General features: G+C 59.8%; 38 protein-coding genes and 1 pseudogene (1 of these 39 running past the window's edge). 21 read left to right on the plus strand and 18 right to left on the minus strand.

The window, feature by feature from the left end; translation table 11 throughout:
• Nucleotides 1-135, plus strand: partial view of a gamma-glutamyltransferase gene (gene ggt / locus Q0Z94_RS00255; RefSeq protein WP_298065745.1) — the end only. 1,521 nt of this gene lie to the left of the window's left edge; 135 of the gene's 1,656 nt are visible here — the last part of the coding sequence; its start codon lies off the left edge, out of view; it ends in the stop codon at nucleotides 133-135.
• A gap of 123 nt (nucleotides 136-258) precedes the next feature.
• Here ggt and Q0Z94_RS00260 read toward each other — a convergent pair whose 3' ends face one another.
• The 5 genes from Q0Z94_RS00260 to sfsA form a co-directional block, all read right to left on the minus strand.
• Entirely contained in the window at nucleotides 259-1,554 is a 1,296-nt protein-coding gene (locus Q0Z94_RS00260; protein WP_298065746.1) for a TRAP transporter large permease subunit, read from the minus strand.
• A 9-nt stretch (nucleotides 1,555-1,563) separates the two neighbouring features.
• A complete protein-coding gene (locus Q0Z94_RS00265; protein ID WP_298065748.1) occupies nucleotides 1,564-2,034 on the minus strand; it encodes a TRAP transporter small permease in 471 nt (156 codons plus the stop codon).
• A 54-nt stretch (nucleotides 2,035-2,088) separates the two neighbouring features.
• Entirely contained in the window at nucleotides 2,089-3,165 is a 1,077-nt protein-coding gene (locus tag Q0Z94_RS00270; protein ID WP_298065750.1) for a DctP family TRAP transporter solute-binding subunit, read from the minus strand.
• Nucleotides 3,166-3,261: 96 nt separating this feature from the next.
• Nucleotides 3,262-4,227: a hypothetical protein gene (locus tag Q0Z94_RS00275; RefSeq protein WP_298065752.1), complete on the minus strand. Its 966-nt coding sequence runs from the start codon at nucleotides 4,225-4,227 to the stop codon at nucleotides 3,262-3,264.
• A gap of 254 nt (nucleotides 4,228-4,481) precedes the next feature.
• Nucleotides 4,482-5,201, minus strand: coding sequence for a DNA/RNA nuclease SfsA (gene sfsA / locus Q0Z94_RS00280; RefSeq protein ID WP_298065753.1), 720 nt, complete (start codon nucleotides 5,199-5,201; stop codon nucleotides 4,482-4,484).
• 157 nt (nucleotides 5,202-5,358) lie between these two features.
• On the opposite strand from sfsA, the gene Q0Z94_RS00285 reads away from it, so the two are divergent.
• The 4 genes from Q0Z94_RS00285 to Q0Z94_RS00300 all read left to right on the plus strand — a co-directional run bounded on the left by Q0Z94_RS00285 (nucleotide 5,359) and on the right by Q0Z94_RS00300 (nucleotide 10,802).
• Nucleotides 5,359-6,528, plus strand: a complete 1,170-nt coding sequence (locus Q0Z94_RS00285; protein WP_298065754.1) for a pyridoxal phosphate-dependent aminotransferase — start codon at nucleotides 5,359-5,361, stop codon at nucleotides 6,526-6,528.
• 12 nt (nucleotides 6,529-6,540) lie between these two features.
• On the plus strand, nucleotides 6,541-7,866 hold the full coding sequence (locus Q0Z94_RS00290; RefSeq protein WP_298065755.1) for a glucose-6-phosphate isomerase: 1,326 nt from the start codon (nucleotides 6,541-6,543) through the stop codon (nucleotides 7,864-7,866).
• A 107-nt stretch (nucleotides 7,867-7,973) separates the two neighbouring features.
• Nucleotides 7,974-9,413 (plus strand): ATP-binding protein, encoded by a 1,440-nt coding sequence (locus Q0Z94_RS00295; RefSeq protein ID WP_298065758.1) that lies wholly within the window; start codon nucleotides 7,974-7,976, stop codon nucleotides 9,411-9,413.
• A 9-nt stretch (nucleotides 9,414-9,422) separates the two neighbouring features.
• On the plus strand, nucleotides 9,423-10,802 hold the full coding sequence (locus Q0Z94_RS00300) for a sigma-54 dependent transcriptional regulator (protein WP_298065760.1): 1,380 nt from the start codon (nucleotides 9,423-9,425) through the stop codon (nucleotides 10,800-10,802).
• 256 nt (nucleotides 10,803-11,058) lie between these two features.
• Here the strand turns inward: Q0Z94_RS00300 and Q0Z94_RS00305 are convergent, their stop codons facing one another.
• The 3 genes from Q0Z94_RS00305 to Q0Z94_RS00315 all read right to left on the minus strand — a co-directional run bounded on the left by Q0Z94_RS00305 (nucleotide 11,059) and on the right by Q0Z94_RS00315 (nucleotide 15,020).
• Nucleotides 11,059-12,468: an SLBB domain-containing protein gene (locus Q0Z94_RS00305; RefSeq protein ID WP_298065761.1), complete on the minus strand. Its 1,410-nt coding sequence runs from the start codon at nucleotides 12,466-12,468 to the stop codon at nucleotides 11,059-11,061.
• Nucleotides 12,469-12,694: 226 nt separating this feature from the next.
• Nucleotides 12,695-13,048, minus strand: a complete 354-nt coding sequence (locus tag Q0Z94_RS00310) for a DVU3141 family protein (RefSeq protein ID WP_298065762.1) — start codon at nucleotides 13,046-13,048, stop codon at nucleotides 12,695-12,697.
• A gap of 265 nt (nucleotides 13,049-13,313) precedes the next feature.
• Nucleotides 13,314-15,020 carry a 30S ribosomal protein S1 gene (locus tag Q0Z94_RS00315; RefSeq protein WP_298065765.1) on the minus strand — a complete coding sequence of 569 codons (1,707 nt, stop codon included), beginning with the start codon at nucleotides 15,018-15,020 and terminating at the stop codon, nucleotides 13,314-13,316.
• A gap of 227 nt (nucleotides 15,021-15,247) precedes the next feature.
• On the opposite strand from Q0Z94_RS00315, the gene Q0Z94_RS00320 reads away from it, so the two are divergent.
• Together Q0Z94_RS00320 and Q0Z94_RS00325 are read left to right on the plus strand one after the other, a co-directional pair.
• On the plus strand, nucleotides 15,248-16,264 hold the full coding sequence (locus Q0Z94_RS00320; protein ID WP_298065767.1) for an RluA family pseudouridine synthase: 1,017 nt from the start codon (nucleotides 15,248-15,250) through the stop codon (nucleotides 16,262-16,264).
• 238 nt (nucleotides 16,265-16,502) lie between these two features.
• Nucleotides 16,503-17,031, plus strand: a pseudogene (locus Q0Z94_RS00325) (transposase).
• Nucleotides 17,032-17,797: 766 nt separating this feature from the next.
• Here Q0Z94_RS00325 and Q0Z94_RS00330 read toward each other — a convergent pair.
• Nucleotides 17,798-18,109 carry a YbaB/EbfC family nucleoid-associated protein gene (locus Q0Z94_RS00330; protein ID WP_298065769.1) on the minus strand — a complete coding sequence of 104 codons (312 nt, stop codon included), beginning with the start codon at nucleotides 18,107-18,109 and terminating at the stop codon, nucleotides 17,798-17,800.
• A gap of 56 nt (nucleotides 18,110-18,165) precedes the next feature.
• The gene (dnaX, locus tag Q0Z94_RS00335) at nucleotides 18,166-19,953 is read right to left on the minus strand and encodes a DNA polymerase III subunit gamma/tau (RefSeq protein WP_298065770.1); all 1,788 of its coding nucleotides are present in this window, start codon (nucleotides 19,951-19,953) and stop codon (nucleotides 18,166-18,168) included.
• A gap of 267 nt (nucleotides 19,954-20,220) precedes the next feature.
• On the opposite strand from dnaX, the gene Q0Z94_RS00340 reads away from it, so the two are divergent.
• From Q0Z94_RS00340 to Q0Z94_RS00400, 13 genes are all read left to right on the plus strand, one after another.
• Nucleotides 20,221-20,706, plus strand: coding sequence for a glycine zipper 2TM domain-containing protein (locus Q0Z94_RS00340; protein WP_298065772.1), 486 nt, complete (start codon nucleotides 20,221-20,223; stop codon nucleotides 20,704-20,706).
• Between the two features lie 38 nt (nucleotides 20,707-20,744).
• Complete coding sequence (locus tag Q0Z94_RS00345) at nucleotides 20,745-21,299, plus strand: hypothetical protein (RefSeq protein ID WP_298065773.1); 555 nt, start codon at nucleotides 20,745-20,747, stop codon at nucleotides 21,297-21,299.
• Between the two features lie 94 nt (nucleotides 21,300-21,393).
• On the plus strand, nucleotides 21,394-22,314 hold the full coding sequence (rarD, locus tag Q0Z94_RS00350) for an EamA family transporter RarD (RefSeq protein WP_298065775.1): 921 nt from the start codon (nucleotides 21,394-21,396) through the stop codon (nucleotides 22,312-22,314).
• Nucleotides 22,311-23,405 carry a flavodoxin-dependent (E)-4-hydroxy-3-methylbut-2-enyl-diphosphate synthase gene (gene ispG / locus Q0Z94_RS00355; RefSeq protein ID WP_298065776.1) on the plus strand — a complete coding sequence of 365 codons (1,095 nt, stop codon included), beginning with the start codon at nucleotides 22,311-22,313 and terminating at the stop codon, nucleotides 23,403-23,405. Before rarD ends, ispG begins: the two co-directional genes overlap by 4 nt.
• A 301-nt stretch (nucleotides 23,406-23,706) precedes the next feature.
• A complete protein-coding gene (locus Q0Z94_RS00360; protein WP_298065778.1) occupies nucleotides 23,707-25,446 on the plus strand; it encodes a proline--tRNA ligase in 1,740 nt (579 codons plus the stop codon).
• A gap of 87 nt (nucleotides 25,447-25,533) precedes the next feature.
• Nucleotides 25,534-27,000: an exodeoxyribonuclease VII large subunit gene (gene xseA / locus Q0Z94_RS00365; protein ID WP_298065781.1), complete on the plus strand. Its 1,467-nt coding sequence runs from the start codon at nucleotides 25,534-25,536 to the stop codon at nucleotides 26,998-27,000.
• The gene (locus Q0Z94_RS00370; protein WP_298065782.1) at nucleotides 26,997-27,896 is read left to right on the plus strand and encodes a M23 family metallopeptidase; all 900 of its coding nucleotides are present in this window, start codon (nucleotides 26,997-26,999) and stop codon (nucleotides 27,894-27,896) included. The genes xseA and Q0Z94_RS00370 overlap by 4 nt, the downstream gene beginning before the upstream one ends.
• Nucleotides 27,893-28,132 carry an exodeoxyribonuclease VII small subunit gene (gene xseB, locus Q0Z94_RS00375; protein WP_298065784.1) on the plus strand — a complete coding sequence of 80 codons (240 nt, stop codon included), beginning with the start codon at nucleotides 27,893-27,895 and terminating at the stop codon, nucleotides 28,130-28,132. The genes Q0Z94_RS00370 and xseB overlap by 4 nt, the downstream gene beginning before the upstream one ends.
• Before the next feature lie 44 nt (nucleotides 28,133-28,176).
• Complete coding sequence (locus Q0Z94_RS00380; protein WP_298065786.1) at nucleotides 28,177-29,055, plus strand: polyprenyl synthetase family protein; 879 nt, start codon at nucleotides 28,177-28,179, stop codon at nucleotides 29,053-29,055.
• Nucleotides 29,056-29,076: 21 nt separating this feature from the next.
• Complete coding sequence (gene dxs / locus Q0Z94_RS00385) at nucleotides 29,077-31,008, plus strand: 1-deoxy-D-xylulose-5-phosphate synthase (RefSeq protein WP_298065787.1); 1,932 nt, start codon at nucleotides 29,077-29,079, stop codon at nucleotides 31,006-31,008.
• On the plus strand, nucleotides 31,008-31,673 hold the full coding sequence (locus tag Q0Z94_RS00390; RefSeq protein WP_298065790.1) for a thermonuclease family protein: 666 nt from the start codon (nucleotides 31,008-31,010) through the stop codon (nucleotides 31,671-31,673). The genes dxs and Q0Z94_RS00390 overlap by 1 nt, the downstream gene beginning before the upstream one ends.
• Before the next feature lie 36 nt (nucleotides 31,674-31,709).
• Nucleotides 31,710-32,327, plus strand: coding sequence for an ACT domain-containing protein (locus Q0Z94_RS00395; protein ID WP_298065791.1), 618 nt, complete (start codon nucleotides 31,710-31,712; stop codon nucleotides 32,325-32,327).
• A gap of 18 nt (nucleotides 32,328-32,345) precedes the next feature.
• On the plus strand, nucleotides 32,346-33,716 hold the full coding sequence (locus Q0Z94_RS00400) for a PFL family protein (RefSeq protein ID WP_298065792.1): 1,371 nt from the start codon (nucleotides 32,346-32,348) through the stop codon (nucleotides 33,714-33,716).
• A gap of 312 nt (nucleotides 33,717-34,028) precedes the next feature.
• Here the strand turns inward: Q0Z94_RS00400 and thiC are convergent, their stop codons facing one another.
• Nucleotides 34,029-35,345: a phosphomethylpyrimidine synthase ThiC gene (gene thiC / locus Q0Z94_RS00405; RefSeq protein WP_298065796.1), complete on the minus strand. Its 1,317-nt coding sequence runs from the start codon at nucleotides 35,343-35,345 to the stop codon at nucleotides 34,029-34,031.
• Between the two features lie 39 nt (nucleotides 35,346-35,384).
• Nucleotides 35,385-37,088, minus strand: a complete 1,704-nt coding sequence (locus Q0Z94_RS00410) for a glutamine--tRNA ligase/YqeY domain fusion protein (RefSeq protein ID WP_298065799.1) — start codon at nucleotides 37,086-37,088, stop codon at nucleotides 35,385-35,387.
• Nucleotides 37,089-37,311: 223 nt separating this feature from the next.
• Between Q0Z94_RS00410 and menA the strand changes: the two genes are divergently transcribed.
• Nucleotides 37,312-38,223, plus strand: a complete 912-nt coding sequence (gene menA, locus Q0Z94_RS00415; RefSeq protein ID WP_298065802.1) for a 1,4-dihydroxy-2-naphthoate octaprenyltransferase — start codon at nucleotides 37,312-37,314, stop codon at nucleotides 38,221-38,223.
• A 169-nt stretch (nucleotides 38,224-38,392) separates the two neighbouring features.
• Here menA and Q0Z94_RS00420 read toward each other — a convergent pair whose 3' ends face one another.
• From Q0Z94_RS00420 to Q0Z94_RS00445, 6 genes are all read right to left on the minus strand, one after another.
• On the minus strand, nucleotides 38,393-38,908 hold the full coding sequence (locus Q0Z94_RS00420; RefSeq protein ID WP_298065805.1) for an adenylyl-sulfate kinase: 516 nt from the start codon (nucleotides 38,906-38,908) through the stop codon (nucleotides 38,393-38,395).
• A complete protein-coding gene (locus tag Q0Z94_RS00425; protein ID WP_298065808.1) occupies nucleotides 38,908-39,663 on the minus strand; it encodes a class I SAM-dependent methyltransferase in 756 nt (251 codons plus the stop codon). The genes Q0Z94_RS00420 and Q0Z94_RS00425 overlap by 1 nt, the downstream gene beginning before the upstream one ends.
• Before the next feature lie 23 nt (nucleotides 39,664-39,686).
• A complete protein-coding gene (locus Q0Z94_RS00430) occupies nucleotides 39,687-40,496 on the minus strand; it encodes a class I SAM-dependent methyltransferase (RefSeq protein ID WP_298065811.1) in 810 nt (269 codons plus the stop codon).
• Between the two features lie 10 nt (nucleotides 40,497-40,506).
• Nucleotides 40,507-41,271 (minus strand): phosphocholine cytidylyltransferase family protein, encoded by a 765-nt coding sequence (locus tag Q0Z94_RS00435; protein ID WP_298065813.1) that lies wholly within the window; start codon nucleotides 41,269-41,271, stop codon nucleotides 40,507-40,509.
• Nucleotides 41,268-41,909, minus strand: a complete 642-nt coding sequence (locus Q0Z94_RS00440; RefSeq protein ID WP_298065816.1) for a gamma-glutamyl-gamma-aminobutyrate hydrolase family protein — start codon at nucleotides 41,907-41,909, stop codon at nucleotides 41,268-41,270. The genes Q0Z94_RS00435 and Q0Z94_RS00440 overlap by 4 nt, the downstream gene beginning before the upstream one ends.
• Nucleotides 41,910-41,924: 15 nt before the next feature.
• Nucleotides 41,925-42,121, minus strand: a 197-nt coding sequence (locus Q0Z94_RS00445; protein ID WP_298065820.1) for a PEP-utilizing enzyme, incomplete at its 5' end; no start/stop codon positions are given.

The following is a 42,121-nucleotide window of genomic DNA, read 5'->3' on the forward strand; positions in this document are numbered from 1 at the left end:
CATAGGGTGAACAGGGTGGAAGACTACGCGCACACCATGGGGCACGCCGGTGCCATACGCATAGACGCGGAGACCGGCTTGCTTCAGGGGGGCTGCGATCCCCGCAGCGACGGTCTTTCCGCCGTGGGCTATTGAAAGGCGTCCTGCGCTTTCAGAAAAACACTCCTTGGTTCTGTTCCGCCCTACAAAAACGCCCGCCGTCTCCCCTTTCAAGAACAGAAGGGAGGCCAGCGGGGCGTTTTGTGTCCTGATGACGGCTTACAGCCCGAGAATGCGGGGCAGGAACAGCGAAATCTCCGGAAAGAGTACGATCACGGCCAGCGCCAGCATGGACGCTACCAGCATGGGCAGTACGGGCGGCGTGATCTGTTCCATGGTCAGGTTGCTGATCTTGGCACCAACGTAAAGGTTGACCGCTACGGGCGGCGTCACCTGCCCCACGGCCAGGTTGATGGTCATCATGACGCCGAACCACACGGGATCCCAACCGAAATGACTCATGATGGGCAGCAGGAAGGGCAGCAGGACGTAGTAGATGGAAATGGCGTCCAGCAGCATTCCCGCAATGAACAGGATCACGTTGATGAGCAGGAGCAGAACCCAGGGATTGTCGGAGAGCGCAAGAAGGACAGCCGCCCCGCGTTCGACAAGCCCCACCGTACTGGCTACCCAGGCGTAAAGACCTGCGCAGGTAACTACGAACATGATTACGGCCGTGGCCTTCACGGATTCTACCAGAACCTCGGCAAGAATGCTCAGGGAATCAATGGTCCGGTAGACGAACACCCCCACGAAAAGGCCGTAGAAAATGGCCACGGCCGCAGCTTCCGTGGGTGTGAACACGCCGCCGTAGATACCGCCCAGAATGACCACGGGTGTCATGATGCCCCAGAAGGCTTCGCGCAGCGCCCGGCTCACGGGGATCCGGCGTTTTGCTCCGTGGTAGCCCTTTTTCCGGGAAGTCAGGTACACGGAACCCATGAGGAACAGGGCCACCACCATGCCGGGCAGAAAGCCCGCTGCAAAGAGCGCGGGCACGGAAACATCGGCGATGCCGCCGTAGACGATGAAGGCGATGCTCGGCGGGATGACGATGGCCAGCCCTGAGGATACGGACATCGTGGCTGCGGCAAAGGGCTTGTCATAGCCGCCCTTGACCATGGCGGGGATGAGGATCAGTCCCAAGGCTGCAACCGTGGCCGGGCCGGAGCCGCTCACCGCGCCCCAGAACGTGGCGACACCTACCGTAGCAACGGCCAGTCCTCCGGTCATATCTCCCACAAGGGTCTCGACCAGAAGCACGATGCGGGAAGCTATGCCCGCCCGCTCCATGATGAAGCCCGCCAGAATGAAGAACGGGATGGCCAGCAGCGGAACCTTGGCCACGCCCGCGAAGAAATTATAGGAGAGCATGTCCACGCCCATGTCCCACACCCAGGCCACGAGCAGGGCGGAGAGTCCCAGAGAGATGGCGATGGGTACGCGGAAAACGAGCGGGACGACAAAGGCGACGAGCAGCCAGAACGCCGGATCGTGAAAAAGCGAAAGCTCCATCCCGTCCCCCTAGTAGTTGTTCGTGCGGAAGTCCTCGCGTACCTTCTGGAAAAGGCGCACGAGAATGAGCAGAGAGAAGAGGGGTGTCGCCGCGGTGTACAGCCACACCGGGATCGCCAGGGATTCCGACACCACGTCCAGACTGTATTCGTCCATGACCTCAAGGGAGCCTTCGCAGACCAGGGCGAGGAAGAAGGCCGCGCTGCACGCCGTGCCGAAGAGGTAGAGGATGAGCCTGATTCTGCGGGGCATGGCATCGTAGAGGACGTTCATGCAGAAGTTGTGCCCTTCACGGAAGGCACGGGCCGTCCCCAGCAGCACGACCCACACGAACAGATTGACGGTCAGCTCTTCGGATGAAGAAAAGGAAAAGTTGGTGCAGTAGCGTACGATCACGTTGATGAACGCGATAGACGCCATGACTGCCAAAACTACTGCGCCGAGAAGTTCCTCGAAGCGTCTGTTCAGAAAGTCCCACATGATTTCCTCGAGCGTTGCGGGAGCGGCCTTCCGCCGCTCCCGGACAGGCAAAGCCTACTGTGCGGCCTTCATGTCTTCTTCGGCCGCCTTGACGAGTTCGACGCCGATCTTCGTGGTCCAGGTGTCCCGCACACCCTGGGTGGCCTTATAGAACTCGGCGATCTGCTCAGGCGTAAAGCGGGTCACCGTCATACCTTTCTCTTCCATGACCTTATACGGATCCGTAACGGCGGGAACCATGCCGATGCTTTCCAGATACCGGAGCGCGGAGCCGTCATCGAAGCCGAGGCGGGAAAGAGCCTTGCCGTACTTTTCCGCGTCTTTCGCACAGTCCAGAATGATTTTCTGATCTTCCGCGGAGAAGCTCTTCCAGACCTTGTCGTTCACCGTGAGGAACAGGGGGTCGATCATGTAATGCCAATCGGTGTGGTACTTGTGCCAGGTCCAGATCTGAAGCGGAATATTGATGCCGTTGGTGGGGTTTTCCTGCCCGTCCACAATGCCCTGCTGGAAGCCGGTCACGGCCTCTGACCAGTTGATGGCCTGGGGGTTCGAGCCGAGAGCGGTGAAAATGTCGGCGAAGATAGGCGTGCCGCACACGCGCAGCTTCATGCCCTTCATATCTTCAGGCTTGTTGATGGGGCCCTTGCTCGTGGTCAGTTCGCGGAAACCGTTTTCCGACCAGCCGAGGAACTTCACGCCGGTCTTTTCGATGGCGGCTTCCAGCATCTTGCCGGATTTGCCGGCTTCGATGGCATCCATCGCCTTGTACCGATCCGGGTTGTTCGCGATGAAGAACGGCAGGGCCGGCAGATTCAGTTCTTCGATCTGAGGCGACCAGTTGATGGTGGACGCCAGTGCAAAGTCGATGGCGCCGCGGCGGACGAGCAGAAGCTCCGAGGTCTGCTTGCCGGCCATGAGCTGCGCTCCGAAGTAGACCTTGATGTTCACGCGGCCCTGAGTCCGTTCGCGAACCTGATCGGCAAAGTAGGTGCCGGTCAGGCCCCAGCCGGACGTGGCACTGGGGACGACGCTCAGTTTGTACTCGTTCTTGTAGGCGGCAGCAGCGGGCGCCGAGAGCAGGCCGAGACAGATGGCGGCCAGGAGAACGGTGCGGACAGGATTCTTCATGTTTCCTCCTCAGGATGTTTTGACGGGGCGAACCCCGCCGGACTGACAAAAAACAGTACGCTCCGCCCCTGGAGGCGGGAGCAGGTTTGCGGCCGCCTACAGCAGCGGCAGGATAATGACGAGCGCAGGCAGCACGGCCACCAGCGCAGCGGTGGTCAGCAGCCAGCAGGCATTGGCCAGATCCAGATCCAGCCGAAACAGCGATGGCAGGATCAGCGCATTCATGGCTACGGGCATGGCGGAGAGGACGGCCGCCACCTTGAGCGGAAGACCGCCGTCGATATGACCCAGACCCGACAGTCTGGCCGCAAACACGACGGCCACGGGCACACACACGAATTTGACAAGAGACAGAACCGCCGCCTGCGGAATGTAGCAGGTGATGCGTGACAGCCGAAGCCCCATGCCGATGGTGAACAAAAAGCAGACCGTGCCGAGGATCATGGCCGCCGTAGACAACGCTCCGAACATGGCCGGACGGCGGATGCCCAGCAGGTTGAGCACAATGCCCAGCCCCAGTGCCAGAACGATGATTTTCAGCACCGGCCCCACGCGAAACGCCGAACGCTCCTGAGCATCGTCGCCAGAGCCGTACCAGCGGGCCACAGGGCAGGCCACGCCGAAGTAGAACAGTTCTTCGCAGAGGCGGAAAAGCGAAGAGAGGGCGATGGACTGCTCCCCGAACTGCATCACCGCGACCAGCGAACCCACGGCGCCGATGTTGATGAATGAGCCGCAGCAGTACATACTGCCCGTCTGGACACGGGAAAGCCCCATAAGCCGTGACACCAGCACGGCCAGCGCTCCGCCGAGACTCCAGGCAAAAACACCCAGCACGGGAAGTGCCAGCAGGCGGCTGTCCGGCGAAGGCAGGCCCCACAGGGAGAGCATGGCGGAAAAGGGAATCAGTCCGAACATGGCGGCCTTCTGGAGGGAAAGGCGCATCCGGGAAGAACGTTCTTCCATTATCATGGAACGCCCCGACGCCACCCGCCGCTGAAAGGCGTATCCGGCGGCGATGCTCACAAAGATGATGGCGAGGGTCAAGACGAGCCGTTCCATGATGAAACCAAGGCAGAAGGTTGAAAGATAAACCGCCGGCAGGGAAAACGTTCCCCAGCCATCCCGGGCTGCGGACAGAGATAATGAAGATGAGTGTGTCAGTTTATGCCTATTCAGGAATTTGTCAAATCTTCTTCCGCCGTTGAATGAGTCTCCGAGGCGCAGACAGGCCCATTTTTTGCCAGTCCTTTCGATGGTGGTCACGGTTTCTGCGGAAAGGAAATCCCTGACCTGCCGGGAGCTGCGTTTTTCGGTCAGCCGCGATAGGGCAGCTCGCCGCTGTAGCGTATGCCGTCTTCTTCCACACGCACAACCGCCGTATGGACTTCCACTCCGCACTGGATAGCCTCGCGCAAGGTATCGGCATAGAGCGGGTCGATGTAGTCGGCGGCGCGGAAACAGTTCCCGTCCGGCCGTTGTATGATGTAAAGCATGGCCGCCCTATGCCCTTCTTCCCTAAGTCTCATCAGCGTATGCAGATGTTTGGCCCCGCGGCTGGTCACGGCGTCCGGAAAGGCCGCCGCGCCGTCTTCCACCAGAGTGACGTTCTTGCATTCCACCCAGAGCAAAGGCAGTCCGCCACCGGAAAAAAGACCGTCCAGGCGGCTTTCCCCGTTCACAGCCTCACGCTTCAGTGTTTCGTAACCCTCTGCCCACGGCAGCAGTCCCTGCCTGAACAGTGCCGCCAGCAGACGGTTGGGTGTCAGCGTGTTTACCCCGACCCAGAAGCGTTTCCCGAACCTGCCCTGTCCCAGCGCCTCCACAGTCCAGCGCAGGCGGCGCTTCGGATCCTCGGCCGGAGACAGCAGAACCGGCGCGCCGTGACGCAGCAACCCCAGCATGGAACCGGTATTGTTGGTGTGCGCAATGACTTCCCGGCCATCCAGCAGAGCATAGACAAAGAATCGCTTCTCACGGCGCAGAAAGGTTGCCACTCGGCAGCCTTCGGGATAACGCAGCAGTATTTCGTCCACGTTCGCTCTTCCTCACTCCTCTGCGCGGAACGGCGCAGAACGCGGCCTCGCGGTGGAAAGGCAGAGGCATCGGCAATTTACATACTGTTCTGAAACTGATACCTTTATTCAGTTCTCAGTTCCGCCGTGCAGTCCATTTTCAAAGGAGCGCATCTCCATGAAGTTTGCCGAAAGAATGAAAAATATCAAGCCGTCAGCCACCATGGCCATGAACACGAAAACCATGGAACTGAAGGCTCAGGGAGTTCAGGTTACCAGTCTTGCCGTGGGCGAGCCGGATGCGGCTGCGCCGCTCCACATTCGGGAAGCCGCAAAAAAGGCCATTGATGAAAATTTCTCCAAATATACTCCTGTGAACAGTATTCTGGAACTTCGCCAGGCTGTATGTCATTACTTTAAGCGGCTGCACAACGTTGACGCTGCTCCAGAGAATGTCATCCTCACAAACGGCGGCAAGCAGTCCCTGGTGGACACCATGCTCGTTCTGCTCAATGACGGAGACGACGTGCTTCTGCCCTGCCCGTACTGGACCAGCTACCCGGACATGATCCGCCTTGCCGGAGGCAATCCCGTCCTCGTGCCTTCCACTGCGGCCCGCGCTTTCCATATTGATGTGAGCGACCTTGAAAAGGCTGTGACCCCTGGAACCAGAATGCTGATCTTCAACAGTCCTTCCAATCCCACGGGCGCGGCATATTCACAGGAAGAAATGGATGCCGTCCTTGAATGGTGTCTCGCCCATGACATCTTCGTGATCTCGGACGAGATGTACAGTCTGCTTGTCTACGACAGCGCACCCGTCAGCGCCGCCGGTTGGTGGGCGAAGCACCCCGAAAGCGTCGCTGTGCTCAACGGTCTGTCAAAGTCGTTTGCCATGCCTGGCTGGCGTGTGGGCTATACGCTCGCCCACGCCGATCTTATTAAACAGTGTTCCAAACTTCAGGTGCAGGTCACGTCCCATATCTGTTCGATCGCTCAGAAGGCCGCTGTCGCCGCTCTCGATGGCCCTTATGACTGTGTGGAGGAAATGCGGCTTTCCTTTCTGCGCCGCCGTGACATGGCCGTAGCAGAGATTTCCACCTGGCCGGGCGTGATCTGCCCCAAGCCCGCGGGCGCGTTTTATCTCTTCCCTGACGTAAGCGCACTGTTTACTCCCAAAATGCCAGACTCCGTTGCCGTCTGCACCCATCTGCTGGAAAAGGCGCGCGTGGCCTGCGTACCCGGTGAGGCTTTCGGTGATCCTCACTGCATCCGTCTTTCCTATGCCGTTTCCGACGACGTCCTTATGGACGCCCTGAAGCGCATGAAAAGCGCACTTTTTGCATAATCGGAGGTTATCATGATTCAGGCCCGTATCGATTGGGCACACGCCCAAATGAAGGATTCCGCGGAAACTCCCGGCTCCGGGGCTGCCTACTATGTGGAGCGTCTTAAAAAGGAACTTCCCGTGCTGCCTTTTCTGGCGCTTCCCTTTGCGGAAGAACTTTCCCGCCGGCTCAAAGAGTACGAACCCCTGCTGCAGCGTTTTTCGCATATGCTCCTTCTGGGGATCGGCGGCTCAGCCCTCGGGCCGCGCGCCCTTCAGCGCGCCTTTGCGCCCGGTCAGGATCGCCCCGGCCATACGGGACGGAGCGTCTGGATAGCGGACAACGTCCACCCCGAATGGCTTCAGGAGCATCTGGACAAGCTGCCGCCCGAAGAAACCATCGTGGTGGTCATCAGCAAATCCGGCGGCACCATCGAAACTATAGCACAGTATTTCCTTGTGCTGCCGTGGCTGAAGAAGCATCTGCCCGAAACGTGGAACGAGCATCTGTTCATGATTACGGACACGGAAAAAGGCTTCCTGCGGGAGGAAGCGGAAAAATATTCCCTGCCGTCGCTGCCCGTGCCGGACAATCTCGGCGGCCGCTATTCCGTGCTTTCCGCAGTGGGACTTGTGCCGGCCGTCTTTCTGGGCATGGACTGGGAGGGACTGCTGCGCGGGGCGCTCTCCGTGGGGCGGCCACTGGCCGAGCACCCGGAAACACTGCCTGAACACCCCGCGTGGAAGCTGGCGCGCTGGGCGTTCCAGATGTCGGAAGAACAGCGTGATCAGATCATCTTCTTCTGCTACATCCCCGACTGGTCTACCTTCGGCCCGTGGTTCTGCCAGCTCTGGGCCGAAAGCCTGGGCAAGGACGGCAAGGGCACCATGCCCATACCGGCCACAGGGGTGACGGATCAGCATTCCCTGCTTCAGATGTTCCTTGACGGACCCAAGAATAAAGGCTGCATCTTTGTCTCTTCCCCCGCGGACACCGGCATTCTGCCCCTGCCCGAAGGACTTCCCGCCTCCTGGACGTATCTGGAAGGCAAGAGCTTCGGCGACATTCTCGACGCCGAAACGCTGGCCACCCGCGCCACGCTGGTAGAAAAAGGCGTGCCTGTAGTTCATCTGAACATGCCCGACACCAGCGCCTGTTCCGCGGGCAAGATGATGATGCTTCTGGAAGCCGCCACCATTTTCACCGGCTGGCTGATGGGTATTAATCCCGTGGATCAGCCTGCCGTGGAAAATGGCAAGAAGCTCGCCCGCGCCCGTCTCGGTGCGCCCGGTTCCGAAGAAGCCGCCGCAAAACTGAAGTCCTTTACCTCCATTCCCGAAGACGCCTCCGAGTTCTGATCTTCAGGCCGGACGGTTCCCGTCCGGCCTGCTCCCCTGGCAGCGTTCCGAACAAAACGAACACACGGCACAGCGGGAATGGCCCTGTTCTTATGAGGTATCGGCGCATGGATGAGCACGGTCTGCCGTTCAATCTGGCAAAATCCTTTTCTTACATTACGCTGGTACTTATCCTTATTTCCAGCTTTATCCTGACGTTGTTCATCGGGCGAACCATGATCTCCATGATTCTGGAAAGCCAGGAGGAATATGCGCTGCTTCTGGCAGACAATATCAATCGTCAAATCTTCCGCAAGTTTACGCTGCCCGTGACCTACGCTTCCGGGCGGGTGGCCCTGTCGGATCCGGCTCAGTACAAGCTGCTTGACGAGGTCATCCAGTCTCAGCTCCACGGTCTTCAGCTTGAGACCGTGCGCATGTACGATGAGCACTACACGGTACTTTATTCCACTGATCCCAAGGAAGTGCGCCGTACCGACATGTACACGGCGGGCATTCCCCTTGTCTTCGAGGGTAAACCGCATCATTTCGATGTGCTTTCCACCATCTCCTACGCCCGTGCCCTCGTCACTCCCCAGCTCAAGAACGGCACCTTTCTGCTGCGCACGGTATTTCCGCTTACGATAGACAAGGATTTCAAGGGGCTGCGTGTCCACGGCGAAGCGGTGCCCGTCCTTGGTGTGCTGGAAGTGATTCAGGATCTGACCAGCAGTTACCAGAGTACCATTCGGGCGCAGTGGATGATGATTGCGGGCTTCCTCATTTCTGCACTCATCCTGTTCTTCCTCATCCAGCTCGTGGCCAGCCGTGCGGAAGAGACCCTAAGCCGGCGCATGGCCCGCAACCGACAGCTCGAAGCACAGCTTCATCAGGCTGAAAAGCTGGCCAGCATGGGCAGGGTGGTGGCTTCCATCGCCCACGAGATACGTAACCCCTTGGGTATCATCCGTTCCAGCTCGGAATTTCTCATCCGGCGGCACAAAAGCGAAGACGCTGTACAGCAGGCCATGCTCACGGCCATTTACGATGAATCCTGCCGTCTGGGAACCACGGTCAACGATTTTCTCGACTACGCCCGGCCGCGCACCCCGCGCAAAGACGATGTGAACGTGCCGGAAGTCATCAACAAGGCCATGGTTTTTCTGGAGGGGGAATTTCAACGCCAGCAGGTGGTCATCCATTCCAGCCTTGGCCCAAGTCTTATCGTCAAGGGAGATGCCGATCTGCTCTACCGCGCCTTCTACAATATCCTCGCCAACGCAGAGCAGGCCATGAACGGCCCCGGAGAGATCTTTATTGACAGCCGGCTTTCCGCTGATGGACATACCGTCATCACTTTTCGAGATACCGGCCCGGGGTTCAGCCCCGAAGCCATTGAAAAAGCCACAGATCCGTTTTTCACCACCAAGGACAGCGGTACCGGACTTGGGCTGCCCATAGTGCAGACCATCATTTCTTCCCACGATGGGAAACTTTCTCTGAGTAACGCTTCAGGAGGCGGCGCCCTTGTGACCGTCAATTTTCCGCCGGCTGTCTCAAAGGAATAAGGACTACTTATGAGTGATACTCCCCGCATTGTCGTCATCGATGACGAGAAAAATTACCTCATCGTCATGGAAGCGCTTCTCAAGGATGCCGGTTACGATGTGACCGCCATCAACGATCCGGAAATGGCACTGCATTTTCTGGACGAATCCGAGGTGGACGTGGTTGTCACCGACATGAAGATGCCCAGACTGAGCGGCAAGGAAGTACTGCAGCGTATCAAGAAATCCTGGCCTGACATACCTGTTCTCATCATGACGGCGTTCGGCAGTATCGAAAGCGCCGTGGACGTCATGCGTTACGGGGCCTTTGACTACATCACCAAGCCTTTCGCCAACGATGAACTCCTGCTCTCCATCCATAATGCTGTGGAACTATCCCGTGCGCACCGGCAGTTCAAACTGCTTCAGGAATCCATGGAAGAGCGCTACCGCACCCATCACATCATCGGGAAATCGAAGGCCATACGCGACACTCTTTCCATTGTGGATCGTGTTTCCGTGAGCCGTTCCACCGTACTCATTACCGGTGAATCGGGAACCGGCAAGGAACTTGTCGCCCGCGCCATCCATTTCAGCTCACCACGAAAGGAGGGGCCCTTCGTCTCTGTCAACTGCATGGCGTTCAATTCCGGGGTTCTCGAAAGCGAACTCTTCGGCCATGAAAAAGGGTCTTTCACCGGAGCCGTTGCCACGCGGCGCGGACGCTTTGAACAGGCCGATCACGGCACACTCTTCCTCGATGAGATCGGTGAGATCAGCATGGATCTTCAGGTCAAGCTGCTCCGTGTGCTCCAGGAACGGACCTTCGAACGTGTCGGCGGAACCGAGCCGGTCAATGTCGATATCCGCGTCGTGGCAGCAACCAACCGCGATCTTGCCAAAATGGTGGAGGAAGGCACCTTCCGCGAAGACCTTTTCTACCGGCTCAACGTGGTTCAGATAGCTATTCCACCACTGCGCGAGCGCCGCGAGGACATTCCTCTGCTCATCGCGCACTTCACGGAAAAGATCGCCGAAGACAACGGTATCCCGCTAAAAAGTTTCAGCACGGAGGCCCAGAACTACCTCACCGGCTACGAATGGCCGGGAAATATCCGCCAGCTTCAGAACGTGCTGGAGCGCTGCATGGTCATGGTGTCCCACCAGGTCATTGGGGTGGAGGATCTGCCGCCTGAGATACGTGATGAAGAATCTCAGTTCAAGAGTGCCGTGGATCTGCTCCCCGTGGAACTGAACCTTGCTGACACCATGGACAGGATTGAAGCCGCGATCATCAAACGCGCTCTGGTACGCGCGGATTTTGTTCAGGCTCACGCTGCGGAACTGCTTGGCATCTCGCGCAGCCTCATGCAGTACAAGCTTAAAAAGTACAACATCACTGGGCATTGACGCCGCTCCAGAGTTTCAGACATTCCTCCTGCTGCGGATAAGTGTTCTCTATTCATGCGGTGTCTTGACGTTGCTTTCCCTATTTGCACTCAACTAGCTGTTATGTGCGGTCAAGGCTCTGAAATGTTTCTGTTAACGTTTTCCTAAAACAGTATCCCCTTGGAATCCACGAGCTCATGCTTTAGTCTTATAAAAAGCCGCCAGCAGTCTATAATACGGACTGCTGACGGCTTTGTGTCTGTGAGAGCTTTCCTGTTTACACGTCAAGAATGACCTTGCAGGCCACGGCAATCTGATAGAGGATCTGTGAAATTTCCTTCACGGCCTGCATATTTTTGGAATCCACACGCGGCATGACCATAATGTGGTCTCCGGGCTGTACGGCTCCAGCCCTGGGGACGACCTCGCCATCGGGATGTACGACAATAATATTGGAGGTATCGGCGCGGTTGCTGAACCCTCCGGCGCTGCGGATATACTCCTTCATTGAACGATCGGCGTTCCACACCACGGCCTGCGGCATGAGTACTTCGCCGCTGATGAGTACCACATCGGTTTTTTCCGGGATGACGATGACATCGCCGTCTTCCAGCGCAATATCCGCAATTCTGCCGCCGCTGCCCACAACGACGATGCCTTCGGGCTGAACCTGACGCGCCCGCGCGATGAAGCTGGAGAGCATCTCGGCTTCCTTGGCGCGGATCTGCGCTTCGTCGTTGCTGGAAGACGTGGCCGTATAGGCGTTGTGCTCCAGCCTGGCCAGCGCATCGTCAATGGCTTTTTTCTGTTCCCGGGCCGTGCTTTTGCGCCTGAGGTACAGCCCGCCAAGATTGGCCCGTTCGGGATCTACCGAAATATAGCTCATGACCTCCTGCAAACGGGCGCTGCGTTTGAGCGGAAAGCGTGAAGCGCCCAGAATGGCTCCCTGTGCCTCCACCATGATGGTGTCGCCCGCGGCATCGGCCAGAAAGCGCACCTGGTCGTCGTTTTCCAGCCTCAGGCGGCTGAAGTCACGGAGCGGAAGGTACTGGTTATAGGGCGTTCCCCCGCGGAAGCCCGTGATGCTCACATGGGTGGCCCGGGAATTGGGGTCGGCCAGGCGGATGAGAGCCTCTCCAGTGAGCTTGCCCTTCTCGAATTCGAAGCGTGCTGCGTTGCGCACCTCGCCGGATACGGACACCGAAGGGCCTTTTTCTTCGACAACTATGGTGTCCCCGTTCTGGAAACGGAAGGAAGGAATCCTGCCTTGAAGCGCAAAGGCATAGAGGTCGGCGGAGGCCATGACCTGCTGCCGCCGCAGGATCTTGATGTCGCGATAGCTGCCACGCCTGGCATCGACGCCGCCCGCCTTGTCCAGAAAGAAAAGCACGGTATCCGAGGGCATACCCGCATAACTCCCCGGACGGCTCACAAAGCCCGTGACGAACACGGAAATACCCTGCGTGTCCAGAGGCCGCGCATAGACCTGTACCCCTGTGATACCGGCGACGTTCAGCTTGCTCAGGATGGCCTGCTGTATCTGCTCGGCGGTATTACGGGACAGGCCCGCTACGGGGATCTGGCCCACGCCGGGCAACTCAAGGCTGCCTTCGGATATGGTGCAGACTTCGTCCATGGACAGACTGCCCCACATGCGGACGAGGATGCGGTCACCCTCCTGAAGCATGTCGCTCGTGCCGCTTCCGGAAAAATTTCCCTGAAACAGGTTCCAGCCAAAGGGCTGTCCCTCCTGAGAAGGAACCGTGGCTGGCGCGGATGCCTCCGCTGCGGCAGATACCTGAGCCGGAAGGACGGCAGAGAGCAGCAAAAAAAGACTGAAGAAAAAGGTACGCAACGATTTCACCTGGCGCTTACGCCGACAGTCCGGGCAGAAGTCCGGGAAAAAGGAAGGCTCACTGGACGCCGCGTCCCCAGACGCGAGGCATCATTTCCCAGATATCGTCCTGGCGGCAGAGAACAACGATCTCGCTTTCATGCGGGGGCTTGCTCACCACGGCACGCTTGCAGTCGCGGCCGGCTGCGGAATGGAATTCTCCTTCTACGGAAACGTCCACAAGTCCGCCGAAGTCTTCGTCCTCGATACTGGCCTGTGCTCCTGTGCTGTTCACGGAAATAAACGCGGGAACAGGGCTGAGGGGCGCAGGCATCGGAACGTCGGAATGGGTGGCGGCAGAGCCGAAGATGTGCGGAAGACAGCCCGTCAGCATCAGGGGCAGCATCAGAATCAGGACTTGCAAAGTGCGCATGAAAAACCTCTCTTCTAAGATGCGCTCACACCTGCGAATATACGCCCGCGGAGGGCGCTCTGTCCAGCAAGGGAAGGAGACTGCGTTCCTGGTCTCCGTTATACAGAAAGTCCGTCCGCCTGCTTCAGGCGTCACATTTTGTGCCACAGGTACGCGCGTGGCAGAGATTTTCTCTGGTTCGCAGAGCCGAAGCGGGACAAAAACGAAAGCGGGACGGGAAGCCATGCTCCCCGCCCCGCCGTTTAAGGCAAGGAACGTCCAACGGCTAGTCGTTGAACTTCTGCTTCAGCAGATCGCCAAGCGTCTGGCTGATGCTGTTGTCGCCGGAATGGTAGTCCTTGGGCTTGCGGCGCTCTTCGTCTTCCTTGATCTGCTTAATGGAGAGACCGAGGCGGCGTTCTTCAGCAGACACATGGATGATCTTGGCTTCGACCACATCGCCTTCCTTGTAGAGTTCGGAAGGAGATTTCACCTTCTTGCCCAGTTCGGTCACATGGATGAGGCCCTCGATGCCTTCTTCCACTTCCACGAACAGGCCGAAGTCGGTCACGTTGGTCACTGTGCCCTTGACAAGGTTGCCCACGGGATAGCGGGCGGGAACGGAAGCCCAGGGATCTTCGTTGAGCTGTTTCATACCCAGGGTGAACTTCTCGTTTTCCTTGTCCACGGTGAGTACCTTGGCCTGTACCACATCGCCGACCTTGTACAGCTCGCCCGGGTGACGCAGCTTCTTCGTCCAGGAAATGTCGGACACATGGATGAGTCCGTCGATACCGTCTTCAATGCCGATGAACATACCGAAATCGGTGATGTTCTTGATGACGCCCTCAATAACGGTGCCTTCGGGGAAGCGTTCGCCGACCAGTTCCCAGGGATTGGGCTTGACCTGCTTCATGCCTAGGGAAATGCGCTTCTTTTCGCTGTCCACGCCGAGGATGACGACTTCGACTTCATCGCCCTGATGCACCATCTGGGAAGGATGACGCAGCTTGCGGGTCCAGGACATTTCAGAGATATGCACCAGGCCTTCCACGCCGGATTCCAGCTCCACAAAGACGCCGTAATCCACAATATTGGTGACCTTGCCGGTGTGGTGAGAGCCTTCGGGGAAGCGTTCGGTGATGTCCTGCCAGGGGTCGGGCACGAGCTGCTTCAGGCCCAGAGAAACCTTCTGATTCTCCTTGTCGAAGGAGAGGACCTTGAGTTCCAGCTCCTGTCCCAGGGTGACCATCTCGCGGGGATGACGGATGCGTTTCCAGGACATGTCCGTGATGTGCAGGAGGCCATCCAGACCACCGAGATCGACGAAGACGCCGTATTCCGTGATGTTCTTGGCCTTGCCCTTGACGATCTGACCTTCGGCCAGCGTCTGGAGCAGGGCGGAGCGTTTGGTGTCGCGCTCTTCTTCAAGGAGTACACGGCGGGAAACAATGACATTGCTGCGGCGGCGGTTGATCTTCAGCACACGGAAGTCAAACTGCTGCCCCACCAGGGCGTCCATGTCCGGGACGGGGCGGAGATCCACATGGGAACCGGGCAGGAAGGCTTCCACACCGCCGAGATCAACGGTATAGCCGCCCTTGATGCGGCGGGTGATGGTACCCGTGATGGTGCCGTTATTTTCCAGCACTTCTTCGAGCTGATCGAAGAGCTGCATACGCTTGGCCTTGTCGAACGAAAGCGTGATGGTTCCATCCATTTCGTTCTTACGGACAACATACACGTCCACACGGTCGCCGACTTTGACCGTCATATTGCCCTGAGCATCCCGAAATTCTTCTGCGGGGATCTGGCCTTCGGACTTGAAATTCACGTCCACCAGCACAGTATCGTCGTCCACGCGCACGACCTCACCCTTGACAATGGAACCTTCTTCGAGGTCGCCCATTTCGGGATTGAGGTAATTTTCCAGTGCGGTCTCAAAACTCATTTCGGAATCGATTTGGTTTTCCATGTTTTCGGCACTTGCCATACGGATCCTCCAGACCTGACAAACTGATTCCCGTTTCTTGAGCGGGTTTCCCTACATATCAGAATCAGCCCCGATACACAAGAGATTTCTTGCATAATTCTGCGGCGTTTTTCCGCTTTCCGGCCATGTCGATATTCCCAGGCCATGCTCTGGACGCCTCTGCACGAAAAACGTATGCTTGCGCCGGCTGTCTGTGACGAGAGCCGTTTGGGAAGGGCTGGTGCATCATGAACGCACAGAACATACAGGGTCTCTCTGTGAGCCGGGCCGAAGCCGGTCAGAAGCTCCTCAATTTCCTTCTCCGACGCGTAGACGCCGGAAAAGGAGAGCTGCACCGCTGGATACGCACGGGCCAGGTTCGCATCAATGGGAGGCGTGCCGGAGCCTTCGACCGCATTGAAGAAGGCGACATCGTCCGTGTTCCCCCTTTCGCCGTCTTGCTGCCCGCCGGAAGCCGAGGCCATGCCACCCCATTCCTTGGACAGGAAGACGCTGTCCGTTCCTCTCTGAACATCGTGTATGAAGATGAAGACGTCCTTGTGATCGATAAACCCTCTGGTCTGCCTGTGCAGGGCGGAACAGGGCATCGGGACAGCGTGGCGGCAAGACTCGCGCGGGAACGTGCTGGTGCCGGCTTTGTCCCGGCTCCCGTACACCGTCTGGACAGGGACACGACCGGTCTGCTCGCGGCGGGCAAGACCTATGCGGCCGTTCGTCTGCTCACCGATGCCCTGGCAGGGCGCGGCGGCACACCCCTGCGCAAGGAGTATCTGGCCTGGGCGGAAGGCCGCTGGCCCGGAGCGGAAGCTCGGGAGCTTCGCCATTTTTTGTTTAAGGACAGCCGGACGCAGCGGGTCAGGGCGCTGCCCGCCCCTGCGGCGGGAACGGTCGAAGCTCGCTGCATTGTCACCCCTCTGGAAACGCGGACTATCCATGACAGGGAATACAGCTTGCTTCTCGTGCATCTGCTTACGGGGAGAACGCATCAGATCCGCGCACAGCTCGCTGCCTGCGGCCACGCCGTTGCTGGCGATCCTTGGTACGGAACGGACGGCCGCCCTTCCTTTGGATTGAAACTGCACGCCTTTCGCCTGGAATTGCCACTGCCCCGAAAGGGACTCACAGTACTGACCTGCCCGCCCCACTGGTCTTTTCCCTGGGAGGTATCCGATTCCCTGTCTGATCTTGAACGCAGCCGAACCGGTGTAAAGCTTTTTGTTCCGAACGTTTTTTCTGAGGATTGACAATTTCTTAGCATGTGACTATCAAAAATGCCATTGATTAAAATGCAGAAAATTGTTCTCTATGAAATTTGCTGCTCAAGAATTTGTATCTTTCATAGTATTTTTATATTAGCATACATAAGCCATTTTTAATGAAATTGTCTATCATGCAATAAAATCTGTTTACGGACTAATATCCATGTTTACCCAAAAAATTAAGGGGCTGTCCTAGCTAAGAAAAAAGAGTTAGGATAGCAGCATGTATGAAAGACGCAGCAGACTAGATAGTCGACAACAGACCGAACTTATAAAGTTTTTTGTGGCAGGGGCCACGGCAAGGGCTGCCGGAGAGATGGTGGGAGTAAACCGTAATACAGCCGTATCCTATTTCATGCGCTTACGGCGTCTTATTGCTTCGCACCTCCCTAGTTATCGGCTATCCGGAGAGATAGAAGCCGATGAAAGTTACTTTGGAGGGGTAAGAAAAGGAACAGGTGGAACCTGACAGTATAGTCTATACGGATACATTTTCAGCTTACAACGCCCTGGATATCAACGGGTTTCATCATCGTATCAATCATTCCCAGAAATTTGCTGAACAATATAATCATATCAACGGGATAGAAAATTTCTGGAATCAGGCCAAAAGACACTTACGCCGCTTTAACGGTATTAAGCCTGAAAACTTTTACTGGTTCCTCAAGGAATGCGAATGGCGTTTCAATGGAGGCGATCATAAACAACTCCTAACTCAGCTAACTTATTGGGTAAAACAGACAAAACATTAGTCTTAGCTAGGACAGCCCCAAAATTAATCCGCGAAAAATCAACACCTATTTCATCAAAAATTCCTTTGTGGTTTGAGATCTCCCCCTTCAGGGGGGGGGAAGAGTAGTTGACAAAACGGCGAAGCCGATGAAATCCTATTCCGTAACCTCTCCCTTCCTTAACCGCCGGAGGCGCGAGCGTCAGCGAGCTGGTAGCGCAGGCGGCGTGTTTGTCCGGCTCTGCCGGCAAACATGGTCACGCCGCCGAAGCGGGGAAAGTCGCGCGAGCGTCAGCGAGCTGATAGCGCAGGCGGCGTGTTTGTCCGGCTCTGCCGGCAAACATGGTCACGCCGCCGAAGCGGGGAAAGGAGGGACAATCCGCACGGCCCCTATCCGCCGGTTGCGGAGTCAGTCGGCGGATGGGGGCGACTGTGGATTGAAACATCAATACCGTCTTTCCTCCTGATGAGGTAGACACCCATCGTGTGTTTGCGCCGTTTGATATGGCACCGACTATTCTTGAAAGCATAGGTGCGCACATAGAAGGCGGACGGTTTGGGCTTGGAACTTCCCTGTATTCCAAACAAAAGATGCTTATTGAACAATATGGGGCGGACTATATCAACGAGGAATTCCAGAAGGAACATCCTTTTTATCTGACGCTCTTTTAAATCCGCCACTGCCCAGACTGCATGAACAACGCCGCCCTGCATACAGGACGGCGTTGTTCAGAACCAGACGCAATGTTTTAGGAAAGAGCGGTTCGGACGGTTTCCTTTTCGTGTTTCTAAAACATTCCGGGAAGATGGATCCCGCCGGAAATATTGGCCATTTCCCGGTCAAGGTTGGCGCGGCCGATGCGCACGGCCTCGTTCACGGCGGTGATGATGAGATCCTGAAGCATCTCGGTGTCGCCGCTTTCCATGACGGACTTGTCAATGGCGATGGATTTCATCTCCTGCCGTCCGTTCATGACGACCTTGACCATACCGCCCCCGGCGGAGGCTTCCACATTCTTTTCGGCCATCTCCTGCTGGAGTTTGGCTATTTTGTTCTGCATGATCTGGGCCTGGCGCAGCAGATCGTTCATGTTCTTCATACATCATCTCCTGGATGCTTGCGGGCGTGGGACCCGCTGCCGTATGTTCGTTGTGGTTATCCGCCGGCAAGCGTACAGTGTACCAGCCGGGCGTCATAGACATCCTGAAATTTTTTTACCACGGGATGGTTTTCCATCTCCGCCTTGAGTTCGGCTTCCGTGCGCACGATTTTCTGCGGCGGGCGGAAAACGATGAAAAGCGGCCTTCCGGCCCATGTCGCGGCGAGCTTTTCCATGAGCCGCATTTTTTCCGGCCGCTGAAGCTGCTGGCTTATCACCTGAGAAAACGGCTGAAGAACCAGCCGGTCTCCGCGCACTTCGCCCAGGCATTGGCGCAGTATGGGAAGAGGTATCTCCCCCTTGCAGGAAGCCAGAAAACTGTCCCAGGAGAGAGAGGTGTCCACAGGGGCATCCTTCCATGCGGTGTCGTCCTGCCGCAAACGAACCGTGGATTTCTTCTCCGCAGCTTCCGGCGGAGAAACGCTCGCTGGTGCTTTTGTTTTCACCGTTTCCAGCGCGGGCGCGGGCGGCACGAAGGCCGGCGCTGCCGGAGTCTGAACTTCGGGAGCCTCCGTGGACGGAAGTCCGGCAGCGGCGGCTTCCTTTTTTGGAGAGGCCTGCGGGGCGGGAGCAGGCTCCGAAGTGCTGCGGGAGCTTCCGGGCAAAGCCGGAGTCGTGGCAGCCGCAGCCGAAGAAGAGTGCGTGACCGGCCAGGTTTCCAGTTCTGCCAGCGGCAGGAGCCGTGGGAGCATGGCCAGATTCAGAAGCAGAAGTTCCAGCCCGGAAGAGGGTTCAAGGCTCGTGAGGATGCGGCGCTGGGAATCCAGCGTCATCTGCCATGCCGCGTGGATATACGTCAGGGAGAAGCGGGAGGCCGCGGCCGCGAGTCTTTCCTGCTCGGAAGGCGGGAGGTCGAGATCGCTGACGGCGTCCGGCCCCGCCTGCTTCAAAAGAAAAAGGTCGCGCCAGAGCGAGCCGAGTTCGCGCAGGAAAAAGCCCATATCGGCCCCTTGCGCAAGCACTTCGGACACCAGTTCAGTAATGGCCGGTACGTTTTGGGAAGCCAGAGCATCAAGAAGCCTGTCCATGACTTCCTGTCCGGCCAGTCCCAGCACTTCACGCGTCTGCCGGGCCGTGAGCTGCTCTTCCTGAGAAAGGCCCAGAGCCAGCACCTGCCCGAGAAGCGACATGGAGTCGCGCACGCTGCCCGCAGCGCGCCGGGCGATGAGGCGCACGGCTTCCTGTTCGAAAGGTCGCCCTTCCCGGCGCAGAATATCGGCGATATGCGCCTCGATGACGGGTTCCGGGATTTGGCGGAACACGAAGTGCTGACAGCGGCTCACGATGGTTACGGGGAACTTGTGCTGTTCCGTCGTGGCCATGATGAACGTCACCCGCGCGGGCGGCTCTTCCAATGTCTTCAGGAGGGCGTTGAACGCCTCCTTGGTGAGCATGTGGGCTTCGTCGATGATGAAGACCTTGTAGCGGCCTTCCAGGGGTGCGTATCCGACGGCGTCGCGCAGACGGCGGATGTCGTCGATACCGCGGTTGGACGCACCGTCGATTTCCACCACGTCCACGAAATTTCCCTGGGTGATGCGGCGGCAGGCATCGCACTGATTGCACGGTTCGCCTGTGGGGGCGTGTTCGCAGTTCAAGGCCTTGGCAAATATGCGCGCAATGGTGGTCTTGCCCACGCCGCGTGTGCCGCTGAGCAGGTAGGCGGGAGCCACACGGTCTTCTCTGGCCGCGCGGGAAAGAATGGCGCGAACCATATCCTGTCCCACCACCTCGGCGAATGTCTGCGGCCTGTACAAAGCCGCGAGAGAAGCGTTTGCCGCCATGTCCCTTTCCTCTCCCCCCTGCGCAGTTTCAAAATGCGGCGCAAAGCTGAAAAATCCTACGTTCTTGCCGCGCTGTGGTCAAGCCTCATTTTTTGCACGGGCGTTTCATTTTATCCTATTGATTTCCATAATGTTTATACGTTTTATGAGCCTTCCGGATGCTGCCGCCAAAAAGTTACCTTGGGGCCGGTTCTTAACTGGACATTCCCAATAACCTGGTTATGATAGTTTCATTATTATGACCTTAACTCCTTAAGGAGTACATTTATGCACGTTTCCAGATGGACAGCCTTTGTCGTAGGTGCGTTCATGGCGTTCACGCTTTCGGCCGTTTCCGGCTGCGCTCCCCGCGTAGGCGGAAATGACTATTCCGTAGGCCAGACGCGCAGTGCACAGACCATTTATCATGCCACGGTCACGTCCGTACATCAGGTGGCCATCAATTCCAGCGGCAACACCCGCCAGCTTGCTGGCGGAGCCATCGGTTCCGTGGCCGGCGGCGTCATAGGCAGCACCATGGGACACGGTTCAGGCCGCACTCTCGCCACCCTCGGCGGCGCGCTCCTCGGCGGACTTCTCGGCGCCGGCGCCGGCGACGCCACCGCGCATCAGACCGGCCAGGAAATCACCGTAAAGTATGACGATGGCAGCGAAGAATCCATCGTTCAGGGCATGGATCCCATTGTCTACACAGGTCAGCGTGTCCGCGTGCTCGTCGATGCCAACGGAACCCGCCGGGTAGTTCCTGAATAGCCCCTTATCCTGCAACCCCATCTTCTTCGGAGGATCAGATGCTCGACCCGAAACAGTGTGTTCTCTTCAGCGGCGGCGCGGCCGGCGCGGAACAATTCTTTGGCGCCCAAGCGGAAGCGTGGGGCATCGAAGAGGTCAACTACAGCTTTGAAGGCCACCAGAACGAACGCACCCGCGGCGTGCGTGTGCTCACTCAGGATGAGCTGGCACTCAAGGACGTCAGCATGACCTATGTCTCCCGTCTGATGGGCCGCGAATACACCCGCGCCCCTCTGTTCCGCAAGGTGCTTCAGTCCATCTGCTGGCAGGTCAGCAGCGGCAGCGAAGTCCTCGTCATCGGCACGATTCAGGCGGACAAGACGGTTCGCGGCGGCACCGGTTGGGGAGCGGAATTCGCCAAGCTCTGCAACAAGCCGCTGCTCGTCTTCGACCAGACCCGCGATGCCTGGTTCCGCTGGATCAACGACGACTGGGTGAAGAAGGACTCCCCCATCATTAAACATCAGCGCTTTACCGCCACGGGTACGCGCTTTCTGGAAGCCAACGGCCGGCGTGCCATCGTGGAACTGTACGCCCGTTCGTTCAATCGCTAAGGCTTTCCGGCGCTCTTTTGTGATCCGCCCTTCCGTCAAGGAGGGGCGGATTGCCGTTTTTTCTCTCCGCCTTAACCGACCGCTTTTTCCAGCCATGCGTTTTTCTCCTCTCTTGTCCCTCTCCGGCGAACGTGCCGGAGCCGCAGCAGGTGCAGCCGCCGGCTTTTCGGCACATCTGCTCTGGGGCGTCGCCGTACTTTTCTGGCCGCTGCTTGCCGATATGTCGCCCGTGTCCATCATGGCGCACCGGATGATCTGGTCCTGCGTGTTCATGGGGCTGCTTCTCCTTTTCGCCGGTCAGATTCGGGGGCTTTGCAGTCTGACGAAGGAACTGAAGACCCTGCGCCGCATCTTCTGGTCCGCCGTACTTCTGGGCACGAACTGGAGCATTTTTCTCTGGGCGGTGAACACCGGGCAGGTCATAGAAGCGTCCCTTGGCTACTTCATCACGCCCCTGCTCAACGTCCTCATGGGCAGAATCCTTCTTGGCGAACGTCTCTCACGCCTTCAGGCTCTCGCCATCCTTCTGGCCGCAGCGGGCGTGACCTTCAGTGTGGCAGCCTACGGCCGTGTCCCATTGACAGGTCTGTGTCTGGCCGGAACCTTCGCCATGTATGGCTACCTCCAGAAAACCATCCGTGTTGCGCCGCTCCCCGGCTTTTTCGCCCAGACGCTTCTGCTTGCGCCTCTTGCCCTGCTCTGGCTCGCCTGCATGGAACAGGGGCTCGGCTTCTTTGGTCACGGCAGCGTCCGTCAGCTCCAGCTTATGGGCACGGTCCTCTTCACGGCGGTGCCGCTTCTGTTCTTTGGTTATGCGGCACGCCATGTGACGCTGGCCACCATCGGCATTCTTCAGTACGTCAGTCCCTCCCTCAATTTCCTTCTGGCCGTTACCGTACTGGGGGAAACCATGAAGGCACCGGACAGAATAGCCTTTCCGGTGATCTGGCTGGCACTTGCCATATACACCTGGGACGCGCTACACGAGTTTCGCAGGATGAAGGAAAGACCATGAGCGCTCCCCACAGAAACGGTACACGGCAGCTTGACCTCGGCGGCATCCGCATCGGCGGTGGCGCGGCCGTTGTCGTGCAGAGCATGACTAATACGGATACCCGCGACGTGGCAGCCACCCTGGAGCAGATCGAGCGGCTTCACAGTGCGGGCTGCGAAGTCGTGCGTCTGGCCGTCCCTGACGAAACGGCGGCCTGCGCCCTGAAGACGCTTGTCCAGCGTTCGCCCGTGCCGCTCATCGCGGATATCCACTTCGACTACCGCCTGGCGCTCGCCGCTCTCGATGCCGGTATGCGCGGTCTGCGCATTAATCCCGGCAACATCGGCGGCAGCGACCATGTGGACAGCGTGGCGGCCGCGGCAAAAGCCAACGGCGCGGTTATCCGCGTGGGCGTGAACAGCGGTTCCGTGGAAAGGGATCTGCTGGAGCGTTTCGGCGGCCCTCGTCCGGAAGCGCTGGTGGAAAGCGCCCTGCGGCATGTAGCCATTCTGGAAAAGAGAGGCTTTTACGATACCAAGATCTCCCTCAAGTCCTCGTCCGTCATGGACACCGTTGCAGCGTATCGTCTCATGGCTGCCCGTGCCGCCTACCCCCTGCATCTGGGAGTGACCGAAGCGGGGACGCCCCTGCGCGGCGCGGTGAAGTCTTCTGTCGGCATGGGCATACTGCTGGCCGAAGGCATAGGCGACACCCTGCGCGTCTCCCTCACCGCCGATCCCGTGCGTGAGGTGGCCGTGGCCTGGGAGATACTGCGCGCCGCGGGGCTGCGGCAGCGCGGCCCGGAGATCGTGTCCTGCCCCACCTGCGGCCGCACCGAGATCGACCTCATCCGCATCGCTGAAACCGTGGAAGAACACCTTCAAAGTCTGCCGGGCATAGCCTCCTGCCGCTTGAAAATCGCCATCATGGGCTGTGTGGTCAACGGCCCGGGCGAAGCCCGTGAAGCCGACATCGGCCTTGCCGGAGGGCGCGGCAAGGGCGTCATCTTCCGCAAGGGAGAAGTCCTGCGTTCCATTCAGGGACAGGAAAACCTTCTCCGCGCCTTTCTTGAAGAACTCGACAATCTCATCAAGAATTCCTTTGTGGTTTGAAATCTCCTCCGCGCCCCAAAAAGGGGAAAAGAGTAGTTGACAAGACGGCGAAGCCGATGAAATTCTGTCCCGTACCCCCTCCCTTGGCCGCCGAAGCGGGGAAGGCCGTGCGGCGCGTGCGCCGCTGATAGCGAGCAGGCCGCGCGTAATCGGGCTTTGCCCGCGCAAGCATGGTTGCGGCCGGCTCGCGGGACAGGCAGGGAAGGGCACTCCGCACGATCCCTGTCCATCGGCTGCGGAGTCAGCCGGCGGACGGGGCGGCTGTGGATTGAAACATCAACATTCAGAACAAGGAATCCCCATGCGCTGGAGCCGTTACTACATCCCCACTCTGAAAGAAGCCCCTGCCGACGCCGAGGTGGTCAGCCACAAACTGCTGGTTCGCGCAGGCATGATCCGCAAGCTCACTTCGGGCATCTACACCTGGCTGCCCCTGGGACTGCGCGCTCTGGAAAAGACCAAGGAAATCATCCGCCGGGAGATGAATGCCGCCGGAGCCATAGAAACACTGCTGCCCATGGTTCAGCCCGCAGAACTCTGGCAGGACTCCGGCCGCTGGAAGAAGTACGGCAAGGAGCTTCTGCGCTTCAAGGACCGGCACGACCGGGACTACTGCCTCGGCCCTACGCACGAGGAAGTCATCACCGACCTTCTGCGCGGTGAAGTGAAGTCCTACCGTCAGCTGCCCCTGAATCTCTATCAGATTCAGACCAAGTTCCGCGACGAGGTACGGCCGCGCTTCGGCCTCATGCGCGGGCGTGAATTTCTCATGAAGGACGCCTATTCCTTCGACGTGGACGACGCGGGTGCGAACAAAAGCTATGCCTCCATGAAGGAAGCCTACAGCCGCATCTTCAGCAGTATGGGGCTGGACTTCCGCCCCGTGGAAGCGGATTCCGGAGCCATCGGCGGCAACTTCTCGCACGAATTCATGGTCCTTGCCGAAACGGGCGAAGACGCCATCGCCGCCTGTTCCAACTGGCCGGACTGCACCTGGGCGGCCAACGTGGAGCGCGCCCCCATCAAGATCGATTTCGAACAGGACAGCACGCCCTGCCCGGCCATGGAGTTCGTGGACACCCCCGCCCGGCACAGCATCGAGGAAGTGTGTGATTTCCTCAAGACGGACGCTTCCAGCGTCCTCAAGACCCTGCTGTTTATTGCGGACGGCAGGCCCGTGGCCGTCCTCCTGCGCGGCGACCGCGAACTCAACGAAATCAAGCTGGCTCACCTGCTTGACGCCGACGATATTCAGTTCGCCAGTCCTGAACAGGTGCAGGCCATGACCGGTGCGCCCGTAGGTTTCGCCGGCCCGTCAGGATTGAAGGGCGTGGACAGAATCTACGCTGACAGGGAACTCAAGGCCGGGAACGACTGGATCGCCGGGGCAAACAGGGCGGATACTCACGTCCGGCATCTGAGCCTGATCCGCGATGTGAAACTGCCTATCGAATGGGCCGACCTGCGCAACGCCGTGGCCGGGGATCCCTGCCCCTGCTGCGGCAAGCCTCTGGAAATCAAGCGCGGCATCGAAGTGGGGCACATCTTCAAGCTGGGCACCAAGTACAGCGATGCCATGCACGCCGTCTTCCTCGATGAAAACGGCAAGGAGCGCACCATGATTATGGGCTGCTACGGCATCGGCGTGTCCCGCGTGGTGGCCGCCTGCATCGAGCAGAATTTCGATGAACACGGCATCAAGTTTCCGCCCCAGCTCGCGCCCTTCGATGTGCAGCTCGTCTGCCTTGACCCCAGAAACGCCGAAGTCGCGGGCATGTGCGATGCCATCGACGCCCAGCTCTCTGCCCGCGGGCTGGAGGTGCTTTATGACGACCGCGAGGAGCGCCCCGGCGTCAAGTTCAAGGACGCCGACCTCATCGGCCTGCCCGCGCAGATCACCGTGGGCGGCAAGGGCCTGGCTCAGGGCGTGGTGGAAGTGAAGGATCGGCGCACGGGCGAGAAGACTTCCCTGCCCGCCGCGGACTTTGAAAGCGCCTTCTCCGCCTGGTATCAGACCGTACTCGACGGCTGGAAGCGATAACCGGCAGGGGGCGTTCTGTCCCTTCCTGCAATCCCTTACGCGGAAAGGCCGTCATCCGGAAAAGAAATCTGCCTGCGGGACACCATCATGGACGCGATACTCAGTGTGCGCGAGCTGACCGAGCATGTGCGCAGGGCCATAGAGGGCAGACTGCCCTACGTCTGGGTGCAGGGGGAGGTGACCAACCTTTCCCGGCCGGCCTCCGGGCACGTCTATTTTTCCCTGAAGGAGGACGACTGCCTGCTGAACTGCGTCTGGTTCCGGCGTCAGCAGAAGCAGGAGAATTTCGATCCCCTCACCGGTGAAGTCTGGGACGACGGCCCGCGCCCCAGTCTGGCCCTCAGCATGGAAAATGGACAGACGCTGATTTGCAGCGGCAGGCTTACCGTCTATGGCGCGCGCGGTCAGTATCAGCTTGTCGTGGACACGGCTCAATCCGCGGGGCAGGGGCTGTGGTATCAGGAATTTGAGGCGCTGAAGCGCCGTCTTGCGGCCGAGGGGCTGTTTGATGCAGCGCACAAGCGCCCCCTCCCCCGCGAACCCAGGCGCGTGGCCGTGGTCACGGCTCCTTCGGGAGCGGCCATCCGCGACTTCATCCGTATTTCCGAAGAACGCGGCCTGAGCGCAGAAATACGCCTCTATCCCACGCCGGTACAGGGGGACGACGCGCCTCCAGCCATAGCGGAGGCTTTGCGGCAGGCGGGACGGGACGCCTGGGCGCAGGTCATCGTACTCATCCGCGGCGGCGGTTCCGTTCAGGATCTCTGGGCCTTCAACGATGAAGCCGTGGCCCGTGCCGTCTACGCTTCTCCCATTCCGGTGCTGACGGGCATCGGCCACGAAATCGATCACAGCATCGCCGACTTCGCTGCCGACGCTTCGGCCGCGACGCCCAGCCACACGGCACAGATGCTCTGGCAGGAACGCACAGTCTTCGCCCAGCGTGTGGACGGCATGGAACTCGCCCTGACCCAGAGCATGGAACGGCGCCTCCGCCTGCTGAGTCAGTTTCTGGCGCACCAACGGCAGGCACTCGGTCTGCTTTCCCCGCAGGAACGCCTGCGGTTGCACCGGGAGCGCCTGAACGCGCTCGTCCGGCGTATGGACACGGCTCTTGCCGGTGCGCTGGAGCAAAAAGTACGGCTTGTGGAACGTTTTTCCGCAGCGCTCTCTTCCCTGCCCGGCGGTCTCGAACGCCGTGAGGCACGCCTTGAAGCACTGGCACTGCGACTGAACGGAGCCGGCGAAGCACGGCTGGCCCGTGCCGCAGGAGACATCGAACGAGCAGCCCTGCCCCTTCCCGTTCTGGGGCGCAGCCTGGGCACGGTGCAGGAGCACGCCCTGAGCCGTCTGGAACTACGCCTGCACAGCGGCGACCCGGATCTTCCCCTGCGCCGCGGCTACGCCATGGTGCGCGACTCTTCCGGGGGCTTCCTGCGTTCCGTCAGCGGCATTGCTGCAGGAATGCGCATCGCCGTTGCCCTCTCCGACGGACGCCTCCTGGCCACGGTGGACGCCGTCATCCCTTCCCCTGAAGAAGGCGAACGTCCATGAAGACGCTTGCCTCCTTGCTTCTGGGCCTGTTTCTGGCCTTCGGAATTCCTGCGCAGGCCGCGACCTTCAATGTGCCCGCGGCGGTGAGCCAGGGCCGCGCCTTTCCCGTCACCGTGGCGGACGACAGGGCTTTCACCATAGACTTCCGCTGGAGAGGGGAGACGCTTGCCGTTCCCGCACGCCAGAAGGCCGACGGGAGCTGGGAAGCTTCGATACTTCTGGCTCTGCCGCTGGATGCCCGAGGCCGGCAGACGCTGAAGACGGTGCTGAACGGGGAAGAGCGCACGTTTTCCATCACGGCGAAAAAAGTTGCCTGGCCGCAGAGCGTTCTTTCCGTCCCGCCCCGCTATGTGGAGCCGCCCGCCTCCGTCAGGGAACAGATTGCCCGTGACCGGCAGCATAGCCGCAAGGCGCTGGCCACCCGCAGCGAACGGCTGTGGGAACTGCCCCTGGCACGTCCCGTGCCCGGCGGCATTACCAGTCCCTTCGGCGGACGCCGCGTGTTCAACGGCACACCCCGCGCTCCGCACATGGGCACCGACCTGCGCAGCCCTGAAGGTTCTCCGGTGCGGGCGGCCGCGGATGGCATCGTTCTGCTTGCGGAGCCGCAGTATTACGGGGGCAGCATCGTCTACCTTGACCACGGGCAGGGCGTTGTCAGCGTGTACGGACATCTTTCCGCCTTTGACGTAACCCCCGGTGAGCGTGTACAAAGGGGAGAGGTACTCGGCCGGTCCGGTTCCACAGGGCGCGTGACCGGACCGCATCTCCATTTCGGACTGATGGTGCAGGGCGTAGCCGTGGACGCCATGCCGCTTCTGTCCTATCCTCCGCAGACGACGGGCGGGCCTTCGCGCAGCCTGTCCGATGCCAGGCCCAAAAAGGCTTCACGATGAATACGAAAGAACCCACGTTTGAACAACGCCTCACCCGCCTTCAGGAAATTGTCGCCACGCTGGAAAACGGCAACAGTCCGCTTGAGGAATCGGTGGCACTCTATAAGGAAGGGCTGACCCTTGCCGCGGCCTGCCGCGAAGAGCTTGAACGGGCGAAACACGACATCCGCGTGTGTACGGAGAACGGCGCCGTTCCCTTTGAACCCGAACAGGAAGCGCCTGGGGACGAGGTCTGAACCCGTCTGGCAGTGCTTTTCCCACGATTTTCCCAGGAGGCAGGATGCAAGCTCTCATCAAGTCTGTGGAAGGCTATCTCTCTGAGGCTTTCAAGGAAAGCGGCATCCCCGCACGCCTTTCGGACGCCATGCGCTACAGCCTGCTTGCCGGAGGCAAGCGCCTCCGCCCTGTCCTCTGTCTGGCCACGGCCAGAACCTGCGCCCCGGAACGCGCTGCGGAGCTTACCGAAGCATTGCTGCCTTTCGCCTGCGGCATCGAGATGATCCACACCTATTCCCTGATCCACGACGACCTGCCGGCCATGGATGACGATGATCTGCGCCGGGGACGCCCTTCCTGCCACAAAGCCTTTGACGAGGCCACCGCCATACTTGCGGGAGATGCTCTGCTGACCAACGCCTTCAGTCACATGACGTGCGCCTCTGCTCCTGCGGACAGGCTGATCGAAGCCCTTCAGCTCATCGCCGAGGCCGCCGGAGCGGAGGGCATGGCAGGCGGGCAGATGCTCGACCTGCTGGGCGAGGGCAAGCGGCTCGGCGTGGAAGAACTGCTGCTGCTCAATGGGAAAAAGACCGGGGCGCTCCTGCGCGGCGCCTGTGAATGCGGGGCCGTACTCGCCGGAGCTTGCGCAGAGAAGCGCGCCGCGGCCCGCCTGTACGGCGAAGAACTAGGCATGGCCTTCCAGATCACCGATGACATTCTGGATGTTACCGGTGATGCCGCAGTGGTTGGCAAGGAAGTGCGTCACGATGCGGAGAGCGGCAAGGCCACCTGGCCGTCGCTCATCGGACTTGATGAATCCCGCCGTCAGGCACAGGTGCACTGCGCGGCTGCGGAAGCTGCCCTCGACGGGTTTTTTGCCGGCCCGGACGCAGAACTGCTCCGCAGTATTGCCCGCGGACTCGCCCATCGCAAACGCTGAACCTGTTTTCAAGGCACAGTCATGGTCAAAACCCCGCTTCTTTCCAGCCTCGATCTGCCAGGGAGCATCCCGGCGCTCTCTCTGGAGGACAAGCAAAGGCTGGCGCAGGAAATACGCGACACCGTCATCGACGTGGTCACGCGCAACGGCGGGCATCTCGCACCTTCGCTGGGAGTTGTGGAACTGACCATAGCCCTGCTTTCCTGCTTTGACCCCGTTGAAGATTCCATCGTCTGGGATGTCGGACATCAGAGCTACCCGTGGAAACTGCTCACCGGCCGGGCCGGGCAGTTCGAGACGCTGCGGCGCTACGGCGGGCTTTCCGGCTTCCCAAAGCGCGCTGAAAGCCCCTGCGACGCCTTCGGCACGGGGCACGCCTCCACCTCCATTTCCGCTGCGCTGGGCATGGCCGCGGCCCGCGACCTCGCAGGCGGCAAGGAACACGTCGTTGCGGTTATCGGCGACGGTGCGCTTTCCGGCGGCATGGCGCTGGAAGCACTGAATCAGGCGGGCGGCATGGGCAAGCGCCTCATTGTTATTCTCAATGACAATAAAATGGCCATTTCCGAGAATGTGGGCGCGCTCTCGCTGTTTCTCAGCCGCAACCTCTCGCACCGCAGGGTGATGAGCATCAAACAGCAGGTGGCCCGCGTGATCACACGGCTGCCCAAGGGCGAAAGCCTGCTTGAGGCCATCAAGAAAGGCGAATTCAGCTTCAAGTCCTTCTTCACGCCCGGCGCACTCTTCGAAGCCTTCCAGTTCAACTACATCGGCCCGGTCAACGGCCACGACATAGCTCAGCTCGAACGGAATCTTCAGGCTGCAAAACAGCTTGACATGCCCGTACTGCTCCACGTCCGCACCCGGAAGGGGAAGGGCTACGTCCCCGCAGAACAGGATCCCGCGCATTTCCACGGAATTTCCGCCTCTGTGCCCGACGAGGTCTCCGTCCCGCCGCTGCCGGAAGGCCTTGGCGGCGAGGGGCCTGGCTTCAGCCGCACTTTTGGCGAAACGCTTTGTGAACTGGCCGAACACGATCCCCGCATCTTCGCCATCACCGCGGCCATGCCTGACGGCACGGGCCTTCAACCCTTCCGCGAGCGCTTCCCGGAACGTTTTGCCGACGTGGGCATCTGCGAGGAACACGCCGTCACCTTTGCCGCAGGTCTGGCCACACGCGGCTACCGTCCTGTCGTGGCCATCTATTCCACCTTCATGCAGCGGGCCTACGATCAGATCATCCACGATGTCTGCCTTCAAAGTCTGCCGGTGACGCTCTGCCTTGACCGCGCCGGGCTGGTGGGCGAGGACGGACCCACGCATCACGGAGCCTTCGACCTCTCCTGGCTGCGCGTGGTGCCGAATCTCGCGATCTTTGCCCCCCGCGATGAAGCCAGCCTCCGCCGCGGTCTCGCCTCCGCCGTAGCGTTGGAGCGGCCCGTGGCCCTGCGCTATCCCCGCGGGGCGAGCCGAAGCCTGCCCGAACACGGCGAATTTGCCTCCGCCCTCGTCCCGCAAAGCTCCGCGCTCCCCATGCCCGGACGCGGTGAACTGCTTCTCAACGGGAACGCCGGGGTCTGCATTCTGGCCGCGGGGCAGCGGGCCATGCCCTGTGTGGAAGCCGCGCTTCTCACCGCCCGCAAAACGGGCAAGCTGGCCTCAGTCTTTGACCCCTGCTGGGTAAAGCCTCTGCCGGAAGAGCAGATCCTCGAACTCGCCGAAACGCACACGGCTTTTCTTCTGGTGGAGGACAACGCCCGCATGGGAGGCTTTTCCTCCGCCGTGCTGGAATTTCTGGCGGATCGCGACCTGCTCAGGAAGCTCACGGTGCGGCGTCTGGGGCTGCCCGACCGCTTCATCGAACACGGGCCTGTCCGCCGCCTGCGCTCCGACGTCGGCCTCAGCGTGAGCGGTATCGCCGCGGCACTGTCCAGACTTCTCGGAGAACGCTGATGTTCCGGCGGCTCCAGCGCTTCGTCCGCCTTGCCGGACGCCAAAAATTCTCGCATCTTGTCACCTCCGCGCTTGTCTGCCTGCTCGTGGGATGGCCGTTCCCGTCCGTGCTGGAGGAAGACACGGAGACTGCGGACTCAGGACAGAACGCACACAGGTTCAGTACGGTTTCATCGGCGCAGGCCGCGACGTTTCAGTCAGCGGCTTCTTCCCGGAAAAAGCAGCGCGCCTCCTACCGCCTCGCCAGACTTTACGATGGTGACAGCTTTGACCTTGTGGACGCTTCGGGCCGGCGGCTGTCCGTGCGGCTTTACGGCATAGACGCCCCTGAAAAGGAACAGCCCTTCGGAGATGTGTCCCGCCGCCACCTCTATGGACTCATGAAGGGCTGCCGTTTTCAGCTGCAGCTCCTGTACCGGGATCAGTACGACCGCCATGTGGCGCTTGTCTACCGTATGGAAAACGGCGTCATCGACAAGGTTTCCCTGAACGAGCGCCAGGTTCGGGCGGGCATGGCCTGGGTGTACGACCGGTTTTGCTCCGGCAGTTTCTGCAGCACCTGGAAGCGGGAAGAATCCCTCGCCAGGCAGAAGCGTCTTGGTCTGTGGAAGGACGCTTTCCCCATCCCGCCCTACCTGTGGCGGCGTTCCTCGAAAAGCTGGTAAGCGGCCCCGCTCTTGACGCCCTCCCGGCTCCTGTCTATGCTGTTTTCTTCCCGCACATCAGGAATTCCTACCCGCAGCGAGGCCAGTGTGAACCATATCGTCATTTCCGTCATCGGACAGGACTGCCCCGGCGTAGTCCATGCCATCGCCAGCGCGCTCTCCAAGGCAAAGTGCAACATCGATGAACTGAGCCAGACCATCCTGAAAGGGCAGTTCGCCTCCATTTTCATTGTTTCCGCTCCAGAAAACGTGACGGCGGAAGACACCCAGCGCGTGGTGAGTCTCAGCCTCGAAGCCCGGAACATGGATCTCACCGTGACTTCCCGCACCTTCGACACAAGTTCCGCCTTTGACAGCGGCGAAGGCACCGAGCCTTTTGTGGTTACGGTCAACGGCTCCGATCAGCCGGAGATCATCGCCATGATTTCCGGCATCTTCGCCGAACAGAAGGTGAACATCGAAAATCTCAAGGCCATCCGCGTGGACAATCAGAGCGATGAATGCGTTCTGGTCTTCGAGATCGCTCTGCCCCTCTCCATCAACAGAACCGCCTTCCGCCAGATGCTTCAAGCCAAGGCCCGCTCTTCCGGACTGTCTTTAAGCATACAGCATCAGGACATCTTCGAGGCCATCCACAGGGTGCCCATCGTTTAACTTTACGCAGGACTGCCCATGCTTACCGAACGCGAAGTACTCAGCACCATCAACATGCTCCGCAGCGAACATCTCGACGTGCGTACCGTCACCCTCGGGATCAGCCTTTTTGACTGCGTGAGTCACGATTTCGATGTATTCTCCTACAAGGTGCGTGCGAAAATTGCCAAATACGCCTCCCACCTTGTGGAAATCTGCAACGACGTGGGCGCCCGCTACGGCATCCCCGTGGTGAACAAGCGCATCAGCATCAGCCCGATGGCCGTTGTCGGAGCCGGATTCAGTGCCGGACAGATGGTTCGGGCCTGTCAAATGCTCGATGAAGCCGCCAAGGAAGCCGGCGTTGATTTTCTCGGCGGTTTCGGCGCGCTGGTGGAAAAAGGCATGACGCCCGGCGACAGGGCGCTTATCGAATCCCTGCCCGAAGCCCTGGCCAGCACCGACCGCGTCTGTTCCTCCATCAACGTAGCCTCCTCCAAGGCCGGTATCAACATGGACGCCGTGGCTCTCATGGGCCGCCAGATCCTCAGTGTGGCCGCCGCCACCAGCGACCGCGACGGCATCGGCTGCGCCAAGCTCGTGGTCTTCGCCAACATTCCTCAGGATGTCCCCTTCATGGCCGGGGCCTATCTGGGCATCGGCGAGCCGGATGTTGTCATCAACGTGGGCGTCTCCGGGCCGGGTGTGGTCAAAAAGGCCATCGACCGAGCCAAGGAGACCCATGCCGCCCTTACCCTCGGCGAAGTGGCGGAAGTCATCAAGTCCACGGCCTACAAGGTGACCCGTGTGGGCGAACTCATCGGCAGGGAAGTGGCCGAACGCCTGGGCCTGCCTTTCGGCGTCGCCGATCTTTCACTGGCTCCCACTCCCGCCGTGGGCGATTCCGTGGGCGAAATTTTCCAGAGCGTGGGCCTGTCCTCCATCGGTGCGCCCGGATCCACGGCAGTGCTGGCCATGCTCAATGACGCCGTGAAAAAAGGCGGCGTGTTCGCTTCCTCCCATGTGGGCGGACTTTCCGGCGCGTTCATTCCTGTCTCGGAAGATTCCAGCATCGAGGCCGCGGCCAACAGCGGTGCGCTCACCATGGAAAAACTCGAAGCCATGACCAGCGTTTGTTCCGTGGGACTCGACATGATCGCCATCCCCGGTGACACTCCGGCGTCCACCATTTCCGGAATTATCGCCGATGAAATGGCCATCGGCATGATTAACACCAAGACCACGGCTGTGCGCGTCATCCCCGTGCCCGGCAAGGGCGTGGGCGAAACGGCGGTCTTCGGCGGGCTGCTCGGCAAGGCCAAGATTATTCCCGTGCATACCGGCGACGCTTCCGCCTTCATCGGACTGGGCGGCCGCATCCCTGCGCCCATCCACAGCCTGAAGAACTGATTTTTGTCCTTCCGGCTTTTTCAAAGACGCTCCATGCAGGGGCGTCTTTTTTCTTTATGCTCAGCCTTGTTCATCAAAAGTTTCGTTGAGGTTTGAAATCTACCTCTTTCAGGGAGAGACAAACCGCATGATTTTGACCTGTTGGCTGCTGATTGAAACATTCGTGATGGGAGCTGGGGCTGGACGCAAAAGGAAAACAGTGAAACCGCTAAAAGACGTTTGGGTCTGACCGTTGCAGGTATACCGGAGAGCGGAAAAATAAAGCCGGGGGAAAGGCGGTTCTCCCCCGGCTTTTAGGATTGAAAAGAAGTCTTACTTTTTATGGTGCTGGCAGTGCGCGGGGACGGCCGCTGGATTGCCTTCGCGCATCATGCGCACGGCGCAGAAGTTGCCGCACATGGCGCAGGCTTCCTCGTGCCTGTGAGGTTCGCGGCGTTTGTCCAGCAGGTCTGGGTCGATGGCGATTTTTTTCATCGTATCCCAGTCCAGCTCCATGCGGGCCTTGGACATACGGGCTTCCTTCGCACGGGCGCGGGGTGCGCCGAGGGCGTTTTCTCCGGCCTGTGCCGCTACTCGCGAGGCCATGACGCCCTGTTTCACGTCGTCTTCGTCAGGCAGGGTCAGGTGTTCGGCAGGGGTGAGGTAACAGAGGAAGTCCACGCCCGCCCGCACGGCCAGTGCCCCGCCGATGGCTCCGGCGATGTGGTCGTAGCCGGGGGTGGTGTCCGTTGTCAGCGGCCCGAGCACATAGAGGGGGGCGCCGTGGGTGAGCTTCTTGATGCTGGTAATTTGAGCTTCCACCTCGTTCAGAGCCACATGGCCAGGCCCCTCGATCATGCACTGCACGCCGGCTTCAAGTCCGCGCCTGGCGAGCTGGCCGAGCATGATGACTTCCATCCACTGGGCGGCGTCGCCGGCGTCGCTGTTCGCACCTGGCCGAAGCCCGTCGCCGAGGGACAGCGTGACGTTGTGCTTCAGTGCGATGTCCAGCAGCCGGTCAAACTGGGTGAACAGCGGGTTTTCCTTGCCGTTGCGCAGCATCCAGCGGGAAAGGATGCTGCCGCCGCGGGACACGATGCCCAGAACACGGCCGCCTTTGGCTCCCCACTCGGCGCCCTGGCGGGTAAGTCCGCAGTGCAGGGTCATGAAATCCACGCCCTGCTCGGCCTGCTTTTCCACGTCGGCAAAGATGACTTCAGGGTCAATGGAGGCTGGGTCTTCGCCGCGGTCGATATAGATCTGGGCCACGCCGTACATGGGCACGGTGCCCAGCGGGGCGGGGCAGACTTCCAGCATACGGCGGCGGATGGCGTCCAGATCTCCGGCGATGGACAGATCCATGACGGTATCGGCTCCGGCCTTGAGGGCGACGCTGAGCTTCTTCATTTCGCCCTCCACCTGACACTGGAAGGGCGAGGTGCCGATGTTGGCGTTCACCTTCACGCGGGCGGGCTGGCCCACGAGGATGGGCTTCACGTTCCTATGTGCGGGATTGCCCAGAAGCACCATGGTACCGCTTTCGATAGCGGAGCGGATCTGGTCTTCGTTCAGGCCTTCTTCCTGACAGAGGCGCGCCTTGTGCTGGTCGAAGAGCTGGGCCAGGGCCTTATTCTTTTCAAAGATGGACATGCTGTCTCCTTGTCCTTGGTGAGGTGCGCGGGAAGGGGCTTACTGCTTTTTCTCGAGTTTGGCCCAGGAATCCTTGAGTGTCACGGTGCGGTTGAACACGGGGCGGCCGGGGGCAGTGTCGGGATCGACGCAGAAGTAACCTACGCGCTCAAACTGGACGTGGCTGCCCACGGGCAGTGTGGCCAGATAGGGTTCGGTCATGGCCGTCACAACTTTTTCGGACTCGGGGTTGAAGTAGTCAAGGAAGGTTTTGCCTTCTTCAATGTCGGAATCGCTCTCCGTGGTGAACATCTGTTCGTACAGGCGCACTTCCGCAGAAACGGCGTGGCGGGCGCTCACCCAGTGCAGCGTGCCCTTGACCTTGCGGCCGTCGGGGCTGGAGCCGCCGCGGGAAGACGGATCGTGGGTGCAGTGCAGCTCCACGATGTTGCCATTGGCGTCTTTGATGACTTCACGGCAGGTGATGTAGTAGGCGTAGCGCAGGCGCACTTCCGCGCCCGGGGAGAGGCGGAAGTATTTCTTCGGCGGGGTTTCGCGGAAGTCGTCGCGGTCGATGTAGATTTCGCGGCAGAAGGGAACCTTGCGGCTGCCGAAGGAGGCGTCTTCGGGGTGCAGAGGCTGATCGAATTCCTCCACGAGGTCTTCCGGGTAGTCGGTGATGACCACCTTGACGGGGTCGAGCACGGCCATGCAGCGCGGGGTGACGGCGTTTAAGTGCTCGCGGCAGCAGAACTCCAGCAGACTGTAATGCACCACGGAGTCGGCGGCGCGGGCGACGCCGATGCGCGAGCAGAAGTCCCGGATGGCCTCGGGCGTATACCCGCGGCGGCGCAGGCCGCAGATGGTGGGCATACGGGGGTCGTCCCAGCCGCGCACATAGCCTTCCTTCACAAGCTGGATGAGCTTGCGCTTGGACAGCACCGTATAGGTGAGGTTGAGGCGGGCAAACTCTATCTGCTGGGAATGATACACGCCGAGTGTGTCCAGCACCCAGTCGTACAGTTCGCGGTTATTGTCGAATTCCAGTGTGCAGATCGAATGGGTGATGCCCTCAAGGGAATCCGACAGGCAGTGGGTGAAGTCGTACATCGGATAGATGCACCACTTGTCACCCGTGCGGTGATGCGAGGCATGGCGGATGCGGTAAATGGTGGGGTCGCGCATGACGATGTTGGGAGAGGCCATGTCGATTTTGGCGCGCAGGACGTATTTTCCGTCTTCAAATTCTCCGGCCTTCATGCGGCGGAACAGGTCGAGGCTCTCCTCAGCGGGGCGGTCGCGCCACGGGCTGGGGATGCCCGGTCTGGTCAGCGTACCCCGGTATTCCCGGATCTGGTCGGCGTTCAGCTCATCCACATAGGCCTTGCCCATCAGGATGAGCTTTTCGGCAAAGGCGTAGAGCTGGTCGAAATAGTCTGAGGCGTAGTGAGGCTCTCCCGCCCACTGGAAGCCCAGCCAGCGCACGTCTTCCATGATGGAATCCACATATTCCGTGTCTTCCTTGACGGGATTGGTGTCGTCGAAGCGCAGATTGCACTGGCCGTGGTATTCCTGAGCCAGTCCGAAATTGATGCAGATGGACTTGGCGTGTCCGATGTGCAGATAGCCGTTGGGTTCTGGGGGGAAGCGCGTGTGTACGCGCCCGTCGAAGCGGCCGGTGAGATTGTCCTGATTGATGCGGGCGCGCAGAAAGTCTGTGCCCTGCGGGCGTTCCGCTTCGGGGGCGGATGGAGTCTGACTCATGGGGGCCTCTGTCGTTTGGCTGCTGCGCGTTCAGGGCGCACGGGGCAGCGGTGGAACCATGCGCCGCGGCGCATATCCCTGAATGTGACGAAGAAAAGATAGCTTTCTCCGCCGCCGCGGTCAATTCCTCTGCGGCAGGCATGGCGGCTCTTCTTTTCTTTGGGGAGGATATGCGCTATTCTCGCACCGCGATGTTTTTGGCTTTCGAGCTTTGGAGTACGCCATGACGGAAAAGGAAGTGCGCAGGGATTCCTGGTATGCGTGGGTGCTGGCCGCCCGCCCGAAAACTCTGGCCGCGGCACTGTCGCCGGTGGCCGTGGGCTGTTCTCTGGCCGTGTGGGGCGGGGGCTTCCGCCTTCTTCCCGCGTTTCTGTGTATGCTCTTTGCGCTTCTTATGCAGATCGCTTCCAATTTTATCAACGATCTCAGTGATTTTCTCCATGGCAACGACCGCGGGGACAGGCTGGGGCCGCGCCGCGCCTGCGCCGAAGGCTGGATATCTCCCGCCGCCATGAAGCGCGGCATCGCCGTGGTTATCGGACTTGCACTGCTGGCTGGACTGCCGCTGGCCTGGTATGGCGGCTGGCCCATGATTGCCGTGGCGCTGGTGTGCATCCTGTGCGCCTACCTCTATTCCGACGGACCCTATCCTCTGGCCGCCCACGGCTGGGGAGACGTGCTGGTGCTGGTGTTCTTCGGGCTTGTTCCCGTGGGTTTCACCTGTTCCGTGCAGATGGGCTTCTGGCCGCCGCAGGCGACGCTGGCGGGGCTGGCCGTGGGCATGTGCATCGACCTTCTGCTCATTATCAATAATTTTCGGGATCGCGATCAGGATCGCGCTTCCGGCAAGAAGACCATCATCGTGCGCTTCGGCGCGGAGTTCGGGCTGCGCCTCTATCTGGCCGCGGGCGGCCTTGCCTGCGCGTTTGCGCTCTGTCTCCTGCCGCACGGACTGTTCTGGGCCGGGATACTGCCGCTCGTTTTCCTTGTGCCGCATTACCGCGTGTGGACGCTCATCGCCTCCATAGGCGCGGGCCGCGGCCTGAACCGCTGCCTGGGACTGACGGCGCGCAACATCCTGATTTTTGGTGTGCTGTTCTCCGCCGGTATCCTGCTCGACGCCTTTCTTTGCTGACCGTTGAACGAGAGGGAAATATGCCTGAACGGCCTAAACTTTCTCAAGTAAACAGAACCAGGAGGGATTTCTCCTCCCAGGCATTCGTCCTCTGATACCCACACTGAGAGGTAGAAAACGGAGACCGCTGCGGACAACCGAAGAGCCGGGAAGTTCCAGGCAGTCTTGTTTATTCTATCTTTGCCAGGATCAGCCGAACAGCTTCATCGAGGGACAGCGCAGCGTTCAGCCGGAGGTGCGGATCGAGCGGCAGTTCCACTCTCGTGTCTGCTCCTGCCATGTCCTTCACTCTGCCCGCCTGCTGTCCGGCATACAGCCCCTTGGGGTCACGGCGGCGGCGTTCTTCTTCAGATACGTCCAGAAAGACTTCCAGATAGTTCGGCAAATGTTCGCGGTTCCATGCGTGGACTTCATGAAAAAGCGAGATGGTGGCCACGATGACAGTCACCCCCTGTCGAGCCAGAAGTTCAGCCAGGCGGGCATAGGTCAGTGCAAGTTGTTTGCGGCTAAAGGCATCGAAGGCACTGTCTGCAACGTTCAGAGCTTTTCGCAGTTCGTCGCCGTCCAAAAGAAGAGCTCCCGGCAGATGGTGCAGCAGGGCGCGGGCAAGCGTTGTCTTACCCGCGCCGGAGAGTCCGGTGATCCAGATGACCCGTCCCTCGTTTTCTTGTCTGGAAGAAGGCATTATGCGTCCTTGCGCTGCGCTATCCATGCTCTGGTGGTGTACGGTATGGAAATGCTTTTTCGATCCAGAGAGTTCAGATAGCGTTCTATTTCTTCAATGATTGCGTGGAAATTTTCTCCTGCCTGCCGTTGTAGTGTGGCATGGGAGGCCCAGGCGCGCACGGTGTCCTTGATGTCCTGCTCCCAGAGGATATGCCCTTCTATGTAAACAGCAGGCTGGAAGAGCCCGGAGGCGGCGATGATGTCCGTCTGGTCTTCCCTGCGGGTTCCGTAGCCGTAGTGGGGGATATGGGCCTTGATGATATCCTCGATGTTTTTCTGGATGGGATCATTCAGATCCCGATGGTTCCAGAGGCAGGTGAAGTACTTGCCCGGTTTGAGCAGCCGGTGTGTTTCCATCAGCGCCTTGCTGCGGTCGCAGGCGTTGAAGGAAGAGCCGAAGGTCACAAAGTCGTACATGCCTGCGGGGCGTCCTGTAGCCTCGCCCGTGCCTTCACTCCAGTGTACGGAAGTGAGGTGGGCCGTGCGCTTTTTGCCGTTGTTCCGCATGGCATCGTTGGGTTCAACGGCATCGACCTGACAGCCGAAAGCCGCCAGGGGGAGAGTAAGGTGGGCTACGCCTGCGCCGATGTCGCATACGTTGTCGCCCGGCTGAAGTCCGGCAATCCGAAACAGTTTTTCCAGTGCCGAAGGCGCGTAATCGGGGCGTTTCAGATAAGCATCGGCAAGCAGTGTGTAATCCCATTCTGTTTTCATAATCTCCCCCTTGGGGTTGGGCGCTATTCCCTCAGCGGGAAAGACGCCGGTTTGGTTTGCGCTATCCATGCGCGGGTGAGATACTCGGCCTCGATGACCGGCGTGTCTCTGGTTACTTCCTTGATATGGTCGATGAAGCGGGCAAAGCGTTCTTCTCCTGCCTGTACGCGTATATCGTTGACCGATTCCCACAGGCCGATATAGCGTTCCTGGGACTGTTGTTCGGTATGCCGTCCTTCCACATAGAGAACGTCGGTAAATTCTTTGCGGCTGCGCAGGCGATCCGTCAGAGTATTGCAGAATTCGGAACGGCCGGAGGACACGCGCTTGAGTTCCGGCACAAGTTTGTGCAAATAGTCTTCGATTTCCACCAGCAGCGGGTTGGATTCAAAGCGCCGGGTATTCCAGAGCGCCATGAACAGACCGCCGGGTTTGAGGATACGCCCAAACTCTTTTACTGCCGCGTCGAAGTCCGGCCAGTGGAAGGAAGACGCCATGCAGACCAAATCACAGGAGTCTGCGGGCAGACCGGTATGTTCAGCGCCGCCTTTTCGCCAGAGGATATCGCAGCCAGCGCTTTGCTTTTCTCCGGCCTTGCGCATGGCATCGTTGGGTTCCACGGCGATCACATGTACGCCGGCGGATGCCAGCTGGCGAGACCAGATGCCTGTGCCGGCACCTGCGTCAGCGCAGGTCAGGGCCGCAGTTGTCTCTCTCTCTCTCTCTCTCTCTCTCTCTGCAAGAGACAGAAAGGCGTTCAGAACAAAAGGCGAATAGCCGGGGCGGTAACGAGCGTAGTTATCCGCCAGCGCCGTAAAATCTCCGTGTTTCATGGAGCCTCCCTTAGCGCCAGTCGTGGGACCAGTGGCCCCGTGCCAGCGCGTTTTCATAAGCCTGCAAATCGCCTGAGCTGTCCGCTTCGCACCATTTTCCGGCGACGGGCACTGCGCCGACGGGTACGGACTGCGCCAGGAGCAGGCGTAAAAAGCTTGTCATATCGGTTTTGTCCACAGCCTCGCCCAGAGAAGAGCAGAGCCGTACCGCCGTATCCCAGCCGGAAGGACTGAAGCAGAGCAGGCCCATATACTGGCCGTGGATATCGTCGAGGGAGTGCGGTTTGCCTCCGATCTCCCGCAGCAGGCCGTTTTCCTGATGGAAGGTCTCAGCGTCCAGCAGAGGGTCGCCGAAGCGCAGTGTCCACAGTGCCTGCCATGCCGTGTCATAGGTGATGGCTATATCCGAAGGACAGTCCAGCAGCTTGCGCACATGATCCGAGTGGTACACGATATCCGAATAGGACACGACCAGGCGCTCAATGCCGTGGGCGAACACGTCGCGGGCAAAGCCGTCCGCGCACATCAGGGTGGACAGCATGTTGGTGTGTTCCCAGCGCGGATTTTCTGTCGTTTCGAAAGGACCCTGGATGCACGAGGCCGCATAGCCGCGTACCACGAGGAGGCGTTCAAGGCCCGCGCCGCGAAGAGCGGCCACCTGCCATGCCAGCAGCGGCTTGCCCGCCAGTTCCACAAGACACTTGGGATGCTCCGAAGTCAGGGCCTTCATGCGCGACCCTCGCCCCGCCGCCAGTATGATGCCTGCTGTTTTCATGCTTTCTCCTGCAGCAATGCCTGAAAGAGATGAATGTCGTGCGTCTGAGCCGTTGTTTCCCGCTCCGGATGCCAGAGTATGCCCATGATCCTGCCATCGCTACGGCAAAAGCCTTCCACCGTGCCGTCGCCGGCAACGGCCCAGGGCGTCAGAGCTGGAGCGAGATCTTCCTGCCGTATGGCACAGCTATGATAGGAGTTGACCTCCACGGATGCTCCGGCCCGCATGGGTGCGCCATCGCAGGAGTACGTCTGGAGAGCGTGACGGGTACGCACATGAGCCGTGCCGAAGCCTGGAGCTACGCGCCCGCCCAGAAGCAGATTGAGCACCTGCGCGCCGCGGCATACACCAAGGATGGGGAGCTGCCGCCGTTCCGCCCACCGAACCAGCGTTTTTTCCGTGAGATCCCGTTGGGGGAATACCCCCCAGTCGTCGCCGCCGCTGAGTATCAGCCCGGTCAGAGGAAGTTCCTGAACAAGCCTTTCAACGCTTTCCCCGATATTGGGCACGGGGAATACACGCATTCCCGGCAGAGCGGTCTCCAAAAAACGCCACCAGTCATGGGCCAGAGCGTCGCGGACTTCTTCTCCTCCGCCGGGATAGATGTGCCGCGTCATGCGCATGGAGATTGCGATCATGCTCCTTCTCCTTGCTCAATACGCCTTGAGTACGGATACCCGCGGATCAAGCAGCACCTGCTTCGCCCCGGACACGGTCAGAAAGAGCTGTTCTCCCACACCGATGGCTGCGGGCAGTCCGTATTCTGCACAACGGATGGCCATATGAGAGTTGGCTCCTCCGAACTTTGTGACCAGGCCCGCGAAAGGCCGTGTGAATATCCAGTCAAAGC

The sequence above is a fragment of the uncultured Mailhella sp. genome, from assembly GCF_947631555.1.
Classification (GTDB): domain Bacteria; phylum Desulfobacterota; class Desulfovibrionia; order Desulfovibrionales; family Desulfovibrionaceae; genus Mailhella.

Bases quoted from the DNA above. Each gene is read 5' to 3' on its own strand.
- Q0Z94_RS00260 (WP_298065746.1), bottom strand. From the start codon at position 1,554: ATGGAGCTTTCGCTTTTTCACGATCCGGCGTTCTGGCTGCTCGTCGCC.
- Q0Z94_RS00265 (WP_298065748.1), bottom strand. From the start codon at position 2,034: ATGTGGGACTTTCTGAACAGACGCTTCGAGGAACTTCTCGGCGCAGTA.
- Q0Z94_RS00270 (WP_298065750.1), bottom strand. From the start codon at position 3,165: ATGAAGAATCCTGTCCGCACCGTTCTCCTGGCCGCCATCTGTCTCGGC.
- Q0Z94_RS00275 (WP_298065752.1), bottom strand. From the start codon at position 4,227: ATGGAACGGCTCGTCTTGACCCTCGCCATCATCTTTGTGAGCATCGCC.
- Q0Z94_RS00285 (WP_298065754.1), top strand. From the start codon at position 5,359: ATGAAGTTTGCCGAAAGAATGAAAAATATCAAGCCGTCAGCCACCATG.
- Q0Z94_RS00290 (WP_298065755.1), top strand. From the start codon at position 6,541: ATGATTCAGGCCCGTATCGATTGGGCACACGCCCAAATGAAGGATTCC.
- Q0Z94_RS00295 (WP_298065758.1), top strand. From the start codon at position 7,974: ATGGATGAGCACGGTCTGCCGTTCAATCTGGCAAAATCCTTTTCTTAC.
- Q0Z94_RS00300 (WP_298065760.1), top strand. From the start codon at position 9,423: ATGAGTGATACTCCCCGCATTGTCGTCATCGATGACGAGAAAAATTAC.
- Q0Z94_RS00305 (WP_298065761.1), bottom strand. From the start codon at position 12,468: ATGCTTCAGGAGGGTGACCGCATCCTCGTCCGCATGTGGGGCAGTCTG.
- Q0Z94_RS00310 (WP_298065762.1), bottom strand. From the start codon at position 13,048: ATGCGCACTTTGCAAGTCCTGATTCTGATGCTGCCCCTGATGCTGACG.
- Q0Z94_RS00315 (WP_298065765.1), bottom strand. From the start codon at position 15,020: ATGGCAAGTGCCGAAAACATGGAAAACCAAATCGATTCCGAAATGAGT.
- Q0Z94_RS00320 (WP_298065767.1), top strand. From the start codon at position 15,248: ATGAACGCACAGAACATACAGGGTCTCTCTGTGAGCCGGGCCGAAGCC.
- Q0Z94_RS00330 (WP_298065769.1), bottom strand. From the start codon at position 18,109: ATGAAGAACATGAACGATCTGCTGCGCCAGGCCCAGATCATGCAGAAC.
- dnaX (WP_298065770.1), bottom strand. From the start codon at position 19,953: ATGGCGGCAAACGCTTCTCTCGCGGCTTTGTACAGGCCGCAGACATTC.
- Q0Z94_RS00340 (WP_298065772.1), top strand. From the start codon at position 20,221: ATGCACGTTTCCAGATGGACAGCCTTTGTCGTAGGTGCGTTCATGGCG.
- Q0Z94_RS00345 (WP_298065773.1), top strand. From the start codon at position 20,745: ATGCTCGACCCGAAACAGTGTGTTCTCTTCAGCGGCGGCGCGGCCGGC.
- rarD (WP_298065775.1), top strand. From the start codon at position 21,394: ATGCGTTTTTCTCCTCTCTTGTCCCTCTCCGGCGAACGTGCCGGAGCC.
- ispG (WP_298065776.1), top strand. From the start codon at position 22,311: ATGAGCGCTCCCCACAGAAACGGTACACGGCAGCTTGACCTCGGCGGC.
- Q0Z94_RS00360 (WP_298065778.1), top strand. From the start codon at position 23,707: ATGCGCTGGAGCCGTTACTACATCCCCACTCTGAAAGAAGCCCCTGCC.
- xseA (WP_298065781.1), top strand. From the start codon at position 25,534: ATGGACGCGATACTCAGTGTGCGCGAGCTGACCGAGCATGTGCGCAGG.
- Q0Z94_RS00370 (WP_298065782.1), top strand. From the start codon at position 26,997: ATGAAGACGCTTGCCTCCTTGCTTCTGGGCCTGTTTCTGGCCTTCGGA.
- xseB (WP_298065784.1), top strand. From the start codon at position 27,893: ATGAATACGAAAGAACCCACGTTTGAACAACGCCTCACCCGCCTTCAG.
- Q0Z94_RS00380 (WP_298065786.1), top strand. From the start codon at position 28,177: ATGCAAGCTCTCATCAAGTCTGTGGAAGGCTATCTCTCTGAGGCTTTC.
- dxs (WP_298065787.1), top strand. From the start codon at position 29,077: ATGGTCAAAACCCCGCTTCTTTCCAGCCTCGATCTGCCAGGGAGCATC.
- Q0Z94_RS00390 (WP_298065790.1), top strand. From the start codon at position 31,008: ATGTTCCGGCGGCTCCAGCGCTTCGTCCGCCTTGCCGGACGCCAAAAA.
- Q0Z94_RS00395 (WP_298065791.1), top strand. From the start codon at position 31,710: ATGCTGTTTTCTTCCCGCACATCAGGAATTCCTACCCGCAGCGAGGCC.
- Q0Z94_RS00400 (WP_298065792.1), top strand. From the start codon at position 32,346: ATGCTTACCGAACGCGAAGTACTCAGCACCATCAACATGCTCCGCAGC.
- thiC (WP_298065796.1), bottom strand. From the start codon at position 35,345: ATGTCCATCTTTGAAAAGAATAAGGCCCTGGCCCAGCTCTTCGACCAG.
- Q0Z94_RS00410 (WP_298065799.1), bottom strand. From the start codon at position 37,088: ATGAGTCAGACTCCATCCGCCCCCGAAGCGGAACGCCCGCAGGGCACA.
- menA (WP_298065802.1), top strand. From the start codon at position 37,312: ATGACGGAAAAGGAAGTGCGCAGGGATTCCTGGTATGCGTGGGTGCTG.
- Q0Z94_RS00420 (WP_298065805.1), bottom strand. From the start codon at position 38,908: ATGCCTTCTTCCAGACAAGAAAACGAGGGACGGGTCATCTGGATCACC.
- Q0Z94_RS00425 (WP_298065808.1), bottom strand. From the start codon at position 39,663: ATGAAAACAGAATGGGATTACACACTGCTTGCCGATGCTTATCTGAAA.
- Q0Z94_RS00430 (WP_298065811.1), bottom strand. From the start codon at position 40,496: ATGAAACACGGAGATTTTACGGCGCTGGCGGATAACTACGCTCGTTAC.
- Q0Z94_RS00435 (WP_298065813.1), bottom strand. From the start codon at position 41,271: ATGAAAACAGCAGGCATCATACTGGCGGCGGGGCGAGGGTCGCGCATG.
- Q0Z94_RS00440 (WP_298065816.1), bottom strand. From the start codon at position 41,909: ATGATCGCAATCTCCATGCGCATGACGCGGCACATCTATCCCGGCGGA.